Raw genomic sequence first — 50,524 nt, 5'->3', positions numbered from 1 at the left:
AACTTGGTTTACCTGAAGAGCAGTACCTGCAATACCTGGATTTGGTTTCCATTGCCATAGCAGCAGATATTGTTCCGGTAACCGGCGAAAACAGAACACTTGCCTACTGGGGTTTACAAAAAGTAAATAGCAACCCCTCTATAGGCATCAAAGCATTGATGGAACTGGCCAATGCAAAAACACCTATGAGTTTAACAAATCTTGTTTTTGTTATTGCACCAAGGGTAAATGCAGCAGGCAGAATGGATGATGCTAAAAAAGCAGTTCAGTTATTTATAGAGAAAGATTCCGCACAGGCAACTGCATTAGCACAACTATTACATAGTGACAATTCAGACAGAAGAGAAGCAGATGCATCCATTACCATAGATGCAATGGAAATGCTAAAGGCAGATCCTTTAAACGACCAAAAAAAGACAACGGTATTATACAATGAAAAATGGCATAAAGGGGTTGTAGGAATTGTAGCAAGCAGATTAATTGAAACCTATTACCGACCCACCATCATCCTTACCCGTAGTGGTGAATATGCAGCAGGAAGTGCAAGAAGTGTTGCGGGTTTTAATTTGTACGAGGCAGTACATGCCTGCAGACAATACCTGTTAGGATATGGCGGACATTTTGCAGCAGCAGGCATGACGCTTGCAATTGATCAGATTGAAAATTTCAAGAAGGCATTTGAAGAGGTGGTTGCAAACACTATAACACCAGAACTGCTCATCCCGGAAATTGTTATCAATGCTGAGATTCAATTTGCAGACATTACAGAAAAATTTCACAATATCATCAGGCAGATGGAGCCCTTTGGACCCGATAATATGAAACCTGTATTCATTGCCAGAAATGTAAAAGATGCAGGCTATTCCAAAGTGGTAAAAGACCTGCATCTTCGTGTTGTAGTGAAACAAGGTGATAAAATTTTATCCGGGATTGGATTCAATCTGGGAGAAAAAATGATACACCTACAAAATAATCAGCCTGTTGATCTGGTATTTACCATTGATGAAAATGAATGGCAAGGAAATACCAGTTTGCAACTAAAAGTTATTGACCTCCTCCCTGCATCATCTGTACAGAACGATTAATAAAATTCGTCAGTTCTGCTCCCTTCAGTAACCCCTGAGACAACAAAGCCAGATCTGCCAGGTTTCTTACCTGATTGGTCTTAACAGCTTCATTGGATTCTTTCAGGATCGTCTGAAACACCGGATGGTTTCCGTTCACCGTTAAAGTTACTTCATCGGGCATTTGGGCATAAAAAGCAGTCATGCCGCCACCTGCAGCACCCATATCTTTCATACGTCGCATAAACTCTGGTCTGGTAGCAATCACCGGAGGAGTATCTGTACTTAATCCTTTTACTTCCGTGGTTACGTGTAGTTCAGGAATCTGAAGCGTGAATAAATTCTTTAGCTGTTCGGTTTCCTCTTTAGACAAAACAGACTCATTGCTTTCCTGCTTGTCTATCAGATTGTCTACAATATCCGCATCTACTCTTACGAAACTGATGTTCTCCCATTTCATTTCCATGGTATTCAGGAATGCGGCATCTACAAGGGTTTCCATTTTAACTACTTCATATCCTTTGGCCTTACATGCCTGCACATAGGCGTCCTGCTGAACCGGATTGGTAGTGTACAATACAATATGTTTACCTTCTTTGTTTTTCTGAGTGGCTTCTGTAGCTGCTTTGTATTCATCCAAAGTGAAGAACTTGCCATCTACATTTTCCATTACCAGAAACTTGTTTGCCTTTTCCAGAAACTTGTCATCGGTCATCATACCATACTTAACAAACAAGCCCAGGCTCTCCCATTTTTGTTCGAATTCAGCACGTTCGTTTCTGAAAATTTCTTCCAGTTTGTCGGCTACTTTCTTGGTGATATGTGCATTGATTTTTCTAACATTAGGATCACCCTGTAAGTAACTTCTGCTCACGTTCAACGGAATATCCGGGCTGTCAATTACACCATGTAACAACATCAGAAATTCTGGCACTATGTCTTTTACTTCATCCGTTACAAAAACCTGGTTGCAATACAACTGAATTTTGTCCTTCTGAATTTCGTAGCTCTGCTTGATTTTAGGGAAATATAAAACGCCTGTAAGATTGAATGGATAATCCACATTCAGGTGAATCCAGAATAATGGTGTTTCGCCAAATGGATACAATTCACGATAGAATTTTTCGTAATCCTCCTTGGTTAATTCATTAGGCTTCTTAACCCAGATTGGGTTGGTATTGTTTATGGATTTTTCTTCTGTTATTTCATCTTCCTTTTTTACTTCTTCATTTTGATCTTTGAAGTAAATAGGAACAGGAAGGAACTTACAGAATTTTTCAAGGATACCTTTTAATTTAAACGCATCCAGAAATTCTGCACTCTCTTCATTTACGTGCAAAATAATCCGTGTGCCTCTTTGCTTTTTTTCAACTTCGTACAATTCAAATTCAGGGCTGCCATCGCAACTCCAGTAAACAGTAGCAGCATCATCCTGATAACTCTGGGTAATTACCTCTACTTTGGAAGCCACCATAAAAGCACTATAGAAACCCAATCCAAAATGTCCGATAATATTGGCATCCTTGTACTTGGTCAAAAATTCTTCCGCACCACTAAAAGCCACCTGATTCAGGTATTTGTCAACTTCTTCTTTGGTCATTCCCACCCCACGGTCTTCAATGGTGATGGTTTTCTCTTTTGCATCCAATATAACATCAATGCGCAAATCCCCTAATTCACCCTTTGCTTCTCCAATGGAAGAAAGGGTCTTGATTTTCTGGGTAGCATCGGTAGCATTACTTACCAGTTCTCTTAGGAAGATTTCGTGATCACTGTAAAGAAATTTCTTAATAATCGGGAAGATGTTTTCCGTTTGTACGCGTATCTGTCCTTTTTGCATATCAATGTTTTTTCCATGAATTAGCAAAGAAAGTACCAAATGAAGAACCGCTGACAGGATGTCAAATAAAGGAGTTCCCGTGTTTTAAAAAGGAAAATTTTGACAGATTTTGTCTATTTAAGGACTGGGATATAAAAACAAGCCCCGGTTAATCCATATTTCCCGTAATGTACTTCCCTTACCGGGGTATGGTCTAGCCAGATATTCCAATTGACTTCAATATCGGTATAGCCCTGTTGTTTCAGAAATTGAATAATCTGGGCTTTAATGGCTTCCGTTCCTTCTGTAGGTCTGTTATAAGTAACAAACTGAATGGTGGTTTTTTTATAAGGAAACTGACGCATAAATTCTTCCAGTTCATCGCGGGTAATCATTACGGAAGAGAAATCATTTTTGGGTTGTGCTAAGGGTTTAGGCTCTGCTTTTACCGCATTCCGCTCCGATCGCGAATCCGTTCTTTCTGACTTATCATATCTGGATTCCTGATAAGCAGCATTCTTATCAATTGGTTCTGAATAATTATACTGATTGGCAGGTCTGCGATTGTTGGTTGGGGGAATACTGCCGTTATAGGTTTGCTGAATAGTCTGCTCGTCCCAGTATTGAACAGCAGACTTATTCCTGACATTGTCGTCTACTTTTCTTTCTGTTTTTCTTCGCGGAGCTTCTACCCTTTCACTATTTTCAGAGGGATAAGATTCTCTGATACGAGTGGGCTTGGGTTCTGCAGGTCTGGGCTCCAGGGCTTTGGTTACTGTTGGCTTTACCACGGAAGGTTCAACCATAGCGGGTTTGGTTACTGTTGGTCTTGCCGCTGCGGGTTCAACTGCAGCTGGTTTTGTAATTGAAGGTTTCGCAATTGCTGGCGCTACTTCCGGAGTCCGTTCTCTAATATCAATCGGTTCTGCCTTTGCTGTACTTGCTTCAATTGCAACAGAATCACTCTGCGGAACAGATGCTTGTAGAGTAGAGTCATTATTATTGGCTGAATCTGTAAGCGGCGCAATATTCATCTGTGCTTCCATCAACTTACGCTGTTCTTCGTACCAGGCCTGAGCAGACTCATCTACCACCTGTTCCTCTTTAACTATTGGGACAATTTTTTCTTTCTGTTGGATCCACCAGAACGCAGCATACCCAATACCGGCCATGATAAATAGCGCCAGCATGAGCAGGAGGAATCTTGGATTTTTTTTGTCTTGCGTTTCCTCTCCCGTTAAATCGGTTGCGGTTAACATAGTACTAAGTTAACAAAAATCCATATACAATAAGGGTTTCAGCTAATAAAGGCTTTATTGACCTGAAATTTTAACATCATCTACCCAGAAGTTGGTATTTCTTTTCCCTGTTGAACTGGCCGGATCAGAACCGGTATAACGAAATCCAATATAAACCTGCCCCTTAAAACCATGCAAAGAAATATTACCCGATTTAACCCAGCTGGCACCTATTCCGTTTCTGGCCCCATTGGCAATATTGGCTTTCAATGGCTGCCATTTGGCTTTCCAGGGCTGACCCTTACCGTCGTAATTGGCAGATAACAATACTTCCAGGGATGCTCCATTGTCAAATGCATCCCTTGTTAAAAAGCTTAGTTGCTCATTGGTACTATTATTCAATTGCAGAGGGGGTAATATGAGCCAGCTGCAAATGGCTGATTCCTGTGAACCCAGGGCGGTTACCGAAGCAAATGAATTTTGCTGAAATTGCTGAATCTGAAAATCCTGTTTAGCCAGTTCAGGAATATTCTGCCAAAGCGGAATGGATACGGTGGATTGAATGGGATACTGCTCAAAATCTTCAAAAAATAAATTGTTTCCATTATTGCTATTGCATCTACTAACTACAAAAAACATATCACTTGTATCTCGTATCATCAATTGACGCTGCGAGCCAAACTCAGAATAAATTCCAATGATGCTTCCACTTCCCTTAGGGGATTTTTGTTTTGCAAATTTGGCGAAGCCACTGGTTCTTAAATAAACGGTTCCACCGGTACAATATTTAAGCGACAAACTATTGGTGGCTTTATTAATCCAATCACCCAGATAAGAAGCAGTATCATTCTCTGCAAACTGAATCTGATTAAGCTTAACCAGTCTGCTGTGCAGCGAATCATGTAACTGATCATAACCAACCTCTAAAGGTTCAGGCATTTTCTGAATATCCACAGGAACAATATGCTTCTGAAACAATGACGCTGGCAATGGAAGAATAGAGGGGAACTGGGGATCGGACCTGTCTATTCCACCACCCAGTTGCAACATGCCACCATACTCTCCCATCCACATTCCATTCAACTTAACAACAACCCTCAAACCAATTGGATATAAGGCTGACAAACTGAAGCCATCCAGTTTAATCGTAACGGCTGCGGTACTATCCTGAATAACAATGGACTTATAAAAATTGTCCGTAGCATCGTTTGCAGTTACAATTCCTGTAATGACTTCATTGTTAATAAACTGCTCTGCATTTCCTGCAATATGGGTATTGTAAATACCCTTTAATGAAGTATTCACAAGCTCGGTAGCCCTAACAGAAGAGGGAGGCACTTCCCTGTTTCTGGTGCAGGCCCAGCAGCAAACAAACAAAAAGAAAAACAGCTGATTCATTTTTTGTACATAACCCTGATTCATAATTTCCATTTTAAACTCAATGAATAAAGAGGCCCTTGCCGGTAATAATATTTATTGGGAAACCGATTCAGATCCTGTCCGGTTAAATCCATCCTTAGTTGTTCAAATCCGCCTGTGATGAAAGTTTGATTTAAACAATTGTTTACGCCCAAAAAACATTGCAAAACATAAGACTTGCCCTTGCTGTTTTTGTAAAGCCTGAAACTGTATCCCAGAGACAGATCAGAAATGTAAACGGAAGGGAGAACAGAGGGATTTGTCCAGCTATCTATTTCAGCAGCAGTCATGCTGTTGATTGCAGAGGAAGAACGTCGCAAGGGATTCAGCGCCAGAAATTGTGGCCCCAGGAATGAACCACTGATATTTAAAAATACATTTCCATTTAACCGATACGATAGCCCATGATAAAATGCCAAAGCCGGCATTCCTGCCAGTGGATAGCCCTTGATGAAAAGCATTCCTTTCTCTGTTTCAAATACAGCATTGTCAGGCATGATTCGATACATTGGGCGCTCTCTATAGGTAAACTTTCCCAGGCTGATAGCTGAGTTTAGTGAAAATCCTCCCCGCAATTCAAGGGATGCGCTCAACTCAAGCCCCAATGCTTTTGTACTGATGTTTGATAAGGCATAGTTAACCAGGTTTCTGTATCCATCGTGATAAAAACTCATCACATCCATGGCATTACCTGTTTGATGATAATAACCGTTGAACTGTATTCTGAGAGAAGGAGCATTGAGTATATATCCCAGTTCCAACATTTGAAAAGATTCATTTTCAATAGCAGGATGTTTGAGTGCACTTACTCTGGGTGAAAGATAGATATCATTGGCTAGCGGTGGTTTAGAAGCCAGCATTACATGTAAATACGCATAGTTTCTTCCATTGAGTTTATAAGTGAGTCCCGACTTAATTTGCCAGTTCTTAAAACCCTCTTTTTCGGAGGGACCATAGGAGCGCATGGGAAACAATCCGTTTCTATACAGCCCTTCCCGCTGATATTGTGTGCTACTGTATTCAACAGCAGTAAAAAAATCCCATTTAGGTAAGATATATACCAGCTGTGCCAGCCCTACCCATTGCTGCAAATGCATTTTGTAATTGTATCCCCATTGATCACCCTCCTGAAGCAATTGATCAGGATGATTCAAATTATTCTGTATGGCCACTCCTGCATTGGGATCGTCTTCGGCAAACTGATTCCAGTTAACCGAATAAGCAGCGCCCATTAAATCGTGCATGCGTTTAAAATAATGATAACGCTCCCACTTATACTGAGATTGAAAAAGCAGTTTAAGGGAAGAACTATAATCTATCTGATAACGGATATTAAAAGCCAGTTTGGTGGACCGCTCAACTTTATCATCTATAAAATACCTGGCCCTTTTTTCTGCTGTACTTTGCTGATTCGCTTGATACATGGTTTCCCAATTCAATTGTAATTGCTCAGGATGGCTTTGCAAATGATGAGTAATCTGATTTTGCATAACAGAATCCTTATAAAAAGAGGGCAGGTAACGGTAATAATCCGGTCTGGGATCCGGAGCATTGTACCAATCCAGTCCCCTGTTGAATTTCTCTCCACTGCTAAACAGAAAGGAACTCACTCGCTTAACAATCGGACTAATCTGATAAGATTGTGATAATACTACAACAGGTTGATGCTGAAACTGCCAGTTGGCTTGCTTTATATTACCCTGGTACCAACCCCATCCAGGCTGATACAATTTATTCCCTGTTAATTGTATCAATTCCTCAGTAACTGCAGAAGTTCTTGTATTCAACTGCCGGTTACCGAACAAAATCAAAGACCAGTTTTGATTTTTAAACTGTTTATCAATGGCAAGAAAATAGGAAATCCCTTCAAAAGAATTAGCCGGATACAGCCCGCCCTTTCCCGATTTAAAAGAAAAGGAATGCGCAATCGTCCATCCAGTTTTAGTTGTATTCCACACTTTGGTAAAGGCAAACCGATGATGATAATTTCGATTAGAGATATTGTGCGTAAAAGTTGTCTGAGGAAATAATTTTGCTGCATTCAGCTGCATAAAAACAGCATTCCCCGCAGCGCCAAACTGATATTCATTATTTCGCAGGCCAGCAAACAGTTGTTGGTTTCCTGTTACTTCATTGAGTCCTCCCCAGCTTGCCCAGGGGATACTACCGTCGGACAGTTGACTGATATTAATATCCTGTACAAACTGTAAAAAATGTCTGTTGGAAAGCCCTTTGGGTTTAAATCTCCGCACACTGAAACTGAACCCTGTTAATGCACTGAATACATCTTTACCCGATTGAAGTAAAGAAGGAACAGCTGTGGGCAAAGATTCTCCCTCTTCTTCTGTAAAATCCTGCACATACTGATCCTTAAAATATTTCCACCCCTCTTTATCCAGAGAACTGTCTACCCACTGATTCTTTTTTACAAAAGGGGCTTCAGCAGGTTTAACCTGTGCCTTGATTTCAGGCCGTACGAATGCTTGGAAATTGATCCAGAAAACAATGAAAGTGAACAACCCTTTCCGCATACTGAAATACTTGCGGAATTACAAACAGCCTAAAACTAATATGTCTGAGTGAGACCATAAAGCCTTCTGAAAAAATTGAGCGAACTACCTGAAAACAACAGTTGTAATCCCCCCTGAAAAAAGCGTATTCATACGGTTCTTATTTGATTCGTTTTACTACAAATTGTTGGATGAAATGGATTAATATAATTGTTGTAATCTTACTCTTATACCGTCAACCTAAAAAGCCAGTTGAAAAAGCGGTGATTGGTTTTTACAACCTTGAAAATTTATACGATACGATTGATAATCCATTGGTGAACGACGATGAATTTACACCTATGGGAACTAAAAATTATTCAGGCAGCATTTACCAGAATAAACTATTTAAACTTGCCTATGTACTCAATCAATTGGGAACAGCCGATCACCCGCGGGGAGCGGCCATTATTGGGGTTGCAGAACTGGAAAACGACACCGTACTCAATCACCTGGTGAATCATTTTATGTTGCGCAACAAACAATTTCATTTTATTCATTTTGATTCCAGGGATGCCAGGGGGATTGATGTTGGCTTATTATACCAGCCAGATTTTTTCCATCCCTACACCGCTCAAACCTTACAGGTGAATTTGCCCGGAAGCAGCAAGGACGCTTATTACACACGCGACATTCTATATGTGAAAGGACAACTGAGCGGAGAGACCATTCATATTTATGTAAATCACTGGCCCAGCAGAAGAGGTGGTGAAGAAAGAAGTGCACCGGCAAGAGCAGCTGCTGCCAATACCTGCAGACAACATATGGATTCAATTCGTTTTCATGACCCATTAGCCAAAATTATTGTTATGGGTGATCTGAATGATAACCCGACTGACCCTAGTATACTGAATGTATTGGGTGCAACCGGCAATCAAAAACTTGCTAATAACCAGGTTTTATATAACCCTTGGATTGCTTTTTATCAAAAGGGTTTCGGGACCCTTGCCAACAGAGATGTATGGGGTCTGTTCGACCAGATATTAGTTTCAAAACCATGGTTAGTTCCAGAAGATAGCTCAAGCAAAAAATGGGAATATGTAAAAGCCGTCATTTTTCAACAACCTTATATGTTAGAAAATACGGGCAAGTACAAAGGTTATCCCATGCGCACCTGGGATGGGAACCAATACAGAGGTGGTTTCAGTGATCACTTTCCAACCTATATTGTTATTCGAAGAAGATGATGAACAGGTAAATACGTATTTATTCGTATTGATTATCCAGAAATAGTACATGAGTTTTGAATCATTAAAATGAAACTCATGAAAAGAATTATGCTATTGCTGATTTTTGGCATTGCCTGCTCTGTTATACAGGCACAGGAAGTCAATTTGAAAAATTTTGAAAAAGCTTATATCGCACAGGATTATAAAAATCCATTTAAAAGAGCCAAGAAGATTTGTTTTTTAGGTGTAAACCTGGGCATCAGAACACAATCATTTACTTCAAAAAACCAGAAAGGGACCAATACATTACATACTTATTTAGGAAACTTAACTATGGATGTAGGATATGAACTGGCGGACTTGTTCAGAAAAAAACTGGAAGACAAATTCGCAGAACTGGGATATACGATAGTAGATCCAAATTCACTAACAGAAAACGACTTGTACAAAAAACTGATGGAGAATACAACCAAAAAACAAGATGAGGAATTTTTCTCAAAAGATTTCGGAGTTGCTATCAGAACCTTCCCTTCCGGCAAACGCCCGGTGTTTAAATTCCCCAAATTCAATGGTGGAGCACACGCCAGACTGGCCAATCAGGAAGACATGATTGTGGTGAATATTTCTCCGGTATTGGAACCCTATTTTATAAACTGGGACAGAAAGTATAAATACACAACTGAATACACCGACAATTTTGACTTTGATCCTATCATGAGATTCACTACTTATGCCAATCCTTTCTGGTATGATGTACCTAATCAGATTGCGGGTCCGGATTATGGATACATCAATTTTGAGTTATACGTAGGAAAAGATGCAGACAAACTGATTTACTCAAAAACCAACGACTACATTACAGATTTAACCAATGGCATCATGATTGATGGTAAGCTAAAACAAAATGCCATAAGCAAACTTACCTATTCATATGGTATCAATATGGACGTTCCCAAATTCAAGGAAGCTGCCAGTGTTGCATTGGATGCTTATGTAGCTCATTTGGCTGCCTATGCAGCTGATAAAAGAAATTAAGTCATTGGTTTACAATATATATTAATATTTAACATTTGATGATTGATTAAATGAGTAACTTATAACCTCATTTAATCAATCATTTATGTTTAGAGTCTTCCGATTATTTGCACTGCTTCTTTTTACCCAAGCAGTAGTTGCGCAAAATTTTACGTACCAGCCGCAAAATCCACAGCCTGGTCAAAGCGTACGATTTACCTACAATGCAAAAGGCACTGACTTGCCGGGTAAAACTGAACCGAAGTTGGCCATTTTCCATTTTAACTTTCTGGACAATAAAAACGGTGTGATAGAAATAAAACCTATCGTCGGAAAAAATGGACTGTATACAGGCTCTTTTGTGGTACCAAAAACTGCCAAAGCACTGGCATTTATGGTGAAAGAAGGTTCTGTCTTTGAGAGCAACAGAAAAAAGGGGTATATCATCTCTATTAAAGATAAAACGGGTAAGCCTGTATTGGGTGCCAAACATGCACTGGCCAGTGTGTACAGTGGATTGGGAGAATACTACCTGGGTATAGAACCCAACCCTGACAAAGCCAGTGCGTTAATTAATCAGGAGTGGGCTGCATTTCCGAAGCACCGTAATCAGCTATTCAATCAATATTTCAATGTTAACTATCAAGCCAACCGTAAAATGCTGGACAGTAGTTTTGAAGATTTAGCCAAACAAATTCGTAATCATCCTTCTGTAAAAGAAGAAGATTATTACAATTTATCCTTGTTTGCCAATGCAATTAAAAAGAATGACTTGGGCAAGGAAATTACCAGTCAGATGAAAACCAAGTATCCAAATGGAAATTGGAAGGTCAGGGAGGCGCTAATGACATTGAATACCATTAAAGACCTGGATAACAAAAAGCAGACGCTGGATAAAATTGTCACTGATTTTCCAGCGAAAGACGAAAGAACCAAGAACCAATATAATTGGGGTTATCAGTCCATTGCGCAAAGCTATGCCAACCAGGCAAAATCATTCAATATGGAAAAATTTCTGCAGTATTGTGCACCACTGTCACAGGAAGACAAAGCTTCTCTTTTCAATAATACTGCCTGGGATTGGGCTTATAAGAAAGATACATTGATTGCGGAAGCCGCACAGCTTTCCAAAGAATCCATAGTATGGGCAGAGAACGAACTTAAAAATCCAACACAGCCCAAACCGGACTTTTACACCAATGATCTTTGGTTAGAAAGCAGAAAGTCTACTTTCGGAATGTATGCAGATACTTACGCCTATGTTTTATTCAAAAAGAAAGATTATACAACGGCTCTGAAATATGCTATGGAAGGCTGCGAAATCAATAATTGGGCTAACAGTGAGTACAATGACCGTTATGCGGAAATTGCTGAAAAGGTATTGAGCAATTCCAAATTAATTACCGACCTGAGTCCGTTGGTAGAAAAAAATACAGCGGGTAGCAAAACAAGAGAAGTTCTAAAATCGGCATTGATTAAAGAACTGGGCTCTGAAACGGCAGCCAATGACAAGTTGCAAACATTGGGCAAAGCAGCTTCTTTAAAAGCAAGAGAAGAAATGCTGAAGAAAATAATTGATCAGCCTTCCGTTGATTTTAAACTGAAAAATCTGGAAGGCAAGGAAGTGCAATTGGCCAATTTAAAAGGGAAAGTAGTAGTAATTGACTTCTGGGCAACCTGGTGTGGACCTTGTATCGCGTCTTTCCCAGGTATGCAAAAAGCACTTGATAAGTATAAGAATGATCCTAATGTGGCCTTTTTATTCATAGACACCTGGGAAAGCCAGGAAACCATGGAACAAAGAACAAAGGAAGTTTCTGAATTTATTGCCAAAAACAAATACAGTTTCAATGTATTGTATGACGAAAAAGATGCATCTGACACCTATAAAGTGGTTTCTGCCTATAAAGTAGACGGGATACCTACCAAGTTTATTCTGGATAAAACGGGGAAAATCAGGTTTAAAAGCGTGGGCGGAGACTCCAATATCGACAAATTAGTGTCAGAATTGAGCACCATGATTGAATTGGCAGGCCGTTAATTTGGTTAAAAAGGTTATTCTTCCTACTTTTGCAGCCCCAAATCTGTATTTGGCAGATTTTCCTGCTTGCAGGAATCCACTGGGAAAAAACCAATTTTTAACCAAAAAAATTCAAGTAATGAACAATTACGAATTGATGGTGATTTTTACTCCGGTTCTTTCTGAAGACGAATTTAAGTCTGCTCAGAAGAAATACCAGGACATTATCACTGAACTGGGCGGTGCTACCGTTCACAGCAATCCTTGGGGTTTAAAGTCTTTGGCTTACCCAATTCAAAAGAAAACCACAGGTATCTACTGGGTTTTAGAATTTACTCTTCCTGCTGAAGGAATTGAAAAGTTGAAGATTCAGCTTTTACGTGACGAGCAAGTTATGCGTCACATGGTAACCCGTCTTGACAAATACGCCGTCGAGTACAACTATACCAAGAGAAATGGCGGATTTCCTAAAATTGAAAAAACCGAAGCATAATCATGGCAAAGAATGAAATCAAATACCTTACCGCGATTAAGCAGGAGAAGCCTAAGAAGAAATTCTGTCGTTTCAAGAAGTACGGTATTAAATATGTAGACTATAAGGATATTGAGTTTTTAAAGAAGTTCATTAACGAACAAGGTAAATTATTACCTCGTCGTTTATCAGGTAACTCTTTAAAGTACCAGCGTAAAGTAACTGATGCTGTTAAAAAAGCTCGTCAGATGTCTTTATTGCCTTATGTTACTGACTTATTAAAATAGAAATATTAGTTAACCATCCCTAATCGTTTAGCAATAATCGAGACAGTCAAATCAACTATCATTGATTGGGCGCTGGGACTAAATCAAAACAAGATGCAAGTAATCTTAATTCAGGACGTAGACAATTTAGGTGGCAAAAACGAACTAGTTACCGTTAAGAACGGTTACGCTCGTAACTACTTAATTCCTCAAAAGTTTGCTGTTGAAGCAAGCCCTTCTAATTTGAAGCAATTAGAAGAAAAGTTAAAGGTAAAAGCTAAGAAAGAAGCTGCTATGCTGGCTGAAATCAACAAAGTAGTAGAAGTATTAAAATCTTCTCCTGTTAAAGTTGGTGCTAAAACCGGTACAAGTGGCAAAATCTTCGGTGCTGTTACTTCTTTACAAATTGCACGTGCTATTCGTGACCAGAAAGGTTATGAAATTGACCGTAAGCGTATCAACATTGTTGATGAAGTTAAAGAGTTGGGAAGCTACAAAGCAACTATCGACTTCGGTAACGGAAACAACACTGAAATTGACTTTGAAGTAGTAGAAGGATAATCTTTCTAATACCTACAAATAGAACGGCCCGATTTTCATCGGGCCGTTTTGCTTTTACCCCCCGATAAAAGCAAGTATTTTATTAAGTGCCCGGTCGAACGGGCGGAAGCAATTTTTCAAGTATAGCTTCACTTGCTTCCGCATCAGGAATTCTTTTTCCAGCTGTATTAATGTAAAACCATTCAGCACCTTTCTTAACAAGAGCCGTTCCATTGGTACCAAAAGCGCTTGCAAAATCATATTCAAAAGGAATGGCAACTTTTCCAGATTTATCTACATATCCCCATTTCTGGCTTTTGGCAATATTCAATAAACCAAGATTAAAACTAGGAAATAACAACCGATAGACTTGTTTGGGTTTACCAGCCAATCTTGCAGAATCAAAAATAAACCCATCATAATTACTTAAATTGGTCATTAGCCTTTTACTCATATCAAAAAGAGAGTAAAACTTGAGCTCTCTTAGTTCACCATCCTTCTTTCGCTGTTCAATGTTTAATATATTTGGATCACTGGAAACAAGTATGTTATTGGCGTCATTCAATGGAATCAAAACCTCAGCCTTTGGACCCAGTAATCCCCATTTACGATTTTCTTTAATATACATTCCTTCCAAAAACTTATTCCATGAATCGGTTTGATTTAAATCATTGGTCTTAATTAAATCATTTTCAAAGGGGTCATCTCCTTCTGCTACTACATAATTTTTACCTGCAGAATAAATAGTAGAATATTTAAATGGTATGATCTCTTTTCCTGTCTGATCAATAACTCCGTAAACCAATCGTTTACTATCTCCTGGCTTAACAATCGAAGCAATATAGTATTGATTGGTATCAGCATTGGAAAGAGTAAGATATTTGGGGAGCAAAGCCCAGTTGCCTTTAAAATCCATTAATCCCATTTTTCCTCCATCACCAGGCTTGGCTTTAACAGGTACCTTCCCGTTTTTAGCAAGAACAGGGTTTCGAAAACTTTTCTTTTCGAATTCCTGATTATCATCAAATATTCCAGGAGTAAATTGAGGTATCCCGCTTAAATCAATTACGCCCCAGCCATTGTATTGTTTAGCATAGAGGTAACCATCAGAGATTACATCCAGATAAGAATATATCAAAGGCAGAATGGTCTTACCATGCTGATCGATCAATCCACGAAATCCATTTTCTGTTTCACAAATAAAATACATAGCTCCTTTAAACTTAGTTGCAGCAATACTTTTCATTATTGGCTGAATAATGGTATTTCCTTTTAAATCATAAACGCCAGTACTATATGCCTTTTCTAATCCTGCAATCAAAAAATCATCTTCTATATATACACTTTTAAAAACAGGATCAACAATACGATATCCTTCTTTATCCTTGATTCCGTAGAAACCCCTGAATTTATTATCAACTACTCTAAATGATTCAGGCTTTTTTGAGATAGTTGGTATTGGCCTGGAAGCTACAGGGAATAGTATCATTGGCGAATACCCTGGTTTAATAAAGCCAACTAAATCCGGACGATCCAACCACTGATTAATTTCAAAACTCTCCAACGCAACCTTCATCCCGCCATTCGACAAAATGCCAAAATTAGGAGTAAACTTATTCAAGTTGATCATTGCAGATTTTACAGAAACCCCATTTACAAAGAACTCATAATTCTTACCCTTTTTCTCAACTGCCAAATCGTTGATTACATTAAATCCTGTTTTTATTAATGAAGATTTTACCCAGCCATTGGAAAGATTGGTAGTAATACCGGCAATTCTATAAACAATAATGTAGTATCCGTTAGCTGACACAGAGAAAGTGATAGAATTTTCCCAATTTTCAGCATTGAATACAATCCCATATCCATAATTATCCAATCCGGATAACTGAACCAATGATGCTTTATAACTGGTATTTGCAGCACTACTTAGGCCATAGTTATAAGTGACCCAGCGAATAGACCCATTTTTACGACTAAAATTCTCATAAATAAATTTACCGTTCTCAAAACCATAATCGATAGAATCTTTGTTCATTTTATTACTATAAGCAATTCGCCCAATATTATTGTTGTCGAAAGTTTCCTTAATAATACTTATGCCCTGCCCTATTGACTGGCCAATAAACAATAAAAAGAAAAATAACATTAAGACGTACCTCATAAACAGATTTTCGCTAAAAATAGCTATTCATCAAAATCCTTACAATACTACAAATGCTGTATTTTTCTATACCCCCCTAACGAATAGGTGGCAGCTCTTTGTCTGAATATGTTTTTTGAATTTCTGTATCTGGCATTCGCTTACCAGTTCTATCTATATAATACCAATCTTTGTTCTTTTTAACCATGGCTTTGCCATTACTGAAGCCTGTAGCAAAATCGAATTGAAAAGGTATCTGGATTTTGCCAGACTTATCCAGAAATCCCCACTTACCTAGTTTAGCCACATTAATCAGACCATCCGCATAAAAACTATAATTACGTCTGTAGTCTTTCCTGGGCTTTTCTTTCAATAAAATGCTGTCCACATTGTCAATTTCATAGGCAGCAAGATTCAGGATTGATTTATTGGATTGATCAAAAAGTGAAAGGGTGTGCTTTTTTGCACCGGTAACCATTTGTTTTAATTGTAAGACATTGACATCCGCACTCATTGTAATATCTGAATATTTTAATGGCACAAGCTCATTTCCTGAAGCACTAATTACTCCCCACTTCCGATTATCCTCTACCTCCTCTTCGTCCATTTCATCCAGATAATCAAGTAGATCTTCTACTTCATCAGTCTCAATTTTATCATCACCTAAAGGATCATCCCCTTCTGCCACTATATAATTTTTACCTACAGCAATCAAGGTTGAATATTTTGCAGGTATGATTTCCCTGCCATTTTTATCAATGACGCCTTTCACCAATCGATTGGGGTCTTTAGGTTTGGGTAAAATCACAATGTATGACTGATTGGTATCCACGTAATCAATATCAAAATACTTAGGCATTACAACCCATTTGCCCTGTACATCCATTACACCTTTCTTGCCTCCATCTCCACGACTGGCTTTTGCAATAAACTGACCTTGACGAACTCTGACTGGAAACCGAAATGACCTCTTGGCTGCTTCATCTGCATCATCTATGCTTCCGGGATTAACCTTAATGGCTCCTGTTAAATCAGCAACACCCCATCCTTTTGAATTTTTCATGTAAACATATCCTTCAGAAACCAGGTCTATATAACTATACACAAAAGGCAGGAGTGTTTTTCCATTCTGATCCATTAAACCCCAGAGTCCGGACGCTGAACGGCAGGAGAAATAGGCAGTCCCATTGTAAATGGTAGAATTTATTTTTTGCATGATGGGAGGTATAATAATATTTCCCTGCCAATCAAATACACCTACTGTATTAGTTGCTTCAACTCCCCCCACAACCCAATCGCCTTGTTGATAAGCATACCTAAAAACCGGATCCGTCACCCGATAACCATCTTTGTCAATAATACCATACCAATATTCAAATGCCCCATGATTAACACTATATAGTTCGCTTTTTTTAGAGCTGGTTGGATAAAGCTTTGAGGATATTGGGAACTTATTGGATGGGCTATATCCGGGAACTATTTTTCCATATACCTGCTTCTGGTCTACCCATTGATCCACTTCCAACTTATCAAATGCAACTTTCATATTGCTGCTGGCAAAAATGCCCACTTTAGGAGAAAACTTGGAGAGACTTATCTCATAACTGATAACAGGAACATCATTCAAAAAAAACTGATACTGATTCCCTTTTTTTCTACATACAAATCATTTAACACATTGTAGCCTGATTTAACCACAGAAGATTTAACCCAGCCTTTAGAAACTTTTGTTGAAACACCATTATTCATGCTCTCAATAATGTAGTAACCACTGCTAGCAATACCAAATAGAATATAGTTCGACCCATTTTCCACATTCAAAGCCATCCCATAAGAATAATCCTGCGAACCTTCCAACTGCATAACAGAGGCTTTATAACTGGTATTGGCATTACTGTTCATGCCAAAACTGTTCGTCACCCAATTGGAATGACCAGGCTTCTTGTGATAATTAGCGAAAATATATTTTCCGTTCTCAATGCCGAAGCCTGTGGAATCTGCATTAATGACATTCGTAAACTTAGACAAACCAAACCGGTCATCTTCATAAATGTAGGAAACTACATTAACTTTTTGGGCATTTGCAAAAATGCAAAGGCAAAGAAGAACGGATAAATACCCACCTTTCATCATAAATATATTTAGGGGTGAAAGTATCTTTAGTCCCAAATGCCCACAATACCGCGTTCGCGGTATTTTTGCCGAATTTGATATAGAATTGTCATTTTTTTGGAAAAATGCTGCTAATTCAGTAAAAACCCTATCTTTAATTGTCCAAATGCGGAAGTTCCAGGTCTCAGAACGTTTTTACGTAAATGTTTCAGGGTTTTTGGTTACTATTTTTGCTTTGGTTTTTTGATCACTTAATTTCTAAAAAATGAACATTTACGTTGGAAATCTTAACTGGAACATGTCTAGTGAAGACCTTCAGAATCTGTTTGCTCCCTATGGTGAAGTAAGCAGTGCCAAAATCGTTACCGACAAATTTAACAACGACCGTAGTAAAGGCTTTGGTTTCGTTGAAATGGCTGATGATGATGCTGCCCGTGCAGCTATCGCAGCATTACACGATACTGATGTTATGGATCGTAAAATTGTTGTAAACGAATCAACACCACGCCCAGAAGGCGAAAGAGGCGGATTTAAGAAGAAGCCTTATGGTGGCGGCGGCGGTAATCGCGGCGGCTTTGGCGGTGGTGGTAATCGCGGCGGCGGTGGATACGGTGGCGGTAATCGCGATCGTGGAAACGGCGGCGGTGGCGGATACAACAGATATTAATCTAACAATCCTACCGATTTATAAAACTCGTTCTGCAGTCAGAACGAGTTTTTTTTATTTTTATATTTAAGTATGGAAAATAATATGACACTAAGCAGTCCTGTTGCAGGCTGCATGCGTTGGGGAAAATGGGGTGCCAATTTTACTACATACGATTATCGCCAGATGATTGATCAGTGTTTATTAATTGGCGTAAATAGTTTTGATCACGCAGATATTTACGGAGATTATACAACGGAAGAAGAATTCGGAGAAGCTTTAAAAGAGGACAAGACCATCCGTCCGCAAATTAAACTGATTACCAAATGTGGCATTCAGATGCTTACTGAAAACCGACCCGAACATAGTATCAAATCGTATAACACCAGTAAAAAACATATTATTCGCTCAGCGGAGCAATCCCTGAAAAATTTTGGAACAGACTACCTGGATGTATTATTAATTCACAGGCCCGATCCACTATTAGATCCGGAAGAAGTTGCTGAAGCTATTCAGTCATTGAAAATACAAGGGAAAGTCCGTTCTTTTGGTGTCTCTAATTTTCTACCCCATCAGGTAAATATGCTGAGAAAATGGGTTCAGATAGATTATAATCAAATAGAAGTGTCCATTATCCGGACATCTCCGTTCAGCAATGGCATTTTAGACAATTGTATTGAGAATAATATAGTGCCAATGGCATGGGCACCTTTGGGTGGAGGCTTATTAACGGATGATCTGCATCCCCACTTCAGAAGCATTTCACATGCGGCACATTTACTGTCTGAAAAATATGCCATGGGATTGAATGAAATGCTGATTGCCTGGCTGAATACGCACCCGGCAGGTATTCTTCCTGTTATCGGCACAACCAAGGCAGAAAGACTGGAACAGGCGAAAAAAGCAGCTTCCATCAAACTAACCAGAGAAGACTGGTTCTTTTTAATGAAAGCTGCTACGGGTGAAGATGTTGCTTAATTAGCTATTGGATATGGCAGCAATGCCTGGTAATACTTTACCTTCAAAATATTCCAGCATCGCTCCTCCTCCTGTACTTACATAACTTACCTGATCGGCAAAACCAAACTGATTAACCGCAGCTACACTATCTCCGCCTCCTACTAAGCTATAAGCTCCGTTAGCGGTAGCATGGGCAACTGCAACAGCAATTGCTTTGGTGCCTGCCTGGAATTTTTCCATTTCAAAAACTCCCATGGGGCCGTTCCACAAAATGGTTTTTGAGCGGGTGATGGCAGCAGTGAATGCTTCAATTGCTTTCGGACCAATATCCAGACCCATCCAGCCATCGGGAACCTGATTGCTGTCTGCTACCTGCGTATTTGCATCAGCAGCAAAATTATCCGCCACCAAACTGTCTACCGGCAAATGAATGTTTACTCCTTTTGCAGCAGCTTTATCTAATATTTCAAGTGCCGTATTCAAACGATCATCTTCGCATAAACTTTTACCGATGGCACCACCTTTTGCTTTCATGAAAGTGTATGCCATTCCTCCGCCAATGATTATATCAGTTGCTCTTTCCAATAAGTTTTCAATGATGAGAATTTTATCACTCACTTTGGCACCACCAATTATGGCGGTAAAAGGTTTTTCTGCTTTGTGCAAAACCAATTCTGCCGCTTTTACCTCTCCCTCCATCAATAAGCCAAACATTTTATTTTCGGGAGCAAAAAATTGTGCAATAACTGCTGTTGAAGCATGGGCTCTATGTGCTGTACCAAAAGCATCATTCACATATACATCACCCAACTTACTCAGCTTCTCTGCAAATTCAGCATCCCCTTTTTCTTCCTCTTTGTAAAAACGAAGGTTTTCTAATAATAAAACTTCGCCAGCATTTAATGCTGCTGATTTATCAATGGCTTCCTGTCCAATGCAATCATTGGCAAATTGCACCAGCACTTCCTTTCCCATTGCTTTAGTAAGAAGGGATTGTAAGTGGCCGGTAATATGAATTAAAGAACTTTTGGTTTCAGGACCTTCCTTGGGACGCCCCAGGTGGCTCATTAAGATAACAGAACCTCCATCATTTAATATTTTAACGATTGTAGGAACCGCTGCACGCATGCGATTATCATCGCCTATTGCATAAGTTTGTTTATCTAAAGGGACATTAAAGTCTACACGGATTAATGCTTTCTTTCCAGCAAAATGAAACGATTCAAAAGGACTTGCCATAAAAATTATTTGTTGGCAATTTAACCAAAAAACAAAAGCCGTCCTGAATTATCAGAACGGCTTTTGGTAGAATTTAAAATAATTTATTTGCTAATTAAGCCTGCAAAATAATTTACAGTTCTTACCAGCTGACTTACGTAGCTCATTTCATTATCGTACCAGCTTACGGTTTTCACAATTTGTGCATCACCTACGGTCATTACTTTGGTTTGTGTTGCATCGAATAATGAACCAAAATGAGTACCAATGATATCGGTGCTTACAATTTCGTCTTCGTTGTATCCGAAGCTTTCGTTAGCAGCCGCTTTCATAGCAGCATTTACTTCTTCAGCTGTTACTTTCTTACCTAAGATAGAAACCAGTTCAGTTAAAGAACCAGTAATGGTTGGAACACGCTGCGCGCTTCCGTCTAATTTTCCCTTCAACTCTGGTAAAACTAAACCAATTGCTTTAGCAGCACCAGTACTATTAGGAACTATATTAGAAGCCGCTGCTCTTGCTCTTCTTAAATCGCCTTTAGGATGTGGAGCATCCAAGGTATTCTGGTCGTTGGTATATGCGTGAATGGTTGTCATGATACCAGTCTGGATACCAAACTGATCATTCAACACTTTAGCCATTGGAGCTAAACAGTTGGTTGTACAAGAAGCGCAGGAAATAATGGTTTCAGAACCATCTAAAATGGCGTGGTTTACATTGTATACAACTGTTTTTAAATCTCCTGTTGCTGGTGCAGAAATTACAACACGCTTAGCACCTGCAGTCAGATGCGCAGCAGCTTTATCCTTATCAGTAAAGAATCCGGTTGACTCAATTACTACATCTACTCCGTGGGCTCCCCAAGGAATTTGAGAAGGATCTTTCTGAGCGTATATTTTAACGGTTTCACCATTAACTATAATAGAATCTTCGGTAGAAGTAACAGTTGCATCAAAACGACCCTGTGCACTATCGTACTTCAATAAATGAGCTAATACCGCTGGACTAGTAAGGTCGTTAATAGCAACCACATCAATTCCCTTCATATTGTAAATCTGACGAAATACCAGACGACCGATTCTTCCAAAACCGTTAATAGCCACTTTTACTGTACTCATTGATAAATGTTTTTATGTAAATAATTGCGTTAGAGGGACAAATTTACAGTTTATCAAATGATTTTGGGTATTTTGATAAAAAAGTTTGGCAGAAAAGAAATTGCCTCTTATTTTTGCAACCCGAAAGACAAAAACCATGGCCGGTTCGTCTATCGGCTAGGACAGCCCCCTTTCACGGGGCAAAGACGGGTTCGATTCCCGTACCGGCTACAAACGCCTTTTCAACGAAGTTGAAGAGGCGTTCTTCATTTGGGGACAACCCAAGCTTGCTTGAGGGCGTAAACAAATGGAGAACTACTGCAACAGCGAGGCTGGCAATCCCGTTAGATTTGCGAAGCAATCCCGAAGCAGCGCTCTACCCAACTAAAGCGTCTTATTGAAAAAATTAATCATGAGAATTTTTATTATAGGTATTATAGCATTCAGCTTTCTACAACTCTCCTGTACCAAAAATGATAATTTAACCAATACCACATTCCGCGTAAAAATTATCAAAGAAGTTTGCAATGACGCCATCGTTCAGCTGGTAGACAAACAATCTTCAGAAATAGCCGAAAATGGTTTTGCATTCGAGGGCAAAACCTACAACAACGTTTTCTTTACCACTTTCAGTTGTGCAGACAGAAACAAAATGCAAACACTAACCAGTGATTTAACCGGATTGGTTATTACCGTTAAATTACTGAGTGCTCCAAAAGATGAACCTAATTGTGGCAGATGTCGTGCTACCGTAGGCAGCAGGCCTGGCAAATCCAATTATATAGAAGTGATTGGATTATAAAAAAAGAGGCCACATAATGTGACCTCCTTGTTATAAATAATCAATCCCCCAAATATTATCCACCCGCGTATAAATCCCAGTTAATTTCTGCCTGAGGGCGAGGGAATTGTCTGAAGATGGTTCCTAAATCAAAGGAAGTAGGAATGGTATTTAGTCTATCGTATCTGCGGGCATCAATCCATCTGTGTCCCCATGGCTCAGCCCATAATGAATAACGACGCTGATACAGTATCTCATTAATCAATGCCGCCTGTGTGGTAGCACCAGTGTAGTTACCAATATTGGCCGCAGTGCGGATGATATTAATTGCATTAACTGCATCAGTGGTTTGATTCAACTGCGCATGCGCTTCTGCCTTAATTAAAATCAATTCCTCATTTTTAATGAATGGCATGGGTGCCGTATTGGTTGCCCATCTTTTATCCTGGTGAGTACCAACAAGAGGAGTAGCATCTGTGGTAACGGTTACAGGCGTTGCGCGCTGATGAAACTTCGCTGCTACTCTGGCATCGCCTGGTGTGGCATCCGCCAGCACAGAAGGATGTACAACAATAATGGTATTGATATTGGCATCCAGCACATAGAACATAGGATTGAACCCATCCGGCGGCGCTCCAAAAGTGTGTGCGGGACCTGCTGTTAATGAACCTGTCAAATTCATAAAGGAAAGATTCAGGGCAGTCAAAGCACCCTGCCAGTCTCTGCGATAAATGGCTACACGAGCAGTAATGGCTTTATTCAACCGCTTTAATCCATCAATATTATTAAAGCCATTAAATCCTGATGTTAGCGTAAATGGAAACACAGAACCGGCATTATTTAAATCTTCATATCCTGCGGTTAACAATGAATCAATAAAACCAAGTGCAGCAGTGTAAGATCTTACAGGTCCGGGCTTCAAAGGGTCGCTGATATCGGTTCTGATTCCGTTTTCATACAACCAGTTCGCTGGTATCAGATACTGATATGCCATAATGGTTTTGGCAAAACCCGCTACTGCTTTCTTCTCCTGTGCAGTAAGTACACCTGAATTATTGGCTGCATCAATTAATACCAAGCCTTGCTTAATAGCCTGATAAGGAGACGCGTAGGAACCACCTCCTGTTGCACCAAATCCAAAATAGGCCGCATCAGGTAACCGACCCGCTTGTCCAAGCCAATCAGTTTGGAAACGGGGATCGGATGCATTCAGATACCAGATCTCTCTGCCAAAAGTATTCCAGGCCTGACAAATATTGGTAACATAACCCTTGTGTCTTTGTTCCAATCCTGTTACCAGAAACTGAATCTGTCTTCTGGATGCATTGTTGGTAACACTTGCTTCACTCGGATTATTGGGATCCGTTAATTCTTTTACTTTAAGTGGATTACAACCAAAGAGGGTTGCTATCACACCGGTTGCAAATAGTATTTTAAACTTTTTCATATGCCTAGGTATTAGAAATCAATTTGTAGGTGAAAAAATAATCTTCTGGAAGTAGGATAAGGAGCCACATCCACGTTATTGGCAATTGCCTGTGCACCAAATGTGGAAGTTTCCGGATCGTATCCTACGTATTTGGTAGCCATGAAAACATTGTTACCTGAAACACCAATTCTTGCACGCTGAATAATATTTCCGAATGTACGGCTCAATGTTTCTTTTGGCAGTGTGTAGTACAAACCAATTTCACGGATTTTCAGGAAGGTAGCATCCTGCACCCAACGACCTGCGTTGTTGAATGGCGCTGGTGGACGCTGACGACCATCTGGAATTCCATCCCGGTTGCTATCATCAAACCAGCCCCTTGTTGTACCACCTCCATCGGTTAAGAATGAAGTAAGATTGATATTATCTCCGCCTTTTCTGTACTCAGTTAAAATACTTAAGTCAAAGTTTTTAAGGAAAGTGATATTGTTAGACCAGGAAGTAGTCCAATCGGGTTGTGCATTACCCCAAACAGTAAACACTCCCGGAGATATGGCAGGAGTTCCCACAATTGTTGTTGGAGGCAGACCCTGTTGAATCAGGAAGGTTCCCAAGGCAGTACCGAATGCACCAGTTGTGTAAGATGGAATACCCAATCTGGTAATCAACACATCATTCTTCCACCATAACAAACGAGAGAACCACCTGAAATTGGGTTTCTGAATAATTGTACCGGATAATCCCAATTCAATACCCTTGTTTCTCATCTCTGCTTCGTTACTGATGGTACTTACCACACCCGTTGCAGGAGACAATGTCAATGGCTGCAAATTGTTCTTGGTTGTCTTAATATAATAAGTGGCTTCGAACAAGATTTTATTATTTAAAAATCCTGCATCAATACCAAACTCTAATTCCTCTGCACGTTCAGGTAAAATATTGGTATTGCCCACGCTGGTTGCCACAGTTGAACCTAGTAAGCCACCAATATTTACGCCACCCAAAGAAGTAAATGTAGCACCGAAAGGCACAGGCCCTGCTGTTTGACCATAAGCAATTCTGGGTTTGAACTGAGAAATAGCATTGATTTTCCAGAAATCAAAATTGGTTAAGTTTACAGCCAATGAAGCTTTAGGGAAAGCATAGAATCTGTTTACATTTCCATTGGTATTCGATTTATCCCAACGCATACCAACTGTTCCTATGATTTTATCTTCAAAGTTCATTTGCTGTTGCAAAAACACACCCACATCGCTTTGTGTACTTTCAAACTGAGATTCTACTTCCTGTACTGTGGCCTGCTTAATATTCGATTGGCCTGGAGCTAAACCACGACCTCTGTTAAATAATCCGCTGTTTTTAAAGTCTAAACGCACAATACCGGCCTGTGTACTGAAGTTCACACGCTTCACCTGCCAGTCGTACACCAAAGCTGCCTGGATATTGGTATTCATGGTTTCCTGTCTTCCAATTAATACATCTCCGGGATTTGCCTGACCTCTCTGGAATTGCAGATCATCGGGCAGATACACTTTGGTAGAATTCTGTAAATAATCCAGTCCTCCGTTCAATCTGAACTTCAACTGAGAATTTTCTTTTTTGAAAAGATTAATGTCTAATCCAAAAGACTGAATAAAACGATTTACAAGAGAGTTATTAATTCCCTTATCAGTTACAGCAACAGGGTTCTCTGCGAAATAAGGGTTATCAGGATACACTCCATTTACCGGTCTTAAATCAAAGTAATTAGGAACGTACGCAATATTATATCCAATACTTGCACCTGAGTTATTCTGGTTACCAGTAAACCCTCTGTCGGTATTGGTTCTGATATAATTTGAATTTACAGTAAGCACAATGTCTTTAGACAACTTGTGCTCAATATTAGCACGAATGGATTGTCTTTCAAATCCTGTTCTTCTTACAATACCGCCCTCATCGGTTAAGGACCCGGAAACAAAAAATTTTGTTTTTTCATCTCCTCCACGAATACTTAAACGGGAGTTAAGTAAAGTTGCTGTATTGCCATAAAAATAATCTTCGTAATTCACGAAATTATTATTGGCAACTGCATTCTGAAATCTGGTTAATTCAATAGGTCTTCTGGCAGCTGGAAAGAAGCTGTTAATTTTTGCTTCACTCCAATTGTCTACCCCCATCACTCTTAAAGGAGTAGCCATCCCTATATCCTGTCCAAAACTAATGGTGGTTTTTCCTGCAGCACCTTTCTTGGTGGTTATCACCAATACGCCGGCATTTGCACGGGTACCATAAATAGCAGCTGCTGAAGGCCCTTTTAGCACTTCAATGTTTTCTATGTCTGCTGGATTGATATCTGCCAAACGATTGGCCCCGTCATCCTGACTGGCGGCACCAGCTCCGGTAACAGAAGCTCTACCCGAACGCTGAAAATCATTGCTGATATATACTCCATCCAAAACAATCAATGGAGCTGAAGCCTGTGTTAAACTGGATAAACCGCGCAACTGAATATTGATACCCCCACCCGGCGCACCTGAATTCATACGGATATTGGCACCGGAAACTTTTCCGTATAATGCACCATCGGCCGTTTGTATCTGCGTAGTTCCTGTTAAATCTTTGGCAGAAACAGTGGTAATGGCATTTGCCAGATTCGATCTTTTAATTGAAGAAGCCAGACCGGTAATAACAACTTCTTTCAGGGCACTTACTTCTTCTTCCATAGAAAACTGTGCTACGGGTTTGCTATCGGACACTGTAACTTCCATTGTTTTAAAACCAACATACTTCAAAACCAGTACGGCTGACTTTGCATTGGTTTTAATGGAGAAATTTCCCTTTGCATCGGTGGTAGTTACCAGGCTGGTACCTTTTACTGCAACAGAAACTCCCGTCAGCGGATTACCCGTGACTGCTTCTTTTACAGTACCTGATGCCGTAAAGCCCTGTGCCTCTGCAAAAGAGCCCTTCAGCACAAACAGCATTACTAAAAAAACTTTGAATAGATAAAGTTTCTTCATGCGAATTAGTTTTTGGTTAATGAATAAAAATCGTGAGGCATTAAATTAACAAACAAACCAAAAAATCTGGTGGTAAGGAAAAGCCAGTTTATAACCATTAGTTATATTCTATAAATTTTGCGAATTTCACGCTAGATTTATCCCCTATGTGTTATTATAACTCATTGAAATTACCTGCCAAAAAAGAGATCAAACTCAAAGGAAAAACAAAATCAATTCCGGCAACCGATATTACGGTGCAGTCTGGATTTGCATATCAATCCTGGCCTATTATTATTGAAAACAATGCTGGTGAATGGGAGCCGGAACTGGCACATTGGGAATTCATACCCTGGTTTATTAAAAATCTGGGAGAGTTACAAGAGAGCAGAAAAAAATACAACACGCTCAATGCCACTGCAGAAAAACTGTTGGAAAGCAAAGTTTATCAGGCAGCAGCAAAAGCCAGAAGATGCCTGGTCTTAAGTACGGGTTTCTTTGAATGGAGACATTACCAGCGACCAGAAGATAAAAAGCCGATTGCTTATCCCTATTATATTCACAGTGCAAATAAACAGGAAGACCTGCTATTCATGGCGGGCATCTGGCAGCCCTGGACCGATCAATTATCCGGTGAAATGGTGCACAGTTTTGCCATTGTTACCACAGAGGCAAATGGCTTCATGGAAAAAATTCACAACACGAAAAAAAGAATGCCCACCATACTACCCACTGCACTGGCAGAAGAGTGGATTAGTCCCATCAGAGAAAACAGGATACAGGAAATTGCCAGTTATCAGGCAGAAGAAGCATCCTTAACTGCCTATCCGCTTGCCAAAGATTTTAACAGGGGCATATTCAATCCTTTGGAAGAAGTGGAGTATGCTCATTTGCCAGCATTATAAAGTATGGCGGCTCCCTTTTATTACCTCAAATACATGTAGTATCTGGGGGAACAAAGCTGCCATGTATTCGCTGGCCCCCGAAAGGGATCCGGGAAAGCTCATCACCAGGGTATTATCAATCAACCCTGCCACGCTTCTGGATAACATTGCATAGGGCATACGATCCTGTCCATAATTTCTGGCAGCTTCCATAATGCCCGGCAGTTCCTTCTGCAGCATTGACTGAATAATATCCGGCGTTATATCTCTGGGAGACACACCTGTACCTCCCACTAAAATCAATAAATGATTTCCCTCTTGCGTATTTGTTTCTACTACTTTTCTGATTGCGTCTGCTTCATCTGGTATAACGCCATAAACAGGAACGGCTACACCCAATGCTTTCAGGGCTTCCACTACTGCTTTCCCCGCACTGTCCTCCCCCTTGCCCGCAGCAATAGTATCTGAACAAACAACAACAGCTGCAATCAATCCTTTATCTGCATACTTCTTTTTATCTGACTTGCCTCCGGTTTTAGACTGCAGTTTAATTTCCTGAATGCTTACATTTTTATCTATGGGCTTCAGCATATCGTATAAAGTAAGTGCTGCCACAGATGCTCCATGCATGGCTTCCACTTCCACACCCGTTTTGTAAATGGTATGAACTTCTACTTCTATTACAACCTTCAGATCTTTAATGGTAAAACGAACATCTGTATACTCAACAGGAAGCGGATGACAATCTGGTATTAGCTCACTTGTCTTTTTTACCCCAAACAATGCCGCCACTTTAGCAAAGGAAAAAACATCCCCCTTGGGAACTTTCTGCTGAACAATCGCATCAATGGTATCCTGACCGGATACCAATACCGAAGCTTCGGCAATGGCTTTACGTAGCGTATTGGATTTATGGGTGATATTGACCATTCGTTTTAATTATTTTGTTTCCAAACTGATGATTGGTTGGTGCAGATTTCTTTGCCCCAGATAGGTAGCTCTTTTTTTATGGTTTCTACCATTTCATTACAGGCATCAATAGCATCTCTTCTATGAGCAGAAGAAGTAAATACAAACAAACAGATTTCTCCCACTGCTACCCTTCCCAGGCTATGATGTATATGCATGCAGGTAAGTGCATATTTTTCAAAAAACTGTTCTCTTATTACAGCCATTTTTTCTTCAACCATCAATTCGTAAGCAGTGTACTCTATGGCAACCACTTTTTCACCATTCTTTTCATCTTGCCGTACCTGCCCCAGGAATATACTATGTGCACCAATATTTGTTTTAGCCGAATGCTTCTGAATATCATCTGCTATTTTCTGTGCAGGAATGGGTCCCTGATAAAAGATACTATGCTGTTTTTTACTACTCATGGTCTACTGCATTAAAATACGCGGTTAATCCTCCCTTTACACTAAAGGTTTCTACCCCCTTATGCAATTTAATGTATTGTGCTGCATAAACACTTCTGATACCCTGGTGACAAATAATATAAACAGGCTGCTGTGGCAGCTGATCCAGGGATTCCTTCAATACAGACATAGGAATCCGGGCATGAACAAAATCGAGACTTGGATATTCATGCAACTCTCTAACATCTAATATAAAATGGCCGGGTTCTTCCTGAATTTTAAGTAACTGCCGAACGTCTATCTCAGTAATATCAATGTCTTCCATTTCTTCTTCCTCATTCGCACATTCCATGTTGTAATTCATTTTATTAAAAAAAGACTCATCAATAACAGGGGTTTCCGGATTCGGGGTCAACGCTATTTCATACCAGCTACCCGATAAAAAATGATAATTGAGTAACAATCCATTTTGCAACTTGCCTAAACCAGTTATCCATTTAATTACTTCAGCGGCCTGCATGGTACCGATAATACCAGGCAAAACACCTATCACGCCTGTCTCCTCACAGCTGGCGAACTCATTGCGCAAGGGTTGTTGAGGAAACAAATGGCGGTAGTGAACAGGATCCGGAATATGGATATTATTCATAACAGCCACCTGACCTTCATAACCGGAAACAGCCCCATACACCCATGCTTTTTTCAGCAATACACATGTATCGTTAATCAGGTATTTGGCACTGAAATTATCGGTAGCATCCACCACACAATCAAATTGCTCAATAATGGCAAAAGCATTTTCTTTATTCAACTGAAAAGGAAATTCTATAAGCTGAATCCCGGAATTCAGTTTTGTTATTTTTCTGGCTGCCACACTTACTTTCAGTTGACCTATATCGAACTCATCAAATAAAACCTGACGATGCAGATTGCTTAAGCTAACCTCGTCGGCATCCATGATTCCAATGGAGCCAATACCCGCCCCGGCCAGATACTGCAGTGCAGGACATCCCAATCCCCCCATACCCACAATCAACACTTTCGCTTCCGCTAATTTTCGCTGGGCATCTGCACCAAATCCGGGCAGTATCAATTGTCTGATATATCGTTTAAAATCTGGCATTTTATCCTCCGGAAAAAGGTGGCATTAAAGCAACAATATCGCCCTGCTTCAATGGGCAATTTTCATGAATCACCTGTTGATTCAAGGCAAGGAAATATTTTTTATTGGCCAAAGCAGGAAATTGCTTCAACAATTCTTTTTCTAATGTATCCGTATCAGCACAATCTTCCCGGGACAGCTCTGACACTATCGTAATATCTGTTACTGAACCAAAAAACAATACTTTAATACCCATACACTCAATTTACAAACAACAATTTAGAAACAGCCAATATCAATACAACTGCTAAAATAAATTTAAGCTGTGTATTCTTGAATCTGGATGAGCCAAAATAAGCACCCAGCCAGCCTCCTACCAAAACAAAACCAATAATCATATACATTGAAGGTGCCAGATCAAATCCTTTTTTCATTTGTCCCAACATTCCCGATGCCGAATTCAAAAATATAAAAATAGCGCTGATGGCTGCTGTTTGTTGTATGGTTGCCCAACCCATCATCAATAAAAGCGGAGACAATAAAATACCTCCTCCCATGCCTATCATCCCGGAGAGCAAGCCTATAACTGCTCCCGCCACACTCAGCCAATACCATTTAGGGCTGGAAATATTTTCAACAGCCGGCGGCTTTATTAGCATTCTAACAACTGCTATCAACAAAACAATGGCCAGTATTTTTTTGTAAAGGGGTTCCGAAACCGGCACAATACTACCGAGATAGGCCGCTGGTATAGAAGTAATCACCAAAGGCCATAACAAAGTAGATTTAAAATGCCGGGCTTTATAAAAAGAGAGAAATGAAACCAGTGAAACAATCAAGTTGAGGATTAAAGCAGTTGGTTTCATTACTAGTGGACTCATATTCAAAAGCGCCATCAGGGCCAGATAACCACTGGCACCGCCATGACCAACAGATGCATACAAAAATGCGATTATCAAAAATGCAATTCCCACTATCCATGCTTGTTCCATATCGCAATGTTAGAATAAATAAACGGTTACCAGCTGACCTTTGGAAAACCTGAATTCGTTAGCAGGCAATTCAACCCAGCAATTGGCTTCAGAAAAAGCACTAACCTGATAAGATGCCTGCGCAGCCGAAATAGTTACTTCTCTATTTAGCAGTGAGGCTTTTACAAAAAAATCAAGTGGGGTATTTTTCTCATAGTCGTGCGCCAACCTTGCTTGTATAGATGGGGTAGGCTGCATACCCATTGTTAACTGTATTACGGGCTTTACATATTGTTGAAAACAATGTAATACCGAACCGGGATTTCCAGGCAATCCTATTACCAGTTTTTGTTTGTATTGTCCTGCAAACAAAGGCTTTCCTGGTTTCTGTTTCACACCATGAAAGATTGTTTCTACACCTGCCTGTTGGGCTGCTGCCGCTACAAAATCATAGTCTCCCACACTTACCCCTCCGGTTAACAATACCAGATCTGCCCAAAGCAGTGCTTTGTCTATAGCCGCTTTTGTTTCCGCTAAATTATCTTTTACCCATTGCAGCTGACATTGATTTATACCCAACTGCTTCAATGCTGCAGTTAAACCGATTGAATTAGATTCATAGACCTGACCATATTCAAGTATATCCCCTGGCTTAACCAACTCATTTCCCGTAATGATCAATGCAATTTTCGGTGCCGGAAAAACAGCAATATGCGTTAAACCCAGATTTGCCAGCATGGCAATTTGGTAAGCATGCAAACAAGTTCCCCTGGTAATTACCACAGCATCTTTCTGAACAGAAGATCCGGGCATTCTGATATTCAACCCTGTTTCGGGTTTAGCTTGCCGGATAATAATTCCATCGGCTTTTTCTTCCACCCATTCTTTCTGCACCACCCAGCTGGCTCCCTCCGGAACAGGACCGCCAGTGAAAACTTTAATGGCTTTCCCCTCTTGCAAAGTTAAAGACCGATTGCTGCCGGCTGGCAATTCATCCTGCAAAGGAAGAAACAAATCAGTAGCAAAACTATTCACTGCATAGCCATCCATGGAGGACTGCAGAAATCCAGGCATATTAATCGGACTCTTGATATCTTCTGCAGCCACCTTTCCGGCAGACTCCGTTAATGGATGGATTTCCGGATTCAAAGTCCTGACTTTGCTGAACAATAATTGTTTTGCTTCACTAACTGTTATCATAGTCATTAACCGCCAATTGCAATCATACTTCTGTTATGCAAGAGTTCGGCATTTATTTTCTCAAATTCTTTTGAAAACTGGCCACCCAGCTCCCTGTGCTTTTTAAAAAATGGAATCCTCAATTAATGGTAGGATGTTTTCACCTGAACGCAATGCTGTTAACAAATCTGTTTCATCAGAAGAAAACAAACAATTCTTTATTTTACCATCTGCAGTTAAACGGATGCGGTTACAGGTATTGCAAAATGGAGCACTCATGGTACTGATTACAGCAAAGCTTCCTGCATGATTCTCTATTGCATATTGTTTGCTCGTATCATTGGGTTCATTCACTAAAGGAGCAATCGTATACTTTTTCCCAATTAGCTCCAACATCTCCTGCAAGGTTACCAGTTTATCACTGTTCCATTTATTTCCATCAAAAGGCATGAATTCAATAAACCTTATTTGAATGGGTGTGTCTTTAGTCCATGCAATAAAATCCAATACTTCCTGATTATTCATTCCTTTCACAACCACCACATTAATTTTCAGCTTAAACCCATTGGCAAGTAATAAATCAATATTGCTCTTCACCTGATTAAACTGATCTCTTCTGGTCAGGAGTTGAAACTTCTCCTTTTGTAAAGTATCTAAACTGATATTGAGAGAGCGAATACCTGCTTCTTTTAACTCATTTATAAATAAATGAATCCGGGTAGCATTGGTAGTCATGGTTAAGTTAACACCCAGTTTTCCTAATTCTTTTATAATGGCAGCCGCATCTTTTCTAACCAGGGGTTCTCCTCCGGTTAACCTGATTTTCTTTACGCCATTCTGCACAAACAAAGTAGCCAGTTGTACAATCTCGTCTTTCTGCATCAATCGCTGATTGGGCATGAATGCATAGTCTTCTTCCGGCATACAATAAAAGCAACGCAGATTGCAATTATCCGTTAATGAAATTCGCAGGTAATCGTGTACCCTATTGTATTGATCAATCAGCATTTCCTTTGTTTAATAATTCACAAAACCGCTCATAATCAGCTGCGGTATCTATATCCAGCCACCCCAATTCAAAATCAATCGTTTCCAAATCGGATGGATGCCGATGTAATATAGCCCTTGCCCCCTTGTCCCCTTTCAATTGATTCAACTCATTAAAATATTTTGCCGTTAACAAAAGTGGCGTCCCTGCTACATCCTGGTAACAGGCTGCTACCAGCCCCTTCTTTGTTCCTGTATGTAGCAGAATCATTTTTTGCAAAAGGGCACTATTTAAAAATGGCTGATCGGCTACAAGAATAAACATCAATTGCATATTGGGACATTGTTGCTGCATGGCAGTTAGCCCCATTTGTATGGAACTACTCATTCCCATATTGTAGTTATTATTCCGAACCAGATTAACTTGTTCATTTTTAATAACAGAACTTATCTCCTGGTGATAATGACCTGTTACGATCGTTACTACACTGGGATCTAAAATTAAAACCTCATCCACAATTTTTTCCAATATCGTTTTGTCTTTGCAGGGCAATAACATTTTGGCTTTTCCCATACGGGAAGCTTCGCCCGCTGCTAATATCATTACTCCCCAATTCATGATTTACTATGAATGGGTGTTAACTGATTTCTCAAATGAAGGGGTGTTTGGTTTTCCATTACGGCCATGATTTCCGCACAAACAGAAAGGGCAATTTCTGCAGAAGTTTCTGCTCCCAGTGACAATCCGGTGGGCCCGTATATATTCCTCATCTGTGTTTCAGAAAACAAAATTCCCTGTTCCTTCAAATCTTTCAACAGACGATCGCGCTTGGCAGCCGGTCCCAGTAAACCAATATAACGGAAGGTATGCGATTGCATACCCTGTAAAAAAGACAAATCATAATTGTAATTATGCGTCATTAATACAATGGCAGTACGATCATCCATATTCAACTGGGGTAGTATAGAATCGGGTTTACCAACCAGGATGCGGCTGGCTTTAGCAAATCGCTGTGCATTCGCATGCGTAGGTCTTCCATCCACAACAGTAGTACTCCATCCAATTAATCTGGCCAATGATTCCAGCGGCATGGTATCGTTTCCTGCTCCTACTATGATTAAAGAGACAGCAGGCATAATGTACTCAACAAATACCTCCTGTTGAGCAGTTCCTGCATCAATAACGATATACTCCGATTTTTTTTGTGCATGTACCCTTTGCACGGCTTCACTTAAAAGCGGCGACCCGTGTTTTGCAATTTGATTATGCAATAAAGTTCCCCAATGCTCATGTTGATTACGGCTAAAACCGGTAACCAATACCTGAGGATTCCTTGACTGCAGCATTTCCTGCAATCCCTTTATTAAATCGGTGCAATCAAAATTCAATGGCTCAAACAATATACTAACGATGCCATTGCATCCCAACTGTACTCCCAGCTTGGCATCGTCTTCATCGGTGGTATCGTAAACTACTAATTTTTTTTGCCCTGCGTAATAGCCAGCGCTGCTTTTCGTAATGCATCTCCTTCCAGGCATCCGCCGCTAATAGCTCCAATGTATCTTCCATCTTCACTCACCAGCATGCGGGCTCCAGGCCTTCTGTAGGAAGACCCCTCTACATGCACAACAGTGGCCAGCGCCATGCGTTGCTTTTCCTCTGCCATTTGTTCAAATGCATGAACAATATCCGCTAATTCCTTCATGAAATATTGGCTTATGGTCTTCTCTTCTTCACCTGTCCGGGTAGTATGGGCTTGGTATTTTTGTTGCCCCAGCTATTCTGTATATAATTCAGCACATCCGCAATCTCCTGATCAGAAAGATACTCTACACTGGGCATTACCCCATTATAGGTTACTCCGTTTACTTTTACTTCACCAGATTGGCCCTTGATTAAAACATCTATGATATCATTCGGATTTTTCTTTAAAAAATCAGATTGGGCAACAGGGGGGAATACTCCCTCTAAACCTTTCCCATCCTGCATATGACAGTTCATGCAACTGGTTTCATAAACGGTCTTCCCTGCCACAATGCTTTTTTTCAAATCAAAAGGCTGTACAAAGGCAAGAGAAAGAAAACCACCTACCATCAATGCCGTCAATGTCTTTATCCCAGCTTTCATTTATATCTGATTAAGATTTATCAATTATACAATTTCAACCACCTGTTTATACAATTTTATTCATGTCAAAAGGCAGTTTACGTATCCGCTTGCCGGTAGCAGCAAATATGGCATTACATAAAGCAGGTGCAAACGGAGGCAAACCTGGTTCACCCACTCCTTTTATTTTATTTCCACCGTCGGCTAAAATATGTACTTCCACCTTTGGCATTTCATTGATCCGAACCAACGGATTATTATGGAAATTGGATTGAACCGTTGCTCCCTTGTCAAAAGTAATACCCCCTTTAATGGCAGCAGTTAAAGCCATTACAGCAGAGCCCTCAACCTGTGCTCTGGTATTATCCGGATTTACTACTGTACCCAGATCAATTACGGCAATTACTTTTTCTATTTTAACACCTGTTCCTTTTTTGGATACCTCAATTACAAAACCGGCCTGACCTGCAAAGAATTCGTATTGTGCCACACCACGCCCCCAACCTGCCGGAAGAGGTTTATCCCAGTTGGAAACTTCTTTAAGTTTATTTAAGATTTTCTTTGTGTCTGATTCCTTGGTTAGCATTCCCAGACGGAATTGCATAGGATCTTTTTTGGCAGCCACCGCCATTTCATCTATAAAGCACTCATGCGCAAAAGCAAGGGTGGTGCTGGTTACTGCTCTCCAGGCTGCCAATGGCACATGCAGATAATGATGAACATACAAATTCTTCATATGTTCAATTTCATATTTCTGCTCACTGATACCTTCGGTCATAGTACCATCTGCCTTGGTAATATCGTAATCCTTTTTCATGTCAAGGGTACCGGATATTACTTTATGCTGAAACGCAATCGCTTTACCACTGGCATCCAATGCACCTTTCATAGCAGAGAAGGTCATGGGTCTGAATGGCCCCTGCTGGGTATCGTCTTCTCGTGTCCATATGGATTTTACCGGCTTACCAATTTTCTTACTCAACTGAACCGCCTCATGAATATAATCCGGATAGAGTCTTCTTCCGAAACCCCCTCCATTAAACAAGACATGTAATTTTAAATCTTCCTGTTTTACGCCGTAAGTTTTGGAAAACTCGTTCACTACACTGCTTGGCACTTGCGTGGATGTCCATATTTCCAGTTTATTTCCTTCTGTCCAGGATGCCAGACAGTTCATAGGTTCTATGGGAGAATGTGAAACAACAGGTGTTTCATAAAAAACTTCCAGTTTAACGGGTGCACCGGTAAAAGCCTGATCAAAATTACCTTGCTGATGTTCCACTGCACCTTCTTTTTTGGCAGCTTCGCGCATACTTTGTTCGTAGTCCTTTGAATTAAACTGCTCATTACCCTGATGATCCCATTTAATTACCAATGCTTTTCTTCCCTGAACAGCAGCCCAGTAATTTTCAGCAATCACTGCCACTCCTTCCGATTTATAAATTCCGTGAATGCGTTCACAGGTTTCCACTGCAATTACCCCTTTTACTTTTTTAGCAGCAGTGGCATCAAAGCTAACCAGTTTACTGCCAAACACTTTGCATCGTTCAATAGATGCATATACCATCCCGGGAACAGAAGCATCAATACCGAACTTGGCGGTACCATTTACTTTCATAGGGATATCCATTCGGGGTGCAGATTTGCCTAATATTTTAAAATCCTTTGAATTCTTTAAAACGGGATTCTTAGGCGCTTCCAGTTTAGAAGCGGCTTCAGCCAATTCGCCATAGCCTAATTTTTTACCACTTGGGCGATGAATAACGGTTGCGTTTTCAGCATAACATTCTGCTACAGGCACATCCCATTGTTTACTGGCCGCAGTCAGCAACATTTCTTTAGCAGCCGCACCTACTTTTCTTAAGCTGGTATAATTGGTTCTTACAGAGGAGCTACCTCCTACAAACTGTGCAGGACCATATTTCTTTTCCCCTCCGGTTTGTTTAATAACCAGTTTGTCCATAGGCACTTCCAGTTCTTCCGCTATTAAAGCAGGAATGGACTGATAAGTACCCTGACCAATTTCAGGTTTGGTATTGAATATAGTAACCACTCCTGCCTGATCAATCATAACCAGTGGAGACAATTCAAAAGCATTACCGGCGGCTGTTATATTTTCAATTATTGCAGAGCCATCGGCTTTTACACCCATACCCATAATTAAACCGGCACCGGTTAAACCAGTAAGGCGTAAAAAGTTTCTGCGATCGATAGAAGATTTTTGCTGAGTCATTTTTTTAATTTTTTGGAATTACTTAATCATTTCAGCAGCACGATGAATAGCACTGCGAATCCTTTGATAAGTTCCACACCTGCATAAATTACCCTGCATGGCAGCATCTATATCTGCATCTGTTGGCTTGGGCTTGGTTTTCAATAAAGCGGTTGCACTCATGATTTGACCAGATTGACAATATCCACATTGTGGAACCTGTAATTCTACCCAGGCATTCTGAACAGCTTCAGCAATTTTATCTTTCATTCCTTCAATAGTCGTAATTTTTTTACCTACCGCAGCAGCTACAGGAAAACTGCAGGAACGAACAGGTTTCCCATCCACATGTACCGTACAGGCACCACACTGTGCAATACCACATCCAAACTTGGTTCCGGTTAATCCAACCATATCACGGATTGCCCAAAGCAAGGGCATTTCGGCACTGGCTTCCACCTGATAATTAGTGTTGTTAATATTCAATGTTATCATGGTAAATAATTTCAGCTTAAAGTTAACAAAATAAATCAGGGTTCAATTTCAATTTACCGATTAATCCAGCAAATGCGTTTCGTGCATATCCGGAATCACCACTTCTTTGAAATGTTTTCTGCGCAATCGGGCTGCAAAATCAATCTGCACGTCGTATTCACCGTGTACCAGAAATAGTTTTCTGACCAATTCAGGATTTTGACAAGCCAGAAACTGGCATAAATCTTCATAGTCTCCATGGGCACTCATGCTCCTCATGACCCCCACTTCTGCCTTCACCTGATACAATTCACCGAAAATTTTTACTTCTTTCTTACCGGCTGTTAACTGCCCACCCAAACTGTAAGGATCGCAATAGCCAACAATTAAAATGGTATTGCGTTCCTTTTCAATATTGTTCATGATATGATGCTTTACCCTACCTGCATCCGCCATACCACTGGCAGAAATAATTACACAGGGGCGCCCGTCTGCGTTCAGGGCCTTGCTTTCATCCACAGTTTTAATAAACTTGAGTTGCTTAAAATCAAAGGGATCATTATCCTGTTCCATTATTTTACGTACCCTTCTGTTAAAGTTTTCCGGATACTGTTTCAATAACTGGGTTGCTTCCCTGCTAAGTGGACTATCTACATATACTGGAATGGGGGGCAGTCGCTTCTCCAGATCCAGCTGGTTTAATGCGTACAACAATTCCTGGGTTCTACCCACACTGAAAGCAGGAATAATCAGTTTCCCTTTTTTTTCCAGACAGGTACTTACAATCCATTTTAATAAAGTATCGGCTATCCCAAAAACTTCATCGTGCAATTTATTCCCATAGGTACTTTCCAAAACTATATAATCTGCCTGATCATAGGTTTCAGGTGATTTAAGAATGGCATCATTATACCTGCCTACATCGCCACTAAAAGTAATTTTATTGGTTTTCCCGTCTTCAATAATTCTTAAATGAACAGCTGCAGATCCAATGATATGCCCGGCATCTGTAAAACAAACAGCAATATCTTCATCTATTTTTACCCATTCCCTGTAAGGGACAAATTTAAAAAGCTGAATGGCTTTGGCTGCATCTTCCAAATCGTACAAAGGTTCATAGGGAGGAAGTCCTTTCTTGGCTCTTCGCTTATTAATGAATTTAGTATCGTCTCTTTGTATTTCTGCAGAATCTTCCAGCAATATCTCTGCCAATGCCTCTGTAGCTTCCGTTGAATAAATAGTCCCCTGAAATCCTTCCTTAACCAACTTTGGAATTAATCCGGAATGGTCAATATGCGCATGTGATAAAATCAGGTAATCAATGGTAGAAGGATCAAAACCAAAATGAGCATTCAGTTCTTCTGTATGTTTGCCCATACCCTGGAACAAGCCACAATCCAATAAAATTTGCTTCCCATTTTTCAGGGTAATCAAGTGCTTGGAGCCTGTTACCGTTCGGGCAGCTCCATGAAAGGAAATCTTCATAGTTATTTAGATTTAAAACTCCAGGTAATATTAAATTCGGCTACTATTTCCCCCTGCTCATTGGTACCAACAGAGGTACAAACAAGGGTTCTTCCTTCCTTGGTAGCAATGGCTTCCTCAATCAACTGAGCCACTTTGAGTCCATCGTTACAGGTAAAGGCAATAAGGCCTGTTGCTTTTTTTACAAATCTGGCTTCAAGGCCAACAACCAGCATACTAACTGGCGGATTTCTTTTATAGGTTTGTCCAACCGGAAAAAGTCCGGTACTCATTTCAGCAGCCATTGCCTGTACAGCAAAATACATGGACTTAAATGGGTTTTGATTGAGCCATCCATGCTTCACCAATATAACCGTTTTTTGCTCGTCTATATAGCCAACTTTCAAACCTGCAATAAATGCAGCAGGTAATTTAATCAGCTTAAAAAAAGCAAACCGAACCGGATGAGTAATGAGTTTTTTAAAAGCAGGAAACTGAGGATTCATCTCTCAATTTAACCATAATTTGGTTTATAACAAGAGAGCAGCAAGTAAATAATCTGCCAATAAAATCAGAATACAACTCACCACTACGGCACTGGTACTTGCCCTTCCGATTTCCAGAGATCCTCCTTTTACATAATATCCGTAATAAGCAGGAATACTGCTGATAATGAAGGCAAATGTGTACGCCTTGTAAAGTGCAAAATTGATGTTGTAGAAATTCAGGTTTTGTCTTAAACCAATGTCAAAAGTATCAGGTGCTAATATTCCGGCCATTGACCCTGCCATTCTTCCTCCCCAGATTCCCAGCACAGCAGAAATAACAATTAAGCAGGGTACTACAATCAGTGCTCCTAAAATTTTGGGGAATACCAGATAGGCTTTGGTATTGATTCCCATAATTTCGAGTGCATCAATCTGTTCCGTTACTCGCATATTGCCCAGCTCACTGGAAATCTTACTGCCAATTACTCCGGCCAATACAATACTCAAAACGGTTGGAGACAATTCCAGTATCATACTGTCTCTTACAATCTGAGCAATGGTACTTTGCGGAACCAATGGACTCACTAACTGATACGCTGTTTGAATAGTGGTAACCGCTCCAAGAAAAAGGGAAATGATTATTACAATGGGCAATGCCCCCATTCCTATTTCCACACATTGGTGCATGAATTCTTTCCAGTACATTCTGAAATTTTCCGGTTTGGAAAACATGCCCTTCAGCATCAACAGGAACCTTCCTAAATGAGTGAAAAAATTCATACGCCAAAAGTATAATTAAACTTTAGTTATTTGTTTTCTTGTTTTTCTTCTGCTTTTCCACCAGGAACTTCTCTGAACTTCTTCAGCAGTATCTACCCTGGATTTCATTTGAGCATCCACTACCGCTACCAGTGCCATATTAATGATATTGCGTACACTGCTACCCAGCTGAAGAACGTGCACCGGCTTCTTTAAGCCTAACAATATAGGCCCAATGGCATCTGCACCACCTAATTCTTTTAATAAATTATACGCTACATTTCCTGCTGTTAAATTAGGGAACATCAACACATTCACTTCCTGATCTACCAGATCACTAAACGGATAATTATCTCCTAAGATTTCCTGATTAAATGCAAGACTTCCCTGCATTTCACCATCCACAATTAAGTTAGGATCTCTCTGCTTTAAAATTCTGGTTGCTTCGGCCACCAGTTTCGCTTCCGGAGAATCACTGCTTCCAAAATTACTATAACTCAACATGGCTATGCGGGGTGTAAGATTAAAGCTTCTTACTTCCTTAGCAACCATTTGTGTAATATCTGCCAGCTCTTCTGCAGTTGGATGGAAATTCACGGTGGTATCTGCCAGAAACATAGGCCCCTTTTTGGTTAGCAACAGATACATGCCTGCAATTTTTTTAACACCAGGCTCGGTACCAATAATCTGTAATGCCGGACGAATGGCTTCCGCATAATTCTTCGTTAATCCTGAAAGCATGGCATCTGCATCTCCTGTTTCCACCATCATACAACCAAAATGATTCCGGTCTTTCATCACTTTTAAACTTTCGTGATGATTGAATCCTTTGCGCTGACGTTTTTTAAAGAAGAGTTCACCATAGAACTCTCTTTTTTGTTCCATTGCATCGCTTCTTGGATCTACAATTGGAATATCAGACAAGTCGATGCTATTGGTTTCTGCAATTCGGTTAATTTTTTCCGGATCACCCAATAAAATTGGATAGGCAATGCCTTCATCATAAATGATGGTAGCCGCTTTTAATATTTTTAAATTGTCTGCTTCAGCAAATACCAGGCGTTTTGGATCTCTTCGGGCCTTGTTACTTACGACCCTGAATAACTGATTGTCGAGACCCAGTCTTTTATTCAACTCCAGCACATACCCATCCCAGTTAGTGATTTTTTTCTGTGCCACACCACTCTCAATAGCCGCTTTTGCTACTGCAGGTGCAATAGTACTCAACAATCGGGGGTCTAATGGTTTTGGAATAATATACAAAGGTCCAAAACTCATATTGTTTTGGTTGTAGGCCAGGTTAACAATATCTGGCACTGGTGTTTTAGTTAATTCTGCCAATGCACGAACAGCCGCCAGTTTCATGGCTTCATTAATTTGAGTTGCCCTAACATCCAGTGCTCCACGAAAAATATAGGGAAAGCCCAATACATTGTTTACCTGATTGGGATAATCGGACCTGCCTGTTGCCATGATGATATCCTTTCTAACCGCAACTGCATCTTCATATGTAATTTCAGGATCCGGATTGGCCATGGCAAATACAATTGGATTTCTGGCCATTGATTTAACCATTTCCTGTGTTACTACATTGCCAACACTCAAGCCAAGAAATACATCTGCATCCTTCATTGCTTTAGCAAGGGTCCAATCATCTTTTTTAACAGCAAATTTCATCCGATCGGGTCCCAGATCTGTTCTTCCTACATGCAATACCCCATCTTTATCAAACACAATAAAATTCTCGTACCTGGCACCCAATGCAACGTATAGATTAATGCAGGCCATGGCGGCTGCCCCTGCTCCATTAATTACAAACCGAACTTTATCAATTCTTTTCTTCTGCAGTTCTAATGCATTCAGCATGGCAGCACTACTGATAATTGCTGTTCCGTGCTGATCGTCGTGCATTACCGGAATATTCATCTGTTCCTTCAGCTGCTGTTCAATATAAAAGCATTCAGGAGCTTTAATGTCTTCCAGGTTAATCCCTCCGAAAGTAGGTTCCAGAGATTTTACAATTTGTACAAATTTCTCCGGATCTTTTTCATTGATCTCAATATCAAATACATCTATATCCGCAAAGATTTTAAACAATACCCCCTTCCCTTCCATAACCGGCTTACTGGCTTCCGCACCTATATCGCCCAAACCCAGCACAGCTGTACCATTGGTAATAACCCCAACCAGGTTACCCTTTGCTGTGTATTTATAAATATTTTCAGGATTCTCTTTAATTTCCTTACATGGTTCCGCTACACCCGGACTATAAGCCAAAGAAAGATCGCGTTGTGTCTTTGCTTCTTTGGTAGGTACCACTTCAATCTTCCCTGGTCTTCCACTGGCATGGTATTCCAAAGCCTGTTCCTTTCTTAAATTAGATTGTTTATCTGTAGACATATTTTTAATTAATACAATTCAAAATTATTTTAGCGCAATTCCTAAATAGGCCATCATACCGGCTCCAATTTCAATAGCAGATTCATCAATATCAAATTTGGGCGTATGCACCTGATGAACAATTCCTTTGGATTCATTGCGAACTCCCAGGCGGAAGAAACATCCGGGTATTACCTGGGTGTAATATCCAAAATCCTCGGCACCCATTCGCAATTCCGTTTCTTCAACATTGGTCTGACCCATGAATTCATTGGCCAATTCCCAGGCAGCTGTAGTAAATATTGGATCATTGTCAACCGTTGGATACCCAATATCAATATGCAAATCAATTTCTGCGCCCATACTTTCCACCAGGCCTACTGCCTGTTTTCTGATGAGTTCATGCGCTTTATAACGCCATTCCTCATCCATGGCTCTGAAAGTTCCCATCAATTTTACTTCACTGGGAATTACATTGGTGGTATTTCCACCCTGCACAGAACAGATAGATAAAACCGAAGGAGAAATTGGACTATTGTTTCTTGATATAATTTGCTGAAGGGACACAATTAAATTGGCTGCTATTAAAACCGTATCCGCAGTTAAATGAGGAGCCGCTGCATGCCCTCCCTTACTTCTGATGGTTATATAAATTTCATCAGCACTTGCCATTACCCTACCCTTTCGAAAACTAAGCTTTCCCACATCCAGTCCGGGATGTACATGTAAAGCAACAATACCTCCGGGCCTGGGATTTTCCAACACCCCTTCTTTAATCATATAACTGGCACCACCCGGATTTCTTTCTTCACCAGGTTGAAAAATCAATTGAATAGTGCCCTCCCATTCTTCTTTTAAATTTTCTAAAATTCTGGCCGCACCCAATAATACGGTGGTATGCACATCATGTCCGCAAGCATGCATCACGCCTTCATTCACAGATTTATAAGAAACATTATTTTCTTCCAGAATGGGCAGCGCATCCATATCCGCCCTCAAGGCAATCACTTTTGCATCCGGGTTCTTTCCCTTAATGGTTGCCAGTATACCGGTAGTGGCTTTTATTTCAAAAGGAATACCCAATGTGCGAAGTTGTTCCTGCACATACTTTGATGTGGCAAATTCCTGGTAACTCAATTCCGGATTGGCGTGTAAATGCCTGCGTATATCAATCAACGCAGGAGCAAAATCTTTAGCCAATATTTTTATTTTCTCTTTTAGCATGTATTCTGCTTAACTAAAATAATTCTTCTTCTACAGGTATATATTCAATTGTATCCTCAACAATATAAATTCCTTTAGGGAAGAACTTACTGATTTGCGCTCTGAATTTTTCTGCCTCTTCTCTTTTCAGAAAATTACCCATTCTTACTTTAAAATTGGGTGACTGAAAAAGCGTGTAGGTTTTCTGATCCGGAAATCGGTTTAAGAGTTCCGATTTCATTTGCGTGGCATCGTCTCTTCTCGGCGTACTGATCATTTGTAAACGAAACCCTTTATAGAGTCCTGTACTCGTCATCATGGCAGTACGTTTGTTGGCCTGTGCCTGTTTTTGCACCAAAATATCCAGGCGGGAATCTTTCTTAAAAATCACCGTATCAACCGGATTGGCCATGCCTTTTAAAAGGAAGCCAATGCTGGTAAGTACTATGAGTATAACAGGTTTCATTTAATAAATATACGGTTAATATCCAGCGGGTTGCTGATTAGACTCTCCATTTACAATTGCCACGCTGGCACTGCATCCCAGCCTGGTGGCTCCTGCTGCAACCAGTTCCGCAGCAAATGCATAATCCCTGATGCCACCGGATGCTTTAATCTGAACAGCCTCAGGTAAATGTAACCGGAATAATTTAACGGCTTCTACGGATGCCCCCTTTTCGGCATAGCCTGTGGACGTTTTTAAGTAATCAATACCAGCCACCCCATACAACTCACAGCATTTAATAATTTCATCATTGGTTAGAATGCCACTTTCAATAATCACTTTAATGGTTTTGTTTTTAGACTTCACCACAGGCATAATATGATTGAGTTCATTGGCCAGGTAAACCCAGTCTCCGTTTTTGATAGCGCTGATATTGGCCACTACATCCAGTTCATCTACCCCATCTACCATAGCCAAAACAATTTCAGCCAGCTTGGCTTCCACAGCGGAATAGCCAAACGGGAATCCGATCACGGTGGCCACTTTTACCTTTGATCCCTCCAGAAAAGCTTTGGCTGTTTTAACAAAATTGGGAGGAACACAAACTGCAGCAAAGCCATATTCTCTGGCTTCCGTACAAAGTTTTTCTACATCCGAAATTAAAGTAGTCGGCTTTAAAATGGTATGATCAATATATGGGGCTAAATGCATTCAATCTTATTTTGGCAAAGATAACGAATACCGTCACTACGGTATAGGAGCGTCTGTTAAAATAGTATTCATTCGCATAAAATAAATCATCATGAATAAGTGCTTACTAACCTTATGTTTTATTACTGCTTTGTTTACTTCCAAAGCACAGGATGGAATGAAACCGCGATTGGGTTTTTATCTGGGTTTAGCCAGCCCTAAGGCAACGGAAGTTTTTGGACAGTTTTATAAGTCAAAAGGTATTCAACCCAGGCTTACGGCAGAATACAATTTTTTAAACCTGGGATATACCAAAAAAATGTTTGTAAAAGTGGCTGCTATTGCAGGATTAGAACCGCAGAATTTCAGGAACCAGACAACTTACCTTACCAATGTTACCATGACGCAAAAACCGCTTGGGGCAAGAATTTATCCATTCGCATTTAAAGATGGATTTAACCCTGACGATCAAAAAGAAATATTTAAAAACGCCGGATTCACCAATTTATTTATCATAGCCGGAACCTGGGCCATCAGTGGTTTATATGTAGAAGGCGGAATTTCTCCGGGCGTAAAAATGAAAGAGGAAGGGTATGCAGATGTAACCCGTTCGCCACAGTTTTTTGGATGGGGTGTTTCTTTTACAGATTTTGAAGACGAAGACAATAAAGTAAAATTCAAATTCAATATTGGTACCAGAAAATATACCTGGACCAATGCCAGCAATACCACTTCTCAAATCAAATCCTTTTGCATGGATTTTGGCATTGCGGTGGCTTTAAATTAATCCGGACAAGCCAATATGCCATGAAGAACAATGCCCCAAAGAAAATACTCTTTGGGGCATTTATATTTCTTTTATACTATCACCTTATGCATCTTTACCATGGCAGGATTTAAACTTCTTGCCGCTACCGCAAGGACAGGGATCGTTTCTGCCAATCTTTGGTCCTACTTTAACCGGCTCCTGTTTTACAGGGGTTGGATCATAGTAATCGTTTTCATTGGCACCATACTCCTGACCTGCTGCATCTACCTGGTCTTTGTTGGCGCTTAATTTACTCATATCTGTTTTTTCCTGACGACCTTCCTGCAATTCTTCTCCATTTGCTAAAGGAATGGAGGAATGACAAAGAAACTGAACAATTTCCCTGTTTACTTCATTGTCCATTTTGCGGAACAATTCAAATGCTTCCATCTTATAAATCACCAATGGATCTTTCTGTTCATAAGTAGCCGTTTGCACACTCTGCTTTAAATCGTCCATGGCGCGTAAATGCTCTTTCCATGCATTGTCTATAAAAGCAAGGGTAACTGTTCTTTCCAACGAATTCAACAATTCAGCACCATTGGTCTTTAAGGTTTTTTCCATATTGGCCAATGACTGAATCTGACGCTTGCCATCTGTAAAAGGAACAATTACATTGTCAATATGGGAACCTTGTTCCAATTGAATATTCTTAAATACCGGAACCGCCTGCGCCATCATGTCCTGCTTGCGCTTTTCATATTGAGACACCGCTTCAGTATATAATTTTTCAGCTACCTGTTGCTGGCTGCCTCGGTTAAACTCATCTTCTGTAATAGCCGTATCAATACCAAAATGAAGAATTGCGGCTAACTTAAATTGTTCAAAATCGTTCTGGTCTCTGAAGTTCACCACCAGTGATTCTGCCACCGCATACATAGCATTGTCTAAATCCAATGCCAGTCTCTCTCCAAACAGGGCATGGTTACGCTTGGTATAAATAACCGTACGCTGCTTGTTCATTACATCATCATATTCAAGCAAACGTTTACGGATACCAAAGTTGTTCTCCTCTACTTTTCTTTGCGCTCTTTCAATAGATTTGGTAATCATGCCTGCCTGAATTACTTCGCCTTCCTTGTATCCGGCAAAGTCCATCACTTTGGCAATTCTTTCACTGCCAAACATGCGCATCAGGTCGTCTTCCAAAGAAACAAAGAACAAAGAAGAACCCGGATCACCCTGACGACCCGCACGACCTCTTAACTGACGGTCTACTCTTCGCGACTCGTGTCTTTCTGTACCCAATATGGCCAAACCGCCAGCTTCCTTCACCCCTGGTCCTAATTTAATATCGGTACCTCTACCTGCCATATTCGTAGCAATGGTAACTGCTCCGGCCAAACCGGCTTCTGCTACAATCTGTGCTTCACGGGAGTGTTGTTTCGCATTCAATACATTGTGCGGAATCTGTTTCTGACGCAACATTCTGCTCAGCAATTCACTCACTTCAACTGAAGTGGTACCCACCAGTACCGGACGACCGGCTTCACGCAAGGCCACGATCTCATCAATCACTGCCCCGAATTTCTCACGCTTGGTTTTAAAAATTTTATCTTCTTCGTCTTTTCTGATGGCAGGCACATTAGTAGGAATGCTAACCACATCCAACTTGTAAATGTCCCATAGTTCTGCAGCTTCCGTTTCGGCTGTACCGGTCATACCAGCCAGCTTATGGTACATTCTGAAATAGTTCTGTAAGGTAACGGTAGCATAGGTTTGCGTAGCCGCTTCAATCTTCACGTTTTCCTTCGCTTCAATCGCCTGATGCAATCCATCAGAATATCTTCTGCCATCCAGAATACGGCCTGTTTGTTCGTCAACAATTTTAACCGAACCATCCATCACCACATATTCTACATCCTTATCGAATAAAGTATAAGCTTTCAGTAATTGCTGAACCGTATGAATACGATCTGCTTTTACAGAGTATTCATTTATCAATTGCTCTTTTCTGGCCAATTTCTGATCGGCAGGCAAAGATGTATCGTTGTCAATGGCAGCCAACCCTAAACTGATATCGGGCAAAACAAAGAAATGTGGATCTTCTCCCTGACCGGTTATCAATTGAATCCCTTTATCGGTTAATTCAACCGAGTTGTTTTTTTCATCAATATAGAAGTAAAGTTCTTCATCTGCCTTCGGCATTTCACGTTGCTGATCGGCCAGATAATAATTCTCCGCCTTCTGCAATTTCACACGGTTACCTGGCTCACTTAAAAACTTAATTAATGCACTGTTCTTTGGCAAACCGCGGTGAGCTCTGAACAAAGCCAGACCCCCATCTTTCGGATCATCGTTTCCTTCTGCAATTTTTTTCTTGGCTTCTGTTAAAAACTGAAGGGTAGCTCTTTTCTGTGCTTCCACCAGTTTTTCAATTCTGGGTTTCAACGCGAAGAATTGCTGTTCTCCGGTCTGGTATCCGATAGGACCAGAAATAATCAACGGCGTTCTGGCATCGTCAATTAATACGGAGTCCACCTCATCCACCATGGCAAAATGGTGTTTGCGCTGAACCATTTCTTCCGGACTATGCACCATATTGTCGCGCAGATAGTCAAAGCCGAATTCATTATTGGTACCATAGGTAATATCGGCCAGGTAAGCTTTTCTTCTTGATTCACTGTTGGGCTCATGCTTGTCAATACAATCAACGGTTAATCCCAACCACTCAAACAAAGTACCATTCCACTCGCTGTCTCGTTTGGCCAGGTAATCGTTTACAGTAACTACGTGAACCCCTTCGCCTGCAAGGGCATTTAAATAAGCGGGCAAAGTAGATACCAGGGTCTTACCCTCACCCGTAGCCATTTCAGCAATTTTTCCGGAATGCAAAACAGAACCCCCGATTAACTGCACATCGTAATGCACCATGTTCCAGGTAACTTTTGCACCGGCTGCTGTCCAGGAATTATTGAAAACCGATTCGTTCCCACGAATGGTTACATAGTCTTTTTTAACACTCAGGTCTCTGTCTAAAGGAGTAGCCGTAGACACCAGCTCTTCGTTCTCTTTAAATCTTCTGGCTGCTTCCTTGATAACTGCAAAAGCCTCCGGCTGAATAATCGCAAGGGCTTCTTCAATTTTTTTATCGCGGTCTTTCTTTAATTTATCTATCTGCTTGTACAGTGCATCCCTGCCATGAATATCCGATTCGGGCAAGGCTTCTGCATTGGCTTTTTCTGCAGCAATGGCTGCATCTACTTCTTTCAAATGCTCCTGAATACGGGCTTTGAATTCAACCGTTTTGTTTCTAAGCTCATCATTGGTTAATGACTGATATTGCTGAAAAAACTGATTGGTCTTCTGAATGATGGGCATAATCTGCTGCACATCTTTTTCACTCTTACTACCTCCGAATAACTTAGAAATAAACTTCAACATATTTTTAAAAATGCTCTGGTACAAAATTTTAACAGTCAAACAGCGTGCAAGAATTAATTTTTAGTCAATTTGGCACCCTGATTTAGAGCCGCCAAAGGTAAGGTTTTGATTTAAGAAGCAAATGAAGCAGATAACTATTCTATCAATGGTCATTATTTTAGGGTTAATGGTACCCTTTACAGGGGGAGCACAAACGGCTGAAAACCAGGACCCGCCTAAAGACAGCAGCATGGTTCTGAACAAGCAACGGCTGCAACAATGGAGCGATTCCATTGCCACCGACAGATACAATCAAAATAAAACGAATATGACCATTCTGGCAGCCTGGGCCGGGGTCAATATTATTCAGGGCAGTATTTCGGCTACCAATGCCACGGGTTCGGGCCCTCACTTCTTTCGAATGAATGCATACTGGAACCTGGTAAACCTGGGTATAGCCAGTGTGGGTTTAATGCAGCTTCGCAAAGAAATGAACCGGAAGTATACCTTAACCCAAAATCACCTTGCCCAGCAAAAACTGGAAAAAATCCTGTTGTTGAATACAGGGCTCGATCTGGCCTATATAGCTACAGGCTTTTTACTTAAAGAAAACGGCAACAGAACCGGCAACCTCCGGAACACGGGATTTGGCAATAGTTTGCTTTTGCAGGGTGCTTTTTTGCTGGTTTTCGACCTGGTTCAGTACGGAAACCA

General features: G+C 40.4%; 45 protein-coding genes and 1 tRNA gene. 14 read left to right on the top strand and 32 right to left on the bottom strand.

Translation table 11 applies throughout. The features are described from left to right. Nucleotides 1-1,085, top strand: a 1,085-nt coding sequence (locus tag P767_RS15160; protein WP_245586806.1) for a single-stranded-DNA-specific exonuclease RecJ, incomplete at its 5' end; no start/stop codon positions are given. Here the strand turns inward: P767_RS15160 and htpG are convergent. The 4 genes from htpG to P767_RS0100775 form a co-directional block, all read right to left on the bottom strand. Further along, entirely contained in the window at nucleotides 1,045-2,904 is a 1,860-nt protein-coding gene (htpG, locus tag P767_RS0100790) for a molecular chaperone HtpG (protein WP_026763019.1), read from the bottom strand. The genes P767_RS15160 and htpG overlap by 41 nt on opposite strands. A gap of 113 nt (nucleotides 2,905-3,017) precedes the next feature. Beyond that, a complete protein-coding gene (locus P767_RS17380; RefSeq protein WP_026763018.1) occupies nucleotides 3,018-4,142 on the bottom strand; it encodes a hypothetical protein in 1,125 nt (374 codons plus the stop codon). A 54-nt stretch (nucleotides 4,143-4,196) separates the two neighbouring features. Next, on the bottom strand, nucleotides 4,197-5,543 hold the full coding sequence (locus P767_RS0100780) for a DUF5689 domain-containing protein (protein WP_157611292.1): 1,347 nt from the start codon (nucleotides 5,541-5,543) through the stop codon (nucleotides 4,197-4,199). Next, nucleotides 5,540-8,071, bottom strand: a complete 2,532-nt coding sequence (locus P767_RS0100775) for a TonB-dependent receptor (RefSeq protein ID WP_026763016.1) — start codon at nucleotides 8,069-8,071, stop codon at nucleotides 5,540-5,542. The genes P767_RS0100780 and P767_RS0100775 overlap by 4 nt, the downstream gene beginning before the upstream one ends. A 170-nt stretch (nucleotides 8,072-8,241) precedes the next feature. On the opposite strand from P767_RS0100775, the gene P767_RS0100770 reads away from it, so the two are divergent. The 6 genes from P767_RS0100770 (at nucleotide 8,242) to rplI (ending at nucleotide 13,591) form a co-directional block, all read left to right on the top strand. Then, a complete protein-coding gene (locus P767_RS0100770) occupies nucleotides 8,242-9,276 on the top strand; it encodes an endonuclease/exonuclease/phosphatase family protein (protein ID WP_026763015.1) in 1,035 nt (344 codons plus the stop codon). Between the two features lie 78 nt (nucleotides 9,277-9,354). Continuing rightward, on the top strand, nucleotides 9,355-10,293 hold the full coding sequence (locus P767_RS0100765) for a hypothetical protein (protein ID WP_026763014.1): 939 nt from the start codon (nucleotides 9,355-9,357) through the stop codon (nucleotides 10,291-10,293). A gap of 85 nt (nucleotides 10,294-10,378) precedes the next feature. Further along, a complete protein-coding gene (locus tag P767_RS0100760; RefSeq protein ID WP_026763013.1) occupies nucleotides 10,379-12,313 on the top strand; it encodes a TlpA family protein disulfide reductase in 1,935 nt (644 codons plus the stop codon). Nucleotides 12,314-12,431: 118 nt separating this feature from the next. Next, nucleotides 12,432-12,785 carry a 30S ribosomal protein S6 gene (gene rpsF, locus P767_RS0100755; protein ID WP_026763012.1) on the top strand — a complete coding sequence of 118 codons (354 nt, stop codon included), beginning with the start codon at nucleotides 12,432-12,434 and terminating at the stop codon, nucleotides 12,783-12,785. Nucleotides 12,786-12,787: 2 nt separating this feature from the next. Then, nucleotides 12,788-13,051, top strand: coding sequence for a 30S ribosomal protein S18 (gene rpsR / locus P767_RS0100750; RefSeq protein WP_026763011.1), 264 nt, complete (start codon nucleotides 12,788-12,790; stop codon nucleotides 13,049-13,051). Between the two features lie 93 nt (nucleotides 13,052-13,144). Next, nucleotides 13,145-13,591, top strand: a complete 447-nt coding sequence (gene rplI, locus P767_RS0100745; RefSeq protein ID WP_026752392.1) for a 50S ribosomal protein L9 — start codon at nucleotides 13,145-13,147, stop codon at nucleotides 13,589-13,591. 82 nt (nucleotides 13,592-13,673) lie between these two features. Here rplI and P767_RS0100740 read toward each other — a convergent pair whose 3' ends face one another. The 3 genes from P767_RS0100740 to P767_RS0100730 form a co-directional block, all read right to left on the bottom strand. Continuing rightward, nucleotides 13,674-15,734 carry a WG repeat-containing protein gene (locus P767_RS0100740; protein WP_084799798.1) on the bottom strand — a complete coding sequence of 687 codons (2,061 nt, stop codon included), beginning with the start codon at nucleotides 15,732-15,734 and terminating at the stop codon, nucleotides 13,674-13,676. Between the two features lie 76 nt (nucleotides 15,735-15,810). After that, nucleotides 15,811-17,340: a WG repeat-containing protein gene (locus P767_RS0100735; protein WP_026763009.1), complete on the bottom strand. Its 1,530-nt coding sequence runs from the start codon at nucleotides 17,338-17,340 to the stop codon at nucleotides 15,811-15,813. Continuing rightward, nucleotides 17,337-17,846 (bottom strand): hypothetical protein, encoded by a 510-nt coding sequence (locus tag P767_RS0100730; RefSeq protein ID WP_026763008.1) that lies wholly within the window; start codon nucleotides 17,844-17,846, stop codon nucleotides 17,337-17,339. The genes P767_RS0100735 and P767_RS0100730 overlap by 4 nt, the downstream gene beginning before the upstream one ends. 244 nt (nucleotides 17,847-18,090) lie before the next feature. Between P767_RS0100730 and P767_RS0100725 the strand changes: the two genes are divergently transcribed. Both P767_RS0100725 and P767_RS0100720 read left to right on the top strand, forming a co-directional pair. Next, on the top strand, nucleotides 18,091-18,492 hold the full coding sequence (locus P767_RS0100725; protein ID WP_026763007.1) for an RNA recognition motif domain-containing protein: 402 nt from the start codon (nucleotides 18,091-18,093) through the stop codon (nucleotides 18,490-18,492). A gap of 72 nt (nucleotides 18,493-18,564) precedes the next feature. Then, nucleotides 18,565-19,449, top strand: a complete 885-nt coding sequence (locus P767_RS0100720) for an aldo/keto reductase (RefSeq protein WP_037351472.1) — start codon at nucleotides 18,565-18,567, stop codon at nucleotides 19,447-19,449. Here the strand turns inward: P767_RS0100720 and P767_RS0100715 are convergent, their stop codons facing one another. Both P767_RS0100715 and gap read right to left on the bottom strand, forming a co-directional pair. Beyond that, entirely contained in the window at nucleotides 19,450-20,670 is a 1,221-nt protein-coding gene (locus P767_RS0100715; RefSeq protein ID WP_037351470.1) for a phosphoglycerate kinase, read from the bottom strand. Between the two features lie 83 nt (nucleotides 20,671-20,753). Then, the gene (gene gap / locus P767_RS0100710; RefSeq protein WP_026763004.1) at nucleotides 20,754-21,767 is read right to left on the bottom strand and encodes a type I glyceraldehyde-3-phosphate dehydrogenase; all 1,014 of its coding nucleotides are present in this window, start codon (nucleotides 21,765-21,767) and stop codon (nucleotides 20,754-20,756) included. Between the two features lie 138 nt (nucleotides 21,768-21,905). Between gap and P767_RS0100705 the strand changes: the two genes are divergently transcribed. After that, a tRNA-Glu gene (locus P767_RS0100705) sits at nucleotides 21,906-21,977 on the top strand. 181 nt (nucleotides 21,978-22,158) lie between these two features. Then, nucleotides 22,159-22,548, top strand: coding sequence for a hypothetical protein (locus P767_RS0100700; RefSeq protein WP_026763003.1), 390 nt, complete (start codon nucleotides 22,159-22,161; stop codon nucleotides 22,546-22,548). Nucleotides 22,549-22,603: 55 nt separating this feature from the next. Here P767_RS0100700 and P767_RS0100695 read toward each other — a convergent pair whose 3' ends face one another. After that, nucleotides 22,604-23,974: a RagB/SusD family nutrient uptake outer membrane protein gene (locus P767_RS0100695; RefSeq protein ID WP_026763002.1), complete on the bottom strand. Its 1,371-nt coding sequence runs from the start codon at nucleotides 23,972-23,974 to the stop codon at nucleotides 22,604-22,606. Between the two features lie 11 nt (nucleotides 23,975-23,985). Next, the gene (locus tag P767_RS0100690; RefSeq protein WP_026763001.1) at nucleotides 23,986-26,958 is read right to left on the bottom strand and encodes a SusC/RagA family TonB-linked outer membrane protein; all 2,973 of its coding nucleotides are present in this window, start codon (nucleotides 26,956-26,958) and stop codon (nucleotides 23,986-23,988) included. A 146-nt stretch (nucleotides 26,959-27,104) separates the two neighbouring features. Between P767_RS0100690 and P767_RS15150 the strand changes: the two genes are divergently transcribed. After that, nucleotides 27,105-27,842, top strand: coding sequence for an SOS response-associated peptidase (locus P767_RS15150; RefSeq protein ID WP_051416949.1), 738 nt, complete (start codon nucleotides 27,105-27,107; stop codon nucleotides 27,840-27,842). Here P767_RS15150 and moaCB read toward each other — a convergent pair. The 20 genes from moaCB to deoC form a co-directional block, all read right to left on the bottom strand. Next, complete coding sequence (moaCB, locus tag P767_RS0100680) at nucleotides 27,837-28,751, bottom strand: bifunctional molybdenum cofactor biosynthesis protein MoaC/MoaB (protein ID WP_026763000.1); 915 nt, start codon at nucleotides 28,749-28,751, stop codon at nucleotides 27,837-27,839. The two genes, P767_RS15150 and moaCB, sit on opposite strands and share 6 nt — an antisense overlap. Nucleotides 28,752-28,756: 5 nt before the next feature. Next, a complete protein-coding gene (locus P767_RS0100675) occupies nucleotides 28,757-29,200 on the bottom strand; it encodes a molybdenum cofactor biosynthesis protein MoaE (RefSeq protein WP_026762999.1) in 444 nt (147 codons plus the stop codon). Further along, entirely contained in the window at nucleotides 29,193-30,302 is a 1,110-nt protein-coding gene (locus tag P767_RS0100670) for a ThiF family adenylyltransferase (protein ID WP_026762998.1), read from the bottom strand. The genes P767_RS0100675 and P767_RS0100670 overlap by 8 nt, the downstream gene beginning before the upstream one ends. A 1-nt stretch (nucleotide 30,303) precedes the next feature. After that, nucleotides 30,304-30,537 carry a MoaD/ThiS family protein gene (locus P767_RS0100665; RefSeq protein ID WP_026762997.1) on the bottom strand — a complete coding sequence of 78 codons (234 nt, stop codon included), beginning with the start codon at nucleotides 30,535-30,537 and terminating at the stop codon, nucleotides 30,304-30,306. 4 nt (nucleotides 30,538-30,541) lie between these two features. Then, entirely contained in the window at nucleotides 30,542-31,273 is a 732-nt protein-coding gene (locus P767_RS0100660) for a sulfite exporter TauE/SafE family protein (RefSeq protein WP_026762996.1), read from the bottom strand. Between the two features lie 9 nt (nucleotides 31,274-31,282). Beyond that, a complete protein-coding gene (locus tag P767_RS0100655; protein ID WP_051416947.1) occupies nucleotides 31,283-32,458 on the bottom strand; it encodes a molybdopterin molybdotransferase MoeA in 1,176 nt (391 codons plus the stop codon). A gap of 96 nt (nucleotides 32,459-32,554) precedes the next feature. After that, nucleotides 32,555-33,439: a GTP 3',8-cyclase MoaA gene (gene moaA / locus P767_RS15145; protein ID WP_245586805.1), complete on the bottom strand. Its 885-nt coding sequence runs from the start codon at nucleotides 33,437-33,439 to the stop codon at nucleotides 32,555-32,557. Then, the gene (locus tag P767_RS15140; RefSeq protein ID WP_216593178.1) at nucleotides 33,429-34,022 is read right to left on the bottom strand and encodes a nucleotidyltransferase family protein; all 594 of its coding nucleotides are present in this window, start codon (nucleotides 34,020-34,022) and stop codon (nucleotides 33,429-33,431) included. Before P767_RS15140 ends, moaA begins: the two co-directional genes overlap by 11 nt. Nucleotides 34,023-34,033: 11 nt before the next feature. Beyond that, entirely contained in the window at nucleotides 34,034-34,957 is a 924-nt protein-coding gene (locus P767_RS15135) for an XdhC family protein (RefSeq protein WP_245586804.1), read from the bottom strand. Continuing rightward, a complete protein-coding gene (locus P767_RS18715; RefSeq protein WP_245586803.1) occupies nucleotides 34,894-35,124 on the bottom strand; it encodes an XdhC family protein in 231 nt (76 codons plus the stop codon). The genes P767_RS15135 and P767_RS18715 overlap by 64 nt, the downstream gene beginning before the upstream one ends. Before the next feature lie 11 nt (nucleotides 35,125-35,135). After that, nucleotides 35,136-35,546, bottom strand: coding sequence for a c-type cytochrome (locus P767_RS0100635; RefSeq protein WP_026762994.1), 411 nt, complete (start codon nucleotides 35,544-35,546; stop codon nucleotides 35,136-35,138). A 46-nt stretch (nucleotides 35,547-35,592) separates the two neighbouring features. Then, complete coding sequence (locus P767_RS0100630; RefSeq protein WP_026762993.1) at nucleotides 35,593-37,758, bottom strand: xanthine dehydrogenase family protein molybdopterin-binding subunit; 2,166 nt, start codon at nucleotides 37,756-37,758, stop codon at nucleotides 35,593-35,595. An 18-nt stretch (nucleotides 37,759-37,776) separates the two neighbouring features. Continuing rightward, on the bottom strand, nucleotides 37,777-38,232 hold the full coding sequence (locus tag P767_RS0100625; RefSeq protein WP_026762992.1) for a (2Fe-2S)-binding protein: 456 nt from the start codon (nucleotides 38,230-38,232) through the stop codon (nucleotides 37,777-37,779). Between the two features lie 60 nt (nucleotides 38,233-38,292). Further along, nucleotides 38,293-39,696 carry an MBL fold metallo-hydrolase RNA specificity domain-containing protein gene (locus tag P767_RS0100620; protein WP_026762991.1) on the bottom strand — a complete coding sequence of 468 codons (1,404 nt, stop codon included), beginning with the start codon at nucleotides 39,694-39,696 and terminating at the stop codon, nucleotides 38,293-38,295. A 2-nt stretch (nucleotides 39,697-39,698) separates the two neighbouring features. Beyond that, nucleotides 39,699-40,181, bottom strand: coding sequence for a hotdog family protein (locus tag P767_RS0100615; protein WP_051416943.1), 483 nt, complete (start codon nucleotides 40,179-40,181; stop codon nucleotides 39,699-39,701). A gap of 24 nt (nucleotides 40,182-40,205) precedes the next feature. After that, entirely contained in the window at nucleotides 40,206-40,943 is a 738-nt protein-coding gene (locus P767_RS0100610; RefSeq protein ID WP_026762989.1) for an MlaE family ABC transporter permease, read from the bottom strand. Between the two features lie 15 nt (nucleotides 40,944-40,958). Next, nucleotides 40,959-43,322 (bottom strand): NADP-dependent malic enzyme, encoded by a 2,364-nt coding sequence (locus P767_RS15130; RefSeq protein ID WP_037351466.1) that lies wholly within the window; start codon nucleotides 43,320-43,322, stop codon nucleotides 40,959-40,961. A gap of 24 nt (nucleotides 43,323-43,346) precedes the next feature. Continuing rightward, nucleotides 43,347-44,525, bottom strand: a complete 1,179-nt coding sequence (locus P767_RS0100600; RefSeq protein ID WP_026762988.1) for a M20 metallopeptidase family protein — start codon at nucleotides 44,523-44,525, stop codon at nucleotides 43,347-43,349. Nucleotides 44,526-44,538: 13 nt separating this feature from the next. Further along, nucleotides 44,539-44,970: an SPOR domain-containing protein gene (locus P767_RS0100595; RefSeq protein WP_026762987.1), complete on the bottom strand. Its 432-nt coding sequence runs from the start codon at nucleotides 44,968-44,970 to the stop codon at nucleotides 44,539-44,541. A 15-nt stretch (nucleotides 44,971-44,985) separates the two neighbouring features. Then, a complete protein-coding gene (gene deoC / locus P767_RS0100590) occupies nucleotides 44,986-45,660 on the bottom strand; it encodes a deoxyribose-phosphate aldolase (RefSeq protein ID WP_026762986.1) in 675 nt (224 codons plus the stop codon). A gap of 91 nt (nucleotides 45,661-45,751) precedes the next feature. On the opposite strand from deoC, the gene P767_RS0100585 reads away from it, so the two are divergent. Next, on the top strand, nucleotides 45,752-46,426 hold the full coding sequence (locus tag P767_RS0100585) for a hypothetical protein (RefSeq protein WP_026762985.1): 675 nt from the start codon (nucleotides 45,752-45,754) through the stop codon (nucleotides 46,424-46,426). An 84-nt stretch (nucleotides 46,427-46,510) separates the two neighbouring features. Here P767_RS0100585 and secA read toward each other — a convergent pair whose 3' ends face one another. After that, entirely contained in the window at nucleotides 46,511-49,831 is a 3,321-nt protein-coding gene (secA, locus tag P767_RS0100580; protein WP_026762984.1) for a preprotein translocase subunit SecA, read from the bottom strand. Nucleotides 49,832-49,952: 121 nt separating this feature from the next. Here secA and P767_RS18430 point away from each other — a divergent pair. Next, nucleotides 49,953-50,524, top strand: a 572-nt coding sequence (locus tag P767_RS18430; protein ID WP_051416941.1) for a DUF6992 family protein, incomplete at its 3' end; no start/stop codon positions are given.

The sequence above is a fragment of the Sediminibacterium salmoneum NBRC 103935 genome (assembly GCF_000511175.1).
In the GTDB taxonomy this organism is placed as follows: Bacteria; Bacteroidota; Bacteroidia; order Chitinophagales; family Chitinophagaceae; genus Sediminibacterium; species Sediminibacterium salmoneum.
This window is presented reverse-complemented; position numbering and strand designations above follow the sequence as displayed.

Coding starts and splice junctions, on each gene's coding strand:
- P767_RS0100690 (WP_026763001.1), bottom strand. CDS start 26,958: ATGAAGAAACTTTATCTATTCAAAGTTTTTTTAGTAATGCTGTTTGTG.
- P767_RS0100715 (WP_037351470.1), bottom strand. CDS start 20,670: ATGGCAAGTCCTTTTGAATCGTTTCATTTTGCTGGAAAGAAAGCATTA.
- P767_RS0100700 (WP_026763003.1), top strand. CDS start 22,159: ATGAGAATTTTTATTATAGGTATTATAGCATTCAGCTTTCTACAACTC.
- P767_RS0100730 (WP_026763008.1), bottom strand. CDS start 17,846: ATGATGAAAGGTGGGTATTTATCCGTTCTTCTTTGCCTTTGCATTTTT.
- P767_RS0100780 (WP_157611292.1), bottom strand. CDS start 5,543: ATGAATCAGGGTTATGTACAAAAAATGAATCAGCTGTTTTTCTTTTTG.
- P767_RS0100600 (WP_026762988.1), bottom strand. CDS start 44,525: ATGCTAAAAGAGAAAATAAAAATATTGGCTAAAGATTTTGCTCCTGCG.
- gap (WP_026763004.1), bottom strand. CDS start 21,767: ATGAGTACAGTAAAAGTGGCTATTAACGGTTTTGGAAGAATCGGTCGT.
- P767_RS0100675 (WP_026762999.1), bottom strand. CDS start 29,200: ATGAGTAGTAAAAAACAGCATAGTATCTTTTATCAGGGACCCATTCCT.
- P767_RS0100765 (WP_026763014.1), top strand. CDS start 9,355: ATGAAAAGAATTATGCTATTGCTGATTTTTGGCATTGCCTGCTCTGTT.
- P767_RS15140 (WP_216593178.1), bottom strand. CDS start 34,022: ATGATATTAGCAGCGGGCGAAGCTTCCCGTATGGGAAAAGCCAAAATG.
- P767_RS0100625 (WP_026762992.1), bottom strand. CDS start 38,232: ATGATAACATTGAATATTAACAACACTAATTATCAGGTGGAAGCCAGT.
- P767_RS0100760 (WP_026763013.1), top strand. CDS start 10,379: ATGTTTAGAGTCTTCCGATTATTTGCACTGCTTCTTTTTACCCAAGCA.
- P767_RS0100670 (WP_026762998.1), bottom strand. CDS start 30,302: ATGCCAGATTTTAAACGATATATCAGACAATTGATACTGCCCGGATTT.
- P767_RS0100595 (WP_026762987.1), bottom strand. CDS start 44,970: ATGAAACCTGTTATACTCATAGTACTTACCAGCATTGGCTTCCTTTTA.
- rplI (WP_026752392.1), top strand. CDS start 13,145: ATGCAAGTAATCTTAATTCAGGACGTAGACAATTTAGGTGGCAAAAAC.
- rpsR (WP_026763011.1), top strand. CDS start 12,788: ATGGCAAAGAATGAAATCAAATACCTTACCGCGATTAAGCAGGAGAAG.
- P767_RS0100655 (WP_051416947.1), bottom strand. CDS start 32,458: ATGACTATGATAACAGTTAGTGAAGCAAAACAATTATTGTTCAGCAAA.
- P767_RS0100620 (WP_026762991.1), bottom strand. CDS start 39,696: ATGAAGATTTCCTTTCATGGAGCTGCCCGAACGGTAACAGGCTCCAAG.
- deoC (WP_026762986.1), bottom strand. CDS start 45,660: ATGCATTTAGCCCCATATATTGATCATACCATTTTAAAGCCGACTACT.
- P767_RS0100660 (WP_026762996.1), bottom strand. CDS start 31,273: ATGGAACAAGCATGGATAGTGGGAATTGCATTTTTGATAATCGCATTT.
- P767_RS0100615 (WP_051416943.1), bottom strand. CDS start 40,181: ATGAATCCTCAGTTTCCTGCTTTTAAAAAACTCATTACTCATCCGGTT.
- P767_RS0100725 (WP_026763007.1), top strand. CDS start 18,091: ATGAACATTTACGTTGGAAATCTTAACTGGAACATGTCTAGTGAAGAC.
- P767_RS0100665 (WP_026762997.1), bottom strand. CDS start 30,537: ATGGGTATTAAAGTATTGTTTTTTGGTTCAGTAACAGATATTACGATA.
- P767_RS18715 (WP_245586803.1), bottom strand. CDS start 35,124: ATGAAGGAATTAGCGGATATTGTTCATGCATTTGAACAAATGGCAGAG.
- htpG (WP_026763019.1), bottom strand. CDS start 2,904: ATGCAAAAAGGACAGATACGCGTACAAACGGAAAACATCTTCCCGATT.
- P767_RS0100610 (WP_026762989.1), bottom strand. CDS start 40,943: ATGAATTTTTTCACTCATTTAGGAAGGTTCCTGTTGATGCTGAAGGGC.
- P767_RS0100770 (WP_026763015.1), top strand. CDS start 8,242: ATGAAATGGATTAATATAATTGTTGTAATCTTACTCTTATACCGTCAA.
- P767_RS0100695 (WP_026763002.1), bottom strand. CDS start 23,974: ATGAAAAAGTTTAAAATACTATTTGCAACCGGTGTGATAGCAACCCTC.
- moaCB (WP_026763000.1), bottom strand. CDS start 28,751: ATGGTCAATATCACCCATAAATCCAATACGCTACGTAAAGCCATTGCC.
- P767_RS0100775 (WP_026763016.1), bottom strand. CDS start 8,071: ATGCGGAAAGGGTTGTTCACTTTCATTGTTTTCTGGATCAATTTCCAA.
- secA (WP_026762984.1), bottom strand. CDS start 49,831: ATGTTGAAGTTTATTTCTAAGTTATTCGGAGGTAGTAAGAGTGAAAAA.
- moaA (WP_245586805.1), bottom strand. CDS start 33,439: ATGCTGATTGATCAATACAATAGGGTACACGATTACCTGCGAATTTCA.
- P767_RS15130 (WP_037351466.1), bottom strand. CDS start 43,322: ATGTCTACAGATAAACAATCTAATTTAAGAAAGGAACAGGCTTTGGAA.
- P767_RS0100630 (WP_026762993.1), bottom strand. CDS start 37,758: ATGACTCAGCAAAAATCTTCTATCGATCGCAGAAACTTTTTACGCCTT.
- P767_RS0100635 (WP_026762994.1), bottom strand. CDS start 35,546: ATGAAAGCTGGGATAAAGACATTGACGGCATTGATGGTAGGTGGTTTT.
- P767_RS15150 (WP_051416949.1), top strand. CDS start 27,105: ATGTGTTATTATAACTCATTGAAATTACCTGCCAAAAAAGAGATCAAA.
- rpsF (WP_026763012.1), top strand. CDS start 12,432: ATGAACAATTACGAATTGATGGTGATTTTTACTCCGGTTCTTTCTGAA.
- P767_RS15135 (WP_245586804.1), bottom strand. CDS start 34,957: ATGCCTGGAAGGAGATGCATTACGAAAAGCAGCGCTGGCTATTACGCA.
- P767_RS17380 (WP_026763018.1), bottom strand. CDS start 4,142: ATGTTAACCGCAACCGATTTAACGGGAGAGGAAACGCAAGACAAAAAA.
- P767_RS0100720 (WP_037351472.1), top strand. CDS start 18,565: ATGGAAAATAATATGACACTAAGCAGTCCTGTTGCAGGCTGCATGCGT.
- P767_RS0100740 (WP_084799798.1), bottom strand. CDS start 15,734: ATGAGGTACGTCTTAATGTTATTTTTCTTTTTATTGTTTATTGGCCAG.
- P767_RS0100585 (WP_026762985.1), top strand. CDS start 45,752: ATGAATAAGTGCTTACTAACCTTATGTTTTATTACTGCTTTGTTTACT.